General features: G+C 38.0%; 51 protein-coding genes, 3 tRNA genes and 1 riboswitch (1 of these 55 running past the window's edge). Of the genes, 34 read left to right on the top strand and 20 right to left on the bottom strand.

Translation table 11 applies throughout. From position 1 onward, the window contains the following. The 5 genes from punC to C9J46_RS11770 all read left to right on the top strand — a co-directional run. Nucleotides 1-20, top strand: the 3' end of a protein-coding gene (punC, locus tag C9J46_RS11795; protein ID WP_107287632.1) for a purine nucleoside transporter PunC. The gene continues 1,201 nt to the left of window position 1, outside the view; only the last 20 of its 1,221 coding nucleotides appear in the window; its start codon lies beyond the left edge, outside the window; it ends in the stop codon at nt 18-20. 301 nt (nt 21-321) lie between these two features. Further along, nucleotides 322-552 (top strand): hypothetical protein, encoded by a 231-nt coding sequence (locus C9J46_RS11790; protein WP_107246936.1) that lies wholly within the window; start codon nt 322-324, stop codon nt 550-552. A gap of 591 nt (nt 553-1,143) precedes the next feature. After that, the gene (locus tag C9J46_RS11780; RefSeq protein WP_107290938.1) at nt 1,144-1,395 is read left to right on the top strand and encodes a TIGR03643 family protein; all 252 of its coding nucleotides are present in this window, start codon (nt 1,144-1,146) and stop codon (nt 1,393-1,395) included. Between the two features lie 653 nt (nt 1,396-2,048). After that, nucleotides 2,049-4,379, top strand: coding sequence for a Fe(2+) transporter permease subunit FeoB (gene feoB, locus C9J46_RS11775; RefSeq protein ID WP_107290937.1), 2,331 nt, complete (start codon nt 2,049-2,051; stop codon nt 4,377-4,379). Then, nucleotides 4,379-4,636: a FeoC-like transcriptional regulator gene (locus C9J46_RS11770; protein ID WP_107290936.1), complete on the top strand. Its 258-nt coding sequence runs from the start codon at nt 4,379-4,381 to the stop codon at nt 4,634-4,636. Before feoB ends, C9J46_RS11770 begins: the two co-directional genes overlap by 1 nt. Nucleotides 4,637-4,989: 353 nt before the next feature. On the opposite strand, the gene C9J46_RS11760 is transcribed toward C9J46_RS11770, so the two are convergent. Genes C9J46_RS11760 through C9J46_RS11750 form a run of 3 tightly spaced genes read right to left on the bottom strand, consistent with a single transcriptional unit; the run spans nt 4,990 to nt 7,008 of the window. After that, a complete protein-coding gene (locus C9J46_RS11760; protein WP_107206389.1) occupies nt 4,990-5,424 on the bottom strand; it encodes a TraR/DksA C4-type zinc finger protein in 435 nt (144 codons plus the stop codon). After that, nucleotides 5,421-6,458, bottom strand: coding sequence for a GTP-binding protein (locus C9J46_RS11755; RefSeq protein WP_107290935.1), 1,038 nt, complete (start codon nt 6,456-6,458; stop codon nt 5,421-5,423). The genes C9J46_RS11760 and C9J46_RS11755 overlap by 4 nt, the downstream gene beginning before the upstream one ends. Next, nucleotides 6,448-7,008: a carbonate dehydratase gene (locus C9J46_RS11750; protein ID WP_107206387.1), complete on the bottom strand. Its 561-nt coding sequence runs from the start codon at nt 7,006-7,008 to the stop codon at nt 6,448-6,450. The genes C9J46_RS11755 and C9J46_RS11750 overlap by 11 nt, the downstream gene beginning before the upstream one ends. 584 nt (nt 7,009-7,592) lie before the next feature. Here C9J46_RS11750 and artP point away from each other — a divergent pair. Genes artP through artM form a run of 4 tightly spaced genes read left to right on the top strand, consistent with a single transcriptional unit; the run spans nt 7,593 to nt 10,481 of the window. Then, nucleotides 7,593-8,321, top strand: coding sequence for an arginine ABC transporter ATP-binding protein ArtP (artP, locus tag C9J46_RS11745; protein ID WP_107290953.1), 729 nt, complete (start codon nt 7,593-7,595; stop codon nt 8,319-8,321). A gap of 52 nt (nt 8,322-8,373) precedes the next feature. Continuing rightward, the gene (locus C9J46_RS11740) at nt 8,374-9,102 is read left to right on the top strand and encodes an arginine ABC transporter substrate-binding protein (protein ID WP_107206386.1); all 729 of its coding nucleotides are present in this window, start codon (nt 8,374-8,376) and stop codon (nt 9,100-9,102) included. A 3-nt stretch (nt 9,103-9,105) separates the two neighbouring features. Beyond that, entirely contained in the window at nt 9,106-9,813 is a 708-nt protein-coding gene (artQ, locus tag C9J46_RS11735; RefSeq protein ID WP_107206385.1) for an arginine ABC transporter permease ArtQ, read from the top strand. Beyond that, the gene (artM, locus tag C9J46_RS11730) at nt 9,810-10,481 is read left to right on the top strand and encodes an arginine ABC transporter permease ArtM (RefSeq protein ID WP_107259522.1); all 672 of its coding nucleotides are present in this window, start codon (nt 9,810-9,812) and stop codon (nt 10,479-10,481) included. Before artQ ends, artM begins: the two co-directional genes overlap by 4 nt. Nucleotides 10,482-10,544: 63 nt before the next feature. On the opposite strand, the gene C9J46_RS11725 is transcribed toward artM, so the two are convergent. After that, entirely contained in the window at nt 10,545-11,744 is a 1,200-nt protein-coding gene (locus tag C9J46_RS11725) for a 3-phenylpropionate MFS transporter (RefSeq protein ID WP_107206383.1), read from the bottom strand. A 260-nt stretch (nt 11,745-12,004) separates the two neighbouring features. Between C9J46_RS11725 and C9J46_RS11720 the strand changes: the two genes are divergently transcribed. From C9J46_RS11720 to C9J46_RS11695, 6 genes are all read left to right on the top strand, one after another. Continuing rightward, nucleotides 12,005-12,367, top strand: coding sequence for a cytochrome c (locus C9J46_RS11720; RefSeq protein WP_107290934.1), 363 nt, complete (start codon nt 12,005-12,007; stop codon nt 12,365-12,367). 27 nt (nt 12,368-12,394) lie between these two features. Then, entirely contained in the window at nt 12,395-13,828 is a 1,434-nt protein-coding gene (gene ccoN / locus C9J46_RS11715; RefSeq protein WP_107259526.1) for a cytochrome-c oxidase, cbb3-type subunit I, read from the top strand. After that, entirely contained in the window at nt 13,821-14,429 is a 609-nt protein-coding gene (gene ccoO, locus C9J46_RS11710; protein WP_107206380.1) for a cytochrome-c oxidase, cbb3-type subunit II, read from the top strand. The genes ccoN and ccoO overlap by 8 nt, the downstream gene beginning before the upstream one ends. After that, the gene (gene ccoP / locus C9J46_RS11705; protein ID WP_107290933.1) at nt 14,426-16,624 is read left to right on the top strand and encodes a cytochrome-c oxidase, cbb3-type subunit III; all 2,199 of its coding nucleotides are present in this window, start codon (nt 14,426-14,428) and stop codon (nt 16,622-16,624) included. Before ccoO ends, ccoP begins: the two co-directional genes overlap by 4 nt. A 136-nt stretch (nt 16,625-16,760) precedes the next feature. Then, nucleotides 16,761-16,934, top strand: a riboswitch (Lysine riboswitch). An 85-nt stretch (nt 16,935-17,019) separates the two neighbouring features. Then, nucleotides 17,020-18,600: a Na+/H+ antiporter NhaC family protein gene (locus C9J46_RS11700; protein WP_107290932.1), complete on the top strand. Its 1,581-nt coding sequence runs from the start codon at nt 17,020-17,022 to the stop codon at nt 18,598-18,600. A 118-nt stretch (nt 18,601-18,718) separates the two neighbouring features. Continuing rightward, on the top strand, nt 18,719-19,159 hold the full coding sequence (locus C9J46_RS11695; protein ID WP_107206377.1) for a VOC family protein: 441 nt from the start codon (nt 18,719-18,721) through the stop codon (nt 19,157-19,159). Nucleotides 19,160-19,218: 59 nt separating this feature from the next. Here C9J46_RS11695 and C9J46_RS11690 read toward each other — a convergent pair whose 3' ends face one another. The 4 genes from C9J46_RS11690 to C9J46_RS11675 all read right to left on the bottom strand — a co-directional run bounded on the left by C9J46_RS11690 (nt 19,219) and on the right by C9J46_RS11675 (nt 21,366). Then, complete coding sequence (locus C9J46_RS11690; protein WP_107246914.1) at nt 19,219-19,869, bottom strand: Qnr family pentapeptide repeat protein; 651 nt, start codon at nt 19,867-19,869, stop codon at nt 19,219-19,221. Nucleotides 19,870-19,969: 100 nt separating this feature from the next. Then, entirely contained in the window at nt 19,970-20,362 is a 393-nt protein-coding gene (locus tag C9J46_RS11685) for a cystatin domain-containing protein (protein WP_107259534.1), read from the bottom strand. 126 nt (nt 20,363-20,488) lie between these two features. Beyond that, complete coding sequence (locus tag C9J46_RS11680) at nt 20,489-20,830, bottom strand: 5-carboxymethyl-2-hydroxymuconate Delta-isomerase (protein ID WP_006645414.1); 342 nt, start codon at nt 20,828-20,830, stop codon at nt 20,489-20,491. A 179-nt stretch (nt 20,831-21,009) separates the two neighbouring features. After that, the gene (locus tag C9J46_RS11675) at nt 21,010-21,366 is read right to left on the bottom strand and encodes a DsrE/DsrF/TusD sulfur relay family protein (RefSeq protein WP_107206374.1); all 357 of its coding nucleotides are present in this window, start codon (nt 21,364-21,366) and stop codon (nt 21,010-21,012) included. 315 nt (nt 21,367-21,681) lie between these two features. Between C9J46_RS11675 and C9J46_RS11670 the strand changes: the two genes are divergently transcribed. The 11 genes from C9J46_RS11670 to tusE all read left to right on the top strand — a co-directional run bounded on the left by C9J46_RS11670 (nt 21,682) and on the right by tusE (nt 35,506). Continuing rightward, nucleotides 21,682-22,206, top strand: coding sequence for a hypothetical protein (locus C9J46_RS11670; protein ID WP_107287639.1), 525 nt, complete (start codon nt 21,682-21,684; stop codon nt 22,204-22,206). Nucleotides 22,207-22,392: 186 nt separating this feature from the next. Continuing rightward, nucleotides 22,393-25,461, top strand: a complete 3,069-nt coding sequence (locus C9J46_RS11665) for an EAL domain-containing protein (RefSeq protein ID WP_107206372.1) — start codon at nt 22,393-22,395, stop codon at nt 25,459-25,461. 70 nt (nt 25,462-25,531) lie between these two features. Then, nucleotides 25,532-25,873 (top strand): hypothetical protein, encoded by a 342-nt coding sequence (locus tag C9J46_RS11660; protein WP_107206371.1) that lies wholly within the window; start codon nt 25,532-25,534, stop codon nt 25,871-25,873. A 650-nt stretch (nt 25,874-26,523) separates the two neighbouring features. Continuing rightward, a complete protein-coding gene (gltS, locus tag C9J46_RS11655) occupies nt 26,524-27,750 on the top strand; it encodes a sodium/glutamate symporter (RefSeq protein WP_107246909.1) in 1,227 nt (408 codons plus the stop codon). A gap of 313 nt (nt 27,751-28,063) precedes the next feature. Continuing rightward, entirely contained in the window at nt 28,064-29,293 is a 1,230-nt protein-coding gene (locus C9J46_RS11650) for an OFA family MFS transporter (RefSeq protein WP_107206369.1), read from the top strand. Nucleotides 29,294-29,876: 583 nt separating this feature from the next. Beyond that, nucleotides 29,877-30,905 carry an amino acid ABC transporter substrate-binding protein gene (locus C9J46_RS11645; protein WP_107206368.1) on the top strand — a complete coding sequence of 343 codons (1,029 nt, stop codon included), beginning with the start codon at nt 29,877-29,879 and terminating at the stop codon, nt 30,903-30,905. Nucleotides 30,906-31,013: 108 nt separating this feature from the next. Continuing rightward, nucleotides 31,014-32,213, top strand: a complete 1,200-nt coding sequence (locus C9J46_RS11640) for an amino acid ABC transporter permease (protein WP_107290931.1) — start codon at nt 31,014-31,016, stop codon at nt 32,211-32,213. A gap of 5 nt (nt 32,214-32,218) precedes the next feature. After that, the gene (locus tag C9J46_RS11635) at nt 32,219-33,316 is read left to right on the top strand and encodes an amino acid ABC transporter permease (protein ID WP_107206366.1); all 1,098 of its coding nucleotides are present in this window, start codon (nt 32,219-32,221) and stop codon (nt 33,314-33,316) included. Nucleotides 33,317-33,329: 13 nt separating this feature from the next. After that, the gene (locus tag C9J46_RS11630) at nt 33,330-34,106 is read left to right on the top strand and encodes an amino acid ABC transporter ATP-binding protein (protein WP_369917481.1); all 777 of its coding nucleotides are present in this window, start codon (nt 33,330-33,332) and stop codon (nt 34,104-34,106) included. A gap of 248 nt (nt 34,107-34,354) precedes the next feature. After that, nucleotides 34,355-35,023, top strand: a complete 669-nt coding sequence (locus C9J46_RS11625; protein WP_005368338.1) for a Bax inhibitor-1/YccA family protein — start codon at nt 34,355-34,357, stop codon at nt 35,021-35,023. A gap of 153 nt (nt 35,024-35,176) precedes the next feature. Next, on the top strand, nt 35,177-35,506 hold the full coding sequence (tusE, locus tag C9J46_RS11620) for a sulfurtransferase TusE (protein ID WP_005368340.1): 330 nt from the start codon (nt 35,177-35,179) through the stop codon (nt 35,504-35,506). 83 nt (nt 35,507-35,589) lie between these two features. Here tusE and yccX read toward each other — a convergent pair whose 3' ends face one another. After that, complete coding sequence (gene yccX, locus C9J46_RS11615) at nt 35,590-35,862, bottom strand: acylphosphatase (protein WP_107206365.1); 273 nt, start codon at nt 35,860-35,862, stop codon at nt 35,590-35,592. Nucleotides 35,863-35,960: 98 nt separating this feature from the next. Here yccX and C9J46_RS11610 point away from each other — a divergent pair, with 98 nt between their 5' ends. The 6 genes from C9J46_RS11610 (at nt 35,961) to C9J46_RS11585 (ending at nt 44,878) form a co-directional block, all read left to right on the top strand. Beyond that, nucleotides 35,961-37,367 (top strand): methyl-accepting chemotaxis protein, encoded by a 1,407-nt coding sequence (locus C9J46_RS11610; protein ID WP_107290930.1) that lies wholly within the window; start codon nt 35,961-35,963, stop codon nt 37,365-37,367. Between the two features lie 135 nt (nt 37,368-37,502). After that, nucleotides 37,503-38,693: a class I SAM-dependent methyltransferase gene (locus C9J46_RS11605; protein WP_107290929.1), complete on the top strand. Its 1,191-nt coding sequence runs from the start codon at nt 37,503-37,505 to the stop codon at nt 38,691-38,693. A gap of 191 nt (nt 38,694-38,884) precedes the next feature. Beyond that, a complete protein-coding gene (locus C9J46_RS11600) occupies nt 38,885-39,508 on the top strand; it encodes a DUF2057 domain-containing protein (protein WP_107206363.1) in 624 nt (207 codons plus the stop codon). A 342-nt stretch (nt 39,509-39,850) separates the two neighbouring features. Continuing rightward, nucleotides 39,851-43,051, top strand: a complete 3,201-nt coding sequence (locus C9J46_RS11595) for a glycosyl hydrolase family 18 protein (RefSeq protein WP_107246906.1) — start codon at nt 39,851-39,853, stop codon at nt 43,049-43,051. A gap of 459 nt (nt 43,052-43,510) precedes the next feature. Then, the gene (locus C9J46_RS11590) at nt 43,511-44,146 is read left to right on the top strand and encodes a murein L,D-transpeptidase catalytic domain family protein (protein ID WP_199187088.1); all 636 of its coding nucleotides are present in this window, start codon (nt 43,511-43,513) and stop codon (nt 44,144-44,146) included. A 165-nt stretch (nt 44,147-44,311) separates the two neighbouring features. Continuing rightward, complete coding sequence (locus C9J46_RS11585; protein WP_107290928.1) at nt 44,312-44,878, top strand: isochorismatase family cysteine hydrolase; 567 nt, start codon at nt 44,312-44,314, stop codon at nt 44,876-44,878. Nucleotides 44,879-44,974: 96 nt separating this feature from the next. Here C9J46_RS11585 and C9J46_RS11580 read toward each other — a convergent pair whose 3' ends face one another. The 8 genes from C9J46_RS11580 to C9J46_RS11545 all read right to left on the bottom strand — a co-directional run bounded on the left by C9J46_RS11580 (nt 44,975) and on the right by C9J46_RS11545 (nt 52,462). Beyond that, entirely contained in the window at nt 44,975-45,241 is a 267-nt protein-coding gene (locus tag C9J46_RS11580) for a hypothetical protein (protein ID WP_107206359.1), read from the bottom strand. Nucleotides 45,242-45,327: 86 nt separating this feature from the next. Then, nucleotides 45,328-45,981, bottom strand: coding sequence for an HAD family phosphatase (locus C9J46_RS11575; protein WP_107290927.1), 654 nt, complete (start codon nt 45,979-45,981; stop codon nt 45,328-45,330). Between the two features lie 69 nt (nt 45,982-46,050). Continuing rightward, nucleotides 46,051-49,011: a GGDEF and EAL domain-containing protein gene (locus C9J46_RS11570; RefSeq protein ID WP_107290926.1), complete on the bottom strand. Its 2,961-nt coding sequence runs from the start codon at nt 49,009-49,011 to the stop codon at nt 46,051-46,053. A 396-nt stretch (nt 49,012-49,407) separates the two neighbouring features. Then, nucleotides 49,408-50,016: a 2OG-Fe(II) oxygenase gene (locus tag C9J46_RS11565; RefSeq protein ID WP_107287642.1), complete on the bottom strand. Its 609-nt coding sequence runs from the start codon at nt 50,014-50,016 to the stop codon at nt 49,408-49,410. Between the two features lie 135 nt (nt 50,017-50,151). After that, on the bottom strand, nt 50,152-50,481 hold the full coding sequence (locus C9J46_RS11560) for a hypothetical protein (RefSeq protein WP_107290925.1): 330 nt from the start codon (nt 50,479-50,481) through the stop codon (nt 50,152-50,154). A gap of 10 nt (nt 50,482-50,491) precedes the next feature. Next, complete coding sequence (locus tag C9J46_RS11555) at nt 50,492-50,812, bottom strand: hypothetical protein (protein WP_107246900.1); 321 nt, start codon at nt 50,810-50,812, stop codon at nt 50,492-50,494. Nucleotides 50,813-50,975: 163 nt separating this feature from the next. Beyond that, the gene (locus C9J46_RS11550; RefSeq protein ID WP_107206353.1) at nt 50,976-51,488 is read right to left on the bottom strand and encodes an RNA methyltransferase; all 513 of its coding nucleotides are present in this window, start codon (nt 51,486-51,488) and stop codon (nt 50,976-50,978) included. Nucleotides 51,489-51,604: 116 nt separating this feature from the next. Further along, a complete protein-coding gene (locus C9J46_RS11545; protein ID WP_107206352.1) occupies nt 51,605-52,462 on the bottom strand; it encodes a PA4780 family RIO1-like protein kinase in 858 nt (285 codons plus the stop codon). Nucleotides 52,463-52,819: 357 nt separating this feature from the next. Here C9J46_RS11545 and C9J46_RS11540 point away from each other — a divergent pair, with 357 nt between their 5' ends. Further along, nucleotides 52,820-55,663 carry a right-handed parallel beta-helix repeat-containing protein gene (locus C9J46_RS11540; RefSeq protein ID WP_107290924.1) on the top strand — a complete coding sequence of 948 codons (2,844 nt, stop codon included), beginning with the start codon at nt 52,820-52,822 and terminating at the stop codon, nt 55,661-55,663. Nucleotides 55,664-55,932: 269 nt separating this feature from the next. Next, nucleotides 55,933-57,153, top strand: a complete 1,221-nt coding sequence (locus C9J46_RS11535) for a metallophosphoesterase (RefSeq protein ID WP_107290923.1) — start codon at nt 55,933-55,935, stop codon at nt 57,151-57,153. Between the two features lie 205 nt (nt 57,154-57,358). On the opposite strand, the gene C9J46_RS11530 is transcribed toward C9J46_RS11535, so the two are convergent. The 3 genes from C9J46_RS11530 to C9J46_RS11520 all read right to left on the bottom strand — a co-directional run bounded on the left by C9J46_RS11530 (nt 57,359) and on the right by C9J46_RS11520 (nt 57,639). Further along, nucleotides 57,359-57,443, bottom strand: a tRNA-Leu gene (locus tag C9J46_RS11530). Between the two features lie 15 nt (nt 57,444-57,458). Further along, nucleotides 57,459-57,532, bottom strand: a tRNA-Cys gene (locus tag C9J46_RS11525). Between the two features lie 20 nt (nt 57,533-57,552). Further along, nucleotides 57,553-57,639 (bottom strand) — tRNA-Leu (locus tag C9J46_RS11520). Between the last annotated feature and the right edge of the window lie 32 nt (nt 57,640-57,671).

Genomic DNA, 57,671 nt, shown 5'->3' with positions numbered 1-57,671 from the left:
TTGAACTACAAACTGCGTAATATGCTTTAACCCATCTACATACTGGGTTAACACAAGGGGGAGCTGATAATTCAGCTCCTCCTTTTTTGTTTCCAGTCTATTCAACGTGCTCGTCCACCTCAGCTAGACATGAAGCCACTCGCAAAATACAGAGCTTGAAATGAAATATCAGAATAAAAGCGTCGACAAAGGAAGATTTTAACTAGCCAATAATTGCTTGGTATTAGATTTAACATTAGTAATTGGTATTAGATTTAACATTAGTAAAGTGATGTGACATTCATTCAAGCGTCAATCTATTGAGCAACTAAGGTATTTCCAATGCTAGATACGTACCTCTCTTACATCAAAATATTAACGAAAGACTTTGCGAAATATTTTCTCGCTACGGTGTTAGTACTCAGCATAAAAGGTGAATTGTTCAACATCGGCTTGCGAGTTTGGTCAGACAACGAGATGTCATTTTATGAAGATGGTTTGTGGCAAATCACTTTGATCTTATCATTCTTGATTACTTGTTGTGTGATGATAAATAAATATGCACCTGAGTAGTTGCTCTATAATGCGATTTCTTAATCAAATACAGCATTAGATAAAGAGCAAAAAAGCGTAACGCTCACTACGTAAAGAATGGAGCCAAATCCTACGCTATAAAAATTCTGGGTAACATGGTAATTTTTCAGCGTGTTCTGAAGCATTCCTTGGTAGCTTATTTAACAGGCATGTTCATTACAATGGTTAAACCCTAAAGCTTGGATTGCATGTGTTGCTGGTGTGTCAATGTTTTCAGAAGCCAATAACAATCACATCTTTTTAAGTTTTGTATTTATTTACTTTATCGTTTGTTATCTATCATTATTTTCTTGGTCTCTCTTAGGCAGCAAGGTCACTCTCTTCCTTAATAACGAACTGAGACTAAAAGTATTCAATCTTTTTATGGGCTGTTTATTAATTCTCACCGCTTGTTATTTACTCTATACACAATTTAGTTAATGAATAAATCCACTTAATAGGGAGCTAATCATTAGCCCCTATTTTCATACCTCACATCTCGCTTTCAAATCACCTTAATTAATACCAAAAAATTAAACTTTATATTAATCAATTACGTATTAGCTTTAATGTGTAAATGGAGAGTAATTGATGACAAGCAGACAAGAGTCACTATCACGTATCATCGAGATGGCTTGGGAAGATAGAACCCCGTTTGAAGCGATTGCAATACAATATGGTCTGGATGAACAAGGTGTGATCAAGCTAATGCGCCAACACCTTAAGCCAAGTAGCTTTAAACTATGGCGACAGCGCGTATCAGGAAGAAAAACCAAACACTTAAAATTGTGCTCACCATATGTCAGTCGTGGTTACTGTCCGACACAATACAAACAGCGTTAAACACGTTTTATAGGGTTATTAATGCGCCCTATTCTTACAGCACTTACCATTAATTTAATATACAGTTAAACGTGAATCTCTTCCTTTCAGCTCTTTAAACTTACCAACTTGACTAACCTTCATACTAAAAAGGTTTATTTCCTAACGTTCTAATTTTACCTCGATACTTTCCTTTTACTGTGTAGAAAAATTTTTTCTTCACCAGCAACCTACTTTAACGTAGTAAATAATATCTATGTCGCATTATTAATTGTGATAATAAATATCAACTATTTTTATATCCTTACTAAGAAATACTTTTACTACAGCTAAAATTAGAGAATTAGCAAGGTAAGTTTAATTATTTCAATATTCATCTATATAATTCAATATTTAAGTAAAAACTCTATTATTTAAATTCAAAAGTAAAATAGTGCTAACATATAGGCTTAATATAACTTTCTCCAATTTTGAACATTAATTATTCATAAAAAACATATCATCCAAGCCATTGACTAGAATGAAAAATTACATTTTATTCATCTTTTTATTTTCCTTAGTAAAAAAAATTATTGACTGAAATAAGTATTCTTTTTATAAGTGCAATTGATAAGCGATATCATTTTCGCTTGTTAATTATTTTATCTATTAGTAATTGGTTGGAGAAATAAATAATGGCAAATACTATTGCCTTATTAGGTAACCCTAACTGTGGTAAAACGACTCTGTTTAATGCCTTAACTGGCGCAAGACAACGCACAGGCAACTGGGCTGGAGTTACTGTAGATAAAAAAGAAGGAAACTACTCTTACCATAATAAGAATATAAATATTGTAGATTTGCCTGGTATTTATTCTATGTCTTCATCCGATGAACAAGGTTCACTCGATGAGCGCATCGCTTGTGAATATATTCTTTCTGATGAGGCTGATCTTGTCGTTAATATTGTCGACGCGGCCAATATTGAGCGAAATTTATATTTAACATTACAACTGCTTGAAATGAAAATTCCATGCATTGTTGTACTTAACATGTTAGATATTGCTAAACAAAAAAATATAAATATCGATGCGGAAAAGTTAGAATCTGAACTTGGTTGCCCTGTTGTTTCATTAGTTGCAAATAAATCTAAAGGACTCGATGATTTAAAAGGCTCGATTGAAAAACATTTACAAACAAAATCACTGCCTCGTCTATTTACTCAATTTCCTATTGAATTAGACCAAACCATTTCTCAGCTTTCTGACGTATTCGATGATCAAATAATTGTTAATAATAGAAAGAAATGGCTTGCTATACGCTTACTTGAATCAGATTCATCAGCCCAAAAATATATAAACGGTACAGATATCGCCTCTTTTGTCTCTCAATTACAAGCCGATTTTTCAAACACACATAATGAAAATATTGACTTATTAATTGCTGATGCGCGCTACCAAACTGTCGCCGAGATCATTCATCATTGCATCTCAAGTTACCATGCAGGACAGCATAATCTGACTCAATGGATCGATAAGATTGTACTTAACCGTTATCTGGGGATCCCGATTTTCCTCATCGTGATGTATTTAATGTTTTGGCTATCAATAAATATTGGTGGAGGGCTTCAACCTATTTTTGATGAAGGCTCTGCAGCAATATTCATTAATGGCACCGCATGGTTATGTTCATCACTCGGTTTTCCTAGTTGGCTAACTGCAATTTTATCACAAGGGCTGGGTGGCGGTATAAATACCGTTATGCCCTTTATTCCTCAAATTGGTTTGATGTTCCTTTATCTATCAATATTAGAAGATAGTGGTTATATGGCGCGAGCAGCGTTTGTTATTGATCGCTTTATGTCTACGATTGGATTACCAGGAAAATCCTTTGTTCCGCTTATTGTAGGGTTTGGTTGCAACATACCTTCCATTATGGCGTCACGTACCCTCGATACACCAAGAGATCGTATCTTAACGTCTATGATGACACCCTTTATGTCTTGTGGCGCAAGGTTAGCAATTTTCGGCGTTTTCTCAGCAGCTTTCTTCCATGGTATGGGAAGCTTTGTCGTCTTTTCTCTCTACTTGCTTGGTATTTTTGTCGCCGTTATTACTGGTTTTGTGCTGAAGAAAACCTTATTAACGGGTGAAGCATCACCTTACATAATGGAATTACCAACCTACCACCTCCCAAGCGCTAAAACGACGCTTATCCATAGCTGGAGTCGCTTACGTGGATTTTTAGTCAAAGCGTGTAAGATCATCATTCCGATTTGTGTGCTAGTAATGGCGTTGAATAGTGTCAATTTTAAAGGACAAGTTATTGAAAGTAATAACCAACAGAATTCAGCCCTATCAGAGATTGGTCGTTGGGTAACACCTGTATTGTCTCCCCTTGGCGTTAATGAGAAAAATTGGCCAGCCAGTGTGGGATTATTAACAGGATTTTTAGCAAAAGAAGTGGTTGTCGGCACTTTAAATACCCTATACACCGCAGAGTTAAGTAACAATCAAGCTGCAGATGATGGGCAATCTTTCCACCTACTGCCTGAGTTAAAAGTGGCATGGCAAGATACTATTGATGGTGTTGCCAATAGTTTTTCTTTATCAACACTTAAAAATCCGATAAAAGCCAGTGAGGCTGACGGCTCAATGGGAACAACCGCAATGGGGCAAATGCACCAAGAATTTGGTTCAATGGCGGGTGCCTATGCATACTTAATCTTTGTTTTACTTTACGTGCCTTGCGTCTCTACTATTGGTGTTATCGCCAAAGAAATTGGTCGAAATTGGGCTTGGTTATCGACAGCATGGGGAGTGGTTGTCGCCTACGCGCTTTCAATCGCCTTCTATCAAACCGCGACTTTCAAAGCACATCCATTAGAAAGTCTGCTGTGGTTATTTTTTGCTTTGAGTATCGTCACTGTATTTATTATAGGGATTAAGCGCTTATGCAATAAAGTCGATTGGCAAATGTCGATACCAGACACACCTGCGACACATAACTGCGGAGGATGCCATTAATGATATCGCTAATTACAGTAAGAAATACGGTACGTGATGCAAAAATCATTTCCTTTAGCCAGCTTACAAAGCATTTGAAGTGTGAGCCAAAATGGTTAAGTGCATTATTAGATGAATTAATTTTACGTGGAAAAGTTGAGAAATGTGATTCATCGCCTTCTTTAGCTTGCGGGAAACATTGCCAAAATTGCCAAACGCAGACAACAGATCCTGTCTACAAATGGTGTGAAAATAAAATCGCTATTTCGCTATGCTAATAGCTAAAGCATAATGAAAAAAGACCAACATATGCGTGGTCTTTTTTTATGTCTTATCAACACCTTGCGTCTTAGGTAGAGCCTACATTCTCGAAACATCTTTGATTCACTTTAGCGCTTTTTTTTGCTAGATCAAACCATTGCAATGCTTTTTGCCTTTGTGATTCGCCATACAATTGAACGAATTTTTCGTCATGTAATCTTTAGAAGAGCTAAGAGCAGTAATATACCCTTCAACATACGATAAGGTTAAAGGTTGTTTGCAAAACAATAATGCAGTGATGTCATTCTTGAACTTTGCGGAATGATCGCCGTATTCATATAGGCCTACCTAATGATAATTGAAAATAGGATCAATCTTTGTATTGAATTTCTTTCATTTCCATCAGCGATTTTACGTCAGCACTGTACTCTGCAGTCGGTCTTATCAGTAACCGAGGAATACCTATTGGCTCACCGGACTCTAAGCAATAACCGTAGCTACCTAAACGAATTCGCTCTAACGCCAATTTGATTTTGGGCAAAAGTTTTTGTTCTCGTTCAACAATTCTTAAAGTAATGCCTGATTGCTCTTCTAACGTTGCGCGATCACTGACATCACTTAAATCACTCGCATCTGCCGTGTGCCCCATTTCCTCTCTCGCAGATTGAATGTGATGAGATGTCGACTCATAGAGAGCAATCAATCTTTGTTTAAAAAACGCCAATTGATAATCATTCATGTAATTATCTTCAGGCTCTTGCAATATTTGTTCTTCAGTTAGCATTCTAATTTCAGTGTTGTTCATGTTATTTCACTCATGTTATTAACAATCAAACAATCTAAAAGCTTGCCTTCCAATTCATCATCTAATGTATCTGCGATAATTTCGACACGGCTTTCAGCGCACTCATCAAGCTCAACCTGTGTGATTCCATCTGCCGTTTTGTTATAACCAAAGATCCCATCAGAAGTAATAAACACGGCCTTCATTCGCTCAACATTCAATGTTTGAAAGAGCTGATGTAATGATTGACGATCAAAGACTTTTTCAGATGCAAAACGCCAGCCAATACTTTTGAAACCTTCACCTTGGTTAGTAGCTTTTATCATGCCACTTTCAGGTATCAGCTCTTCTGATAGTGCTTCTTCAGATACACTTCTCTGCCTATCACGATGAAGATAAGACGTCGGTAATACTTCTATACGGGTCTCACCATCAAACTCATTAAATGGGATCACACCATGTTTAGCAAAAATCACTTTGGTTTTTAGGCTCGCAACTTGCGCGACAAAAGCTTTCAACTTTTCTTTATCTGCTGCTTGATAAAGATCGGTCTTGTTTCCTACCACCGTATCGGCAATTGCAATCTGTTGCCTAAAGGTATCATGTGAGGTATAGCGAGGATCGGATAACTTCCTTGCATCCACTAATGTGATATTTTTCTGTAACGATAAGACATCGCGATAGTATTCAGTAGAGAGCACTTGCATCACTTCTTTAGGATGACCAAGCCCTGTGGGTTCGATGATCAAACGATCCGGTTTTGCTTCTGAAAGTAGTTGATTAAGCGCAATTTGCATTGGTAATCCAGCGGTACAGCACATACAGCCACCAGGTACTTCGCGGATAAATATTTGTTGCTCGTTACCGCCTTGACCTTGCAGTAAACTACCATCGACACCAATTTCACCAAATTCATTCACCAGCACAGCCCAACGCTCGTTATCAGGTTTACTTTTCATTAAGTGAAGAATGGCTGAAGTTTTCCCGACGCCAAGAAACCCAGTAATAATGTTGGTTGGTACGCCTAAAATTGGCGATGATATCTTAAAGCTCATTAGCAATCCTCCTGTATCCCTGAACCAGTTCGTGGTTAGCAGATACAACCGATTCAGAAAAAGCGGAATATTCAGGTGGGACTTTCGAAATACTATTTAAGTCAAAACCTGTACCAATATTCGTCATTGGCGGGACATGAAAATTTTCAGGCAGATCTAATCCATCGACAACGCAGTTATGACGGATCACACACCCTTCACCAATAACGGCATTAAATACCACAGAGTTGAAACCAATAAACACATCATCACTCACCTCACACGGCCCATGAATAATTGAGCGGTGAGCAATAGAAGAACGCTCACCAATAGTGACTGCAGCCCCCGCTTTTGAGTGAATAACCACACCATCTTGAATATTGGTATCGCGTTTGATCACAATTGCATCCATTTCGCCCTGCTCATTTACTTCATCAGCACGTATTACGGCATAAGGCCCAATGAAAACGTTATCTTCTACAATCACTTTGCCACAAATAATCGCAGTAGGATCAATAAACGCAGTTTCAGATATTGTTGGCATATGCCCTGTAGGGTTTCTTCTTAGCATCTCTTTTTCTCTTCACTATTCGCGCAATCACTCGCAACTTTTAATTCCCCCCTTACAGCAAAGTCGTACAGGGAATAGTTCAGTCACTACTCACGCAGTAAATCAAACATTAATGAAACGTTATAACATAACAATAATGGGTTATCTAGATGCTACTCGTACGTAAATATCAATGGTGTTTATTCTAACTGAGCTTATTGTAAAACAATTGATCAACACCGCCACGATGTCGCTTTCAACACATCGTTTTACTCTCTTTAATACATCTCAGTAAATCCCGTTCTTTCTCTTACTATATTCTCATTTTCGCCCCCCATAATCACACAACCACAATCTGAATAATTATCCAAGTGGGGGTCTTCTTAAAAAACACACCATTTAGTCAATTGTTAACATGCTATTACATCAATTTTCGCCAGCTACATTTAAACGTTAACCCTTGGTTTTAATTAGAATATAAAACCAACAAAAGACTAAGAATTAAACAATAAATTAACAAATTAAATTATTTTCAATTTTTTATTGCATAGAATTCCAACTTAAGTAATATAAACCACAAGTGAGAACAAATGCAGAATAAGCGCATGGGCATTCAAGTAAAAAACATTAATAAATTCTATGGTAAGCATCAGGTTTTACACGATGTAACCTTCGAATGTAATAAAGGTGAAACGCTGGTTTTACTTGGCCCAAGCGGTGCAGGTAAAAGCTCTTTACTACGGGTATTAAACCTATTGGAAGATGCTTCTGCTGGCGAGCTGAGTATTGCAGAAAATTATTTTGATTTTAAAAAAACAATCGTTGAAAAAGATGGTTTAAAACTGCGTCGTAAAGTTGGCATGGTATTCCAACAATACAATTTGTGGCCCCACAAAACTGTGTTGGAAAATTTAATAGAAGCACCAGTAAAAGTGCTCGGTATCGATAAAGCTCAAGCGAAAAAAGAAGCGTTAGAGCATTTATCAAAATTACAGTTAGCAGATAAAGCCGATGCATGGCCTTTGCAACTGTCTGGCGGCCAACAACAGCGTGTTGCAATTGCACGTGCGTTGATGATGAAGCCTGAAGTGTTGTTATTTGATGAGCCTACTGCGGCGCTTGATCCTGAGATCACAAGCCAAATTGTACAAATCATCAAAACATTAAGCGGCACAGGCATTACCCAAGTTGTGGTTACCCACGAAGTGGATTTTGCAAAAAAAATCGCCAGTCATGTGCTTTACATGGAAAACGGCAAAATTATTGAACACGGCAGTAACGAGGCGTTTAGTCACCCTAAAACCTCACAATTTGCTGACTACTTAAAACATTAACGAATTATATCCCCCTCTATATTCGTTCGTAATAGACGCATGGAGTATCGCGATGAACAAAATTTTATTAGCTAGCATTATCGGTCTGGTTTCTTCTCAAGCTATGGCGCAAGACATTAAGTTTGCGATGGAAGCAACCTATGCCCCTTTTGAGTACATGGATGAGAATAATCAAATCCAAGGCTTTGACGTTGATATTGCTAAGGCCCTATGTAAAGAGATGGATGCTACCTGTACTTTTCATAACCAATCTTTCGATAGCTTAATTCCAGCTCTTAAATTCAAACGATACGATGCAGCTATTTCAGCAATGGACATTACTGAAGCGCGTCAACAGCAAGTCAGCTTTACTCAACCTTATTACGATAACGCTGCTGGCTTTATTTCAATCAAAGGTAAAGTTGCTGATGTTGCCGCCCTTAATGGTAAGCGTGTTGGGGTACAAAATGGTTCGACTCACCAGAGCTATTTAACCGATCAAATGTCAGGTGTAACTGCGGTTCCTTACACCAGTTACCAAGATGCCTTTATTGATATGAAAAATGGCCGTATTGATTCGGTATTTGGTGATACTGCTGTTATCGCTGAATGGTTGAAAAAAGACGATAACCTTGCGTATGTAGGTAAGCCTGTGACAAACCCTAAATACTTCGGTAACGGTTTTGGTATCGCAGTAAACAAAGGCAACCAAGAATTGGTTACACAGTTGAATACGGCACTCGCTAAAATTAAGCAAGATGGCCAGTATCAAGTTATTTTTGATAAGTACTTTGGTAAGTAAATTATGATGTTATCGGGATATTCTCTTTCCCTGTTAGAAGCTAGCTGGATGACAGTCCAGCTCGCTTTTACCAGTTTAGCGGTTGGATTGGTGCTGGCTATGTTGTTTGCTGGCGGTGAGATGTCTCGATTTCGCTTCGTGGCATGGCCAACGACAGCCTTAGTGACAGTATTACGAGGCTTACCTGAACTACTGATTGTTTTATTCATCTTTTTTGGTTCAGGTCAGATTTTATTTTACATCACGGGTGATTATATCGAGATCAGCCCTTTTCTTTCAGGTGTTATTGCGCTTTCACTGATTTTTGCCTCTTATGCGGCGCAAACTATCCGTGGTGCCATTAAAGCTGTGCCTAAAGGACAAAGAGAAGCAGCCAGTGCGCTTGGGATCAGCAAAGCAAGAACATTTGTCGCTATTATTATTCCCCAAGCGATCCGTCATGCATTACCAGGGTTAACTAACCAATGGTTGGTGTTATTAAAAGATACCGCCTTAGTATCGCTCATCGGTGTGACGGATCTTCTAAAACAAGCACAGTTAAGCTCTGCAGCAACGCATGAAAGTTTTACTTGGTATGCAACAGCTGCGGCAGTGTATTTAGTGATCACTCTAATTACACAACAAATTATTAAACGGATTGATGCGAAATATAGCGCTCAAGAAGGTTCAAGCAACGACAAAAAAACGGTTGTTGAAGGAGCTATGGCATGAATGAACAACACTTCTGGCAATTAATGGATGGCCTTGCCACCAGCTTACAATTGACCGTTGCATCGTTAGTAGTTGGCTGTACTCTCGCTCTCTTAATGACGATGACATTGATTTTAAGAACCCCTGTTTTGCATTGGTTAAGCCGTGGCATCATTACCCTATTTACGGGTACACCTTTGTTAGTTCAAATCTTTTTGATTTACTACGGACCGGGGCAATTTGAAGGTATTCGTGAAAGCTTTGTATGGCAATGGCTCAGCCAACCGTGGTTCTGTGCGATGTTGGCACTAGCATTAAATACTGCCGCTTACAGTACTCAACTGTTTAAAGGGGCGTTTGATGCAATTCCTAAAGGTCAATGGCAAGCATGTCGTGCGTTAGGCATGGAGACCAAAACGACATTACATACCTTGTTACCTTTTGCCATTCGTCGTTCTGTACCGGCTTACTCTAATGAAGTAATTTTAGTGTTTAAAGGTACATCGCTTGCCAGCACTATTACTATTATGGATATCATGGGTTACGCTCAACGTATTAATGCCCAAACCTACGATACGTTAACTGTGTTTGCCATTGCTGGTGCTATGTATCTTACCGTTAATGCCCTGCTTTCTATTGCGTTTAGACTAATAGAGAAAAAAGCCTTGGCGTTTGAAGTGGCGAATTAAATTTCATCTTTCACCGATTAAAAAGCCGATAATACACTTATCGGCTTTTTTTATTTTTAAAGGTTAAGCTGAAGCAAATATTTTATTTCTCAATGTTTGTTGCTCTTCTTTTCTATTTGGCACAGTGTCTTTTACTTTTAAGAAAATACAAGGTATACCCATCGCAGCCATAAACCAGAACATATTTATTTCAGAATGATGCATTAACCATCCGCAAAATACAGATACAAGCGCTAATACAAAACCTGCAGGAATGGCATGGTATAATGACTGTAAAGAAACATAATTATGTTTTCGATTTTCTTCCACATAACGAACCGAAGATAAAATCGTACCAGAGAACGTAATACCATGTAGAATCTGACAGAATATAAGCACATATATATCATTTGTCGCTGCGGTTAATCCCCAACGCACCACAACAGCAATTGCAGCAAGTCTAAATAATGTTGATACTTTCCAATTAGCGAACGCTTTACGACTAATTAAGTAAAAAACGATCACAGAAATTGTCGATAGGCTCCATAAATAACCAATCGTATCAGAGTTTAGCCCCTGTTCTTTCCAGTAGACGGTACTGAAGAAATAATAACCACCATGGCTTCCCTCTAACAAAGAAGCGACCAATAAAAATAATAGTGTCTCTTTACAACATAAGACTTTGAAAATATTCTTTCTTTTTTGCTCATCATGGTGGCATACCATAGGTACTGCTGGCTTCATTAGCGTACCTAGTAATGTTGCACCCAAGCCAATAGCTCCCATGATTGGTACAGAACTGACACCAAAGTTCTGAACAACCCATCCCATACAAGCTGACGCAACCGTTAATGCAACCGCTCCCCATAAGCGAGTGTAGCCATAATCGAGTCGATCATCTCGAGCATAGTGATTTGATATCGCATCCGAAATCGCTACCGCAGGACCAATTGCTAAATTAAATAACACGAGTAATAATGCAAGTACCCAAAATGTTGGCGTAATCGTACCTATCCAGATAAACGCAATAAAGCCGAGCAAGCTTAAAAACATTGACCAACGAAGGAACGGTATGAGATGCCCAACTTTGTGAAATAAAGGTGTTAATGTAAAGTTGATCACACAGCGAGCGGCAAGTCCAAAACCGATCAGCATCCCGATATCGGCATCTGAAATCCCTAATTTTTCTAACCATAATCCTCTAAAGGGTAAATACACCCCATACGAGAACCAGAACATAAATTGATACGTGGACATCCATACTGATGGTCGACAATTAAGCATTCGTACGATTACTCCTTTCAATGTTTGAGTAACAGTAACGAAAATAGTTATCATTAACAATTTGAAGAAATACCAAAAAATAATTAAAAACAGCCACATTACATGACTGCTTTTAGAATAAACTGAAAAATATTTTGATTTATTCCTTTAATTTCTGATGTTTTCTCAAAACAGATGTTGCGAAAATGTAAAATAATCTATCTTTATAAATGTGCGCCTATATTACGACTTCTATAAATAAGATAAAAAGGGAGATGAGCATGTCTTTAATCCTATCCATTAAGCGGTTTTTGTTTGTGGTTTTAGTTGTAACTCCCCTCGTTTCATCAGCCGATGAAATGACACCGGAACAACAATTTGAGATCGGGAAACAAAAAGCCCTTGTTTGTATGACATGCCATGGTGCCGATGGTATTTCAGCAACGGATACCTATCCCAACTTACAAGGCCAAAAGCAGCAATATTTGGTCGCTGCACTTAAAGCATACAAACAGAATCAACGTGTTGATGGTTTAGCGATATTAATGCAGGGTTATGCTAAAGATTTAAGTGATCAAGATATGAAGGATCTCGCGTATTACTTTAGTAGCGTAAAAACAGATACCAGCCATCAATCACAATAAACGGCATTACTTGCTAAGGTTATGACGATGGATACTCAGTATAATTATAAAATCGTTAAGTACTTTATGATCGCGAGTGTTAGTTGGGCGTTCATAGCTATGTTAATTGGTGTTATTTTAGCTGCGCAACTTTATTGGCCTGCCCTTAACCTCGATTCTGAATACTTTCAATTTGGTCGTCTCCGTCCATTGCATACTAATGGCGTCATTTTTGGCTTTGTCGTCAATCTTTTAATGGGAACGTCCTTTTATATTGTTCAACGCACCTGCAAAACCCCACTGTACAACAACACTGCAGCTTGGTCTGTCTTTTGGGGTTGGCAATTTATCCTTCTTCTTGCCCTTATTACCCTACCATTAGGTTTTACTACCTCAAAAGAGTACGCCGAACTTGAATGGCCAATTGATGTCTTAATTGCTGTTATCTGGGTGATGTACGCCATTGTGTTTTTTATGACAGTCGCCAAACGTACCGTTCATCATATCTTTGTTGCTAACTGGTTTTACGGCGCGTTTATTATTGTTATTGCGATGATTTTTATTGCTAACAATCTCGAATTGCCTGTCACGATGTGGAAATCTTACTCTATTTACTCAGGGGCTGAAGATGCTATCGTGCAATGGTGGTGGGGACATAATGCGGTTGGTTTCTTATTAACCGCTGGCATCATTGGTATGAACTACTATTTCATTCCCAAAATTGCCGAGCGCCCTATTTACTCTTATCGCTTATCTGTTATTCATTTTTGGGGCTTAGTCGGCTTTTATACTTGGGCTGGTACGCACCATCTTATTTATTCTTCTGTGCCAGATTGGTTACAAAATCTCGGCATTGTGATGTCGTTAATTTTATGGCTTCCCTCATGGGGTGGCGCGTTTAATAGCATCATGACCTTGCTCAATAATAAGCAGAAACTTAAGCACGATTACATTATGTGGTTTTTCTTCTCTGCCATTGTTTACTACGCGCTAGCGACTTTTGAAGGGCCATTATTAGCCATTCGTTGGTTTAATATGATTGCACATAATACCGATTGGATCATCGGTCATGTGCATTCAGGAGCCCTAGGTTGGGTTGGCATGTCTGCCATTGCCGTATTTTATTACTTTATTCCTCGTTTATATGGTCACGAGCAATTGTGGTCAAATCGTTTAGTTAAATGGCATTTCTGGTTTGCGCATATTGGGATAGTACTTTATGCCGTTGCACTGTGGATAGCTGGGATCGGACAGGGCTACATGTGGCTAAAAGAAGAGCCTAATGGCTCGCTTAGCTATAGTTTTGTCGAAGCGATGAACTTCAGTGCACCGTGGATGTTAGTTCGCTTTATCGGTGGTACGTTGTTTGTGTTAGGTATAATTCTAATGATTTATAACCTATACAGAACGCTAAAACAGCCAAAGCCTAGATCAGTTAAGCATCAAAATGCGGCAACAGAAAAGGTAGATACTCATGATTAATAAAGATTTTACCTCATCTGTAGTGATCCTTATTGTTGCAACAACTTTGGTTGCTGCCTTTTCATTCTTAGTATGGGTACTTCCTGCTTTTTTTTACCAAGATAAGTTAATTGCACAATCAAGCGCGAAGCCATTAACCGCGTTAGAAGTTGCTGGTCGCGATATATATATCAGTGAAGGTTGCCATACTTGCCATACCATGATGGTTCGTCCATTAAATGCAGAAATTAAACGTTATGGACGATATAGCCGAGAAAGTGACGATATTTATGAGCATCCCAATTTATGGGGTTCAAAACGTACCGGACCTGATCTCACCAATTTAGGTCGAAAATATTCAGATCAATGGCACATCATCCACTTAAGAAATCCCCGCGATGTTGTACCAACGTCGATTATGCCCTCTTATCCTTGGCTGTTTGAGCAAGTACTCGATGGTGAAGACATTGATGCAAAGCTGATTGCGTTACGTACGCTTGGTGTTCCTTACACTGATAAGGAAATTAAACAGGCGCGCTTAGAAGTAAAAGGTAAAACTAAGGCACAGGCATTAATCGCCTATCTACAAAGTCTGGGACAAGATCAAGGAGTACGACCATGAGTACTTTTTGGAGTGGTTGGGTCATTACCCTAACCCTGATTTTTCTCGCAATAATGATCGTTGTTGTTGCCTACTACTGGAAGAAAAACAGTGCCGCCAATGCTAATCGGACCGTCGATAGCTTTGATGGTATTGATGAAAACGATGCCGCCGTACCAAACCTTCTACTCCTTTCTTATCTTCTTGCTTTCATTATTGCTGCCATTTTCTTGGTACTCTACCCAGGCATGGGAAACTGGCAAGGGCTTATGAAGTGGCAATCAAGTAGTGAAGCAGCTTCAACCTCTCCCACCTCGTTAGCCAAACAAATTAGCCAAATATCTAATGGCGATACATCATTTCAAGCTTTAAGTACCTCGCCTGAAATTGTGGTCGCGGGTCGTGCTTTATTTCAAACCCATTGTGCGGCTTGCCATTTAAATCAAGCACAAGGTCAGCTTCATTTCCCTAATTTAAGTGATACCGTTTGGCTTTATGGTGGTAGTGATGAGGCGATCCATCATTCGATTGTTAAAGGTCGTAACGGAGTCATGGCTGGTTGGAACGATATTCTGACTGAAGAAGAAATTGAGAATGTTTCATATTATGTCGCTTCACTTGAAAAAAATCGCATTATCTCAGAGCCAGCGGTCAAGCTTGAACTCGGTAAAACCGTATTTGATGCTAACTGTACGGCTTGTCATGGCAGTAATGCAAAAGGTAATACTGCGATTGGTGCGCCAAACCTAACCGATAATATCTGGCTTCACGATGGCAGCGTTGAAGGTATTATTGCAACGGTAAAATATGGCTTGAACAATCTCATGCCTGCTTTTGAAGAGCAACTCAGCGATAGCGAAATTCAAGCATTAGGGGCTTATATTCGCCACCAAGGAAATAGACAAAACGAGAAACTCGCAGCACTTGATCCGGATATGGTTAGTAAAGGGCAATACCTTGCTTATGCAGGAGATTGTATTGCTTGTCACACTGGTGAAGGTGGCGAACCATTTGGTGGCGGTTTAGGATTTTTAACGCCATTTGGCACGCTTTATTCTACCAATATTTCAGCACATCCAACCTATGGTATTGGGGATTACACCTACGATGAATTTTATGATGCGCTACATAAAGGTAAAGGCAAACATGGCTACCTATATCCAGCTATGCCCTACTCGTCTTATCAATATGTGACAGATGAAGACACCCAAGCACTTTGGGCTTACATGCAATCGCTTAATTTTGTGAATACTCGTAATGAAGAAAACAAGATGATGTTCCCAAGTAATATCCGGTTAGGACTACTTGGGTGGAATATCGCCTTTCTTAATACCGACCCTTTGCAATACCCAGCCGATGCCACTGAACAATGGAAACGGGGTAAATATTTAACCATGGGGTTAGGTCACTGTTCCGAATGTCATACACCACGTAACATTGCACAAGCCTTGATAGAAAAAGAGTTATTCCAAGGCAATTTAATTGATGGCTGGAAGGCTCCGGATATTACGGCAACAGAGTTATACCAAGACCGTTGGGATGTAAAAACATTAACCGAGTTTTTAAAAACGGGTCATTCAGATAAAGGAACCGCATTTGGTGGTATGGCGGAAGTGGTACAAAACAGTACCCGCTTCTTAACAAAGCAAGACGTTGCAGCCATTGCGGAATACTTGATCACTGGTGATAAATATAACGAGTTAGATAGCTCGGTTCCTCAGCTTAACCCACCAGGCTTTGGTGATTTGGTACCTGCCACTGTTGATATTCAAACCGTAGAGCTAAAACCGTTAAGTAGCAACGATCCTGAAAACGAAGCCAAACTATATGGTGTGTATGTGCAAACCTGTGGTGCATGCCATGGTAAAGACGGTAAAGGTAGGAAAGGGATCGCCCCTACGCTGCTTAACAACGGGATAATTATGCACAGTGATCCTTACGATACGATTGCCGTTACCATTCGTGGTTTATCGCCAAACTTCATGGAACAAGACAGTAACTTTATGCCTATGAGTAGCTTTAACTCGGTGCTCAGTGATGCCAACCTTGCGAAATTAATTAGCTTTGTCCGAGATAAGTTAGGTGATAGAACTGTACCTGTTACACCACAAGAAGTAGCAGAGGTAAGAAAAGATTTAATTAAAGGTGGCTATGCTGGGAATATACACGCCATGACAACACCAGAACAAAATCAGCCTAATAGCATAACAGAATGAGCGATTATCTAAATGGAATATATCGCTACTAATTGGTTAACATGCCATCAACAGTAACAATATTTACAATTAATATGCATTTTCTGTCTGCTTTTTATTGCCTAAGCAAAATTAATAGGTATCATCAAATTTCAATCCTTTGAGTAGAGGCGCGCTGCCTAAAAGTATCCGGATGGAGGGTGACACCTTTGAAGTCTGGGGAAAGGAGTCGGCGCCGAAGTGTTTGTTGTGTCGTCAACAATCGCTGGGTCTGCATTAAATAAGTGCAGAACTGCCATAGTTATTTTGTCTATGGAGCGCTACCCTAAGGGATACGAAGAAGTATTTTTTCTCCTGAAATCTGTTTCTCTATCCTTTCGGTAGATCTCCACCTAATATAGGTGTTTAAGAGATCCATGAATCTAGTTCAATATTCTGACTCCCTGCTATCTGTTGTACCACCCTTACTGGCGGTTGTTTTAGCAATCACTACACGACGTGTATTGTTATCACTTGGCCTTGGTATTGTTGCAGGCGCAATCCTTCTTAATGATTACAGCCCTTTAGCGGCGCTTCAATATATCGTAAATAAAGTTGTAGGCCTTGTTTGGGCAGACGGTGCTGTAAATAGCGGTAACGTTAATATGATCATCTTTATGCTTTTGCTCGGTGGTTTGATCAGCTTAATGACAGCAACAGGTGCCACTAAAGCATTTGCTGAATGGGGTGTTCGTCGCTGTAAAGATCGCCGTAGCGCAAATATGCTAACGGGTTTAATGGTTTTTGCTTTCTTTATTGATGACTTTTTCCATAGCTTATCTGTGGGGCCTATTTGTCGCCCAGTAACAGATCGCTTCAATATCTCACGTGCAAAGCTTGCTTATTTACTTGATTCAACGGCTGCACCTGTTTGTGTTATCACGCCAATTTCTTCTTGGGGTGCTTACATTATTGCTATTCTTAGCGGTATTTTAGTAACAAACCATATTACCGATATCAGTGCTATTTCATTGTTTGTTCAGATGATCCCAATGAACTTGTATGCCGTGTTTACGCTATTAATGGTTATCGTTGTTATTTTCTTCCAGCTTAATATTGGTCCAATGCGTCAACATGAAGCATGGGCAGAAGAAGGTAAGCTTTGGGATGAATCTAAAGGCCACCCTAAAGGCTTAGAAATTACCACTGAGTCTGAAGGCCAAGGTACTATGATTGATATGGTATTGCCTATTCTGACACTGACAGTCTCAAGCGTTATCTTTATGATCATCAGTGGTGCTGAAGTATTAAGCACAAAAGGCGAGGCTTTTAGCTTAATTGCTTCTTTAGAGCATACCGATCTAGGTGCTTCATTAGTTAACGCATCTTTATGTAGTCTAGCTGTTTCTATTCTTCTAGCTTTACGTTTAAAGCTGCCACGTAAGACTTGGTTAACTGCGGCACCTCAAGGTGTACAAGCGATGATCCCTGCAATCATCATTCTACTTTTTGCATGGACGATCGGTACTGTTGTGAGTGATATGTCTACAGGCCAATACCTAGCCTCTTTAACAAAAGGGGGGTTCCCAACGGAATTACTACCAGCATTAGTCTTCATCCTTTCATGTGCAATGTCATTTGCGACAGGTACAAGCTGGGGCACGTTCGGTATTATGTTGCCACTTGCTGGTGATATGGCGGTAGCAAGTGATGCTCACCTATTAATGCCGATGTTATCTGCAGTACTTGCAGGTTCGGTATTTGGTGATCACAGCTCACCTATTTCAAGCACAAGTATCTTGTCTGCAACAGGTGCAGGTAGTCACCATATGGATCACGTTATGACTCAGCTTCCTTATGCTATTACTGTCGCTTTTGGCGCACTATTAGGTTATTTGGCAATGGGTATCTTATCTTCAACAATTGCGGGTATTGCAGTAAGCTCTGTTTGGTTCCTTGCATGTTGTACGATTCACCTACGTCGTCATAAGAAACAACTGCAAGCGGTAACAGCATAAATAAATACATTAATATTAGATCATAAAATCTAATAATCCCCGTTCGTTTTAATACGCATTTGCTTTATGCTAAGTATTAGACAACGGGGATTTTTTTGTATAAAAGCTAGGAAATAGAATGGAATACTTACATACCATGGTACGAGTGAGCAACTTAGATGCTTCACTGGATTTTTACTGTAACAAGCTTGGTTTGGTAGAAATTCGACGAAAAGAAAGCGAACGTGGACGTTTTACTCTCGTATTTTTAGCTGCACCTAATCAGGCAGAAACGGCAAAAGAAACACAATCGCCTTTATTAGAACTAACTTATAACTGGGATCCAGAATCGTACACTGGTGGCCGTAATTTTGGTCACCTCGCTTTTGCCGTCGATAATATTTACGATTTATGTGCTCATTTACAAAATAATGGTGTTGTCATTAATCGCCCACCCCGTGATGGACATATGGCATTTGTTCGTTCACCTGATGGCATTTCGATTGAACTGCTACAAAAAGGTGACGCACTAGAACCCGCTGAACCTTGGGCTTCGATGCAAAACCAAGGTGAATGGTAAGAAATAGCTTTTGTTTGTCGGTATTATTTTATTCGATAATACCGACAGTTATAGAGCCTTTAAAGCACAATAATGCCAAGTTGACTTAGTAATTGCTCTTGTTGCCAGTCGCAAATTTTTACACCGTTCAAATTCACACGTCGAATATCAACCCCCTCTAAATCCACATGACAAAGATCTGCGTCTTCTACAACGCATTGACCCCACTGTTCAGAGGAAAACTCACCGCGACTTAAGTCAGATCCTTTAAACGATGTTGCCAACAAATTAGCCCCATTCCATCGGTTTTCAAACAGTTCGCACTGCTCTAATTTTATGTCTTCGAAATTGCTATAACGTAAATTGCAGCCAGTGATAAATGCCGAGCAAAAGAAAGTGTTATGGGTAATATAATTTGCAAAAGAAGCATATTGAAAATCAACGCCTTGGAGATTAGATTGTCGCATTTCTATGCCAAAACACTGCGCATTACGAAAACTAGCCATTGACAAATTACACTGCTTAAAACTCGCATCTTTGAGCTTTGAATAGGAAAAATCACAGCCTTTGTCATCCCCCACATCAATAAAATTACAGTTGATAAAACTCGCTTCAACTAAATTTGCACGTGAGAAATCACAACGATAAAACTGACAACTTTCAAAAATAGCTTCGGACAATTCTTGTTTAGAAAAGCTTTCATCTTGATAGCACTGACCTACAACATGCATACATTATCTCTTCTATTACTCTGCGACTGATCAAAAAAAAGCGCAATTACTGATTGCTCAATAATAGCGCTTTCTCAATCTATTAGAACTTATTATTTAATTACTTATGAACATCACAATTCGAAGCTACTGATGATACTTGTTTTACATCTTTAACATCATAAGTATTCTGTAGGCTATGGAAAACAGTCGCATTGTAGTAATCACCATTTTCAATACTAAATGTAATTGAGTAGTTCATACCTGCAACCACTTGCTGTGTTACATGATAGATTTTACCGAGCTGATGCTCACCAGGGATTGCTTTAACGGCGTCTTTTGCTGCTTGTTCCACTTCAGGTGTTATGTCACCTTGTGCCCAACCACCAACGATTGCGTGAGAAAAATTACAACTTTCTTGCATATTCGCCTCATTCGAAGTTACGTCTTTTGCAGAATTACATGCAACTAATGTAACTGAGCTTAAAGCAATGAGTAAAACTTTCTTATTCATCATCAAATCCTAATTCACATTTTCTGCATATATATCAACAGAAAACATGATTAAGTGCAAATATACTTTATTCGAACGGTGATTTATTGCTATAAGTAATGATATAAAGCAATTATATTTGCATTTTTATATGACATACTTGCGATAAGATTGCTGATTAATATCTTCAATCTCGACTGTGACGCAAATATCATTCTGAAACATTGCTGCCACTTGGTGCAAGATGACTTCCGATAGATTATCTTTTTGCTTTGGATCTCTACCTGGAAGTACCCTTACGGTAATATGAACGAAAGGCTTTTCGGTTGTCCCTGTACGATATAACTCATAAGGTATGGCACGGGTTTTTATATCTTCTTCATCAAAAAGCCCTGAACTAAACGTCGCGTAATGCGTTGTTGCCATTAATTCATTTAAATTAATCTCTGTTTCAAGATCTTTGGCATATTCAATAATGCAATGCGGCACAGCTTATCTCCTGTATATGAATAGCTTATTTAATGACACTAGCATATATAAATAAGAGAACTCTTAGTTTGATCAGCTTTTTGATAATAAATACATTTAATATCTGAGTTCTTTTGCTTTCTGTGATTCCTGTACAAAAATAGCTCTTTTCTGTTACGTTAAATCACTGAGCATAACAATTAAAATGTTAGTACTTTTTCCGCCTTTAGTGTCCAACTTGCTAAATCATCTAACGAGCCTATTTCACAATCTTCAATGAGCAATGACTCAGACAGCCCTCGCGCACAACAACAGGTTTTACACAATTTGACCTTGCTTCCTTGTGCAATAAGGATTTCAAGCATTTGTTGAATATCATAGCCTTCTACCGGATTTTGCTGTTTCATCGCGCACATCACAGCATCAGACATTAAAAACAATTTGAGACTTACAGGTTGTTCTTCCTGTTCATTAAGTTTAATGGCTAAGCGTAATGCATTAAAAGGACGCTCAGAGCCATAAGGAGCGTCATTGATAACGATTAAAATAGTTTGCATTTAATACCCATCTAAAAAATAAAATCAATTGCCTTTATTGTCACACAAAATGAGATTAAATATATAAAAACCCCAAACACTACTGATCAATAATAGCAATAGTCAATTAATATCACAGTTCACATTTTTAATGTCTTTACGTCACTGTACGTCTACAAAACATTCAGTTAGTACACATTATTATCTCAAATTCACGTTATATGCATATTCTACTATTCTCAACTCGAATAATTTGGCACATTACCGCCTCAGTTGATTTAACACGTTTATTCATAGCAGCTGAAGTGTACTTAACCTCTAGAATGAGAACATAAAATGAGTCATCGTCTTCAACTAACCGATGCACCATCGGTCCTATTTTTATTTGGTCTTTCTGGTGCCGGTAAATCTTTTGTCGGTGATGTCATTGGTGCTCATGACGATTGGTTTGTTTACCATGCAGATGACGATTTAACTGATGAAATGCGTGAAGTTATTGCTGCGAACAAGCCTTTTACGGATGAAATGAGAGATGATTTTTTTATTCGTATCAGTCAAAAAGTTAATCACTTCCGGACTCTTTATCCCCGTGTAGTGGTTACACAAGGTGCTTATAAAAAACAACACCGTGATTTCCTACGTCAAAGTATCACAGACATAGATATGATTTATGTCACTGCAACGGACTCGTTGATTCACCAACGTTTAGAGTATCGTATCAATGGTATTTCTAACGAAAGTGCAGACGCTATAAAGCATATTTTTGAAACACCTGATGATACTGTAAAAACAATTTTTAATTGTGAAGGCAAGACTTCTATCATTGCGCAATTAAACCGTTTTTATAACAATATACAATAAAAACATGATAGATAAGATCATTAAATTTTATGTTTATAAATTTAACCTTGATGCTACCTTGTTACTTTTATAACTTCCTTGAAATATTTACCCCGTCACGTTTCTCATTATTTCCCCTTAACTATATGAACACTTTAGCATAGACTTATACATTGTATGTCTATGGATTCATATTAAGGTGTCTGTGTGAATGGGTTAAAACAGTATCTTCTTGCCATTTTAGTACCATTGGTTGCTATGGTGACTATTTTAAGTCTCTATTTTTACCAGAAAGACAGTGTTCAGCTTGCAGAACATATCAAAGAAAATGAACTGCGCCAGTTAGATTCTCTTATACAAATTAGTTACTTACATCTAAACACTATCACTGAAGATTTAAACCGTCTCACTTATCAATTACAGCAAGAACCTCTTCATGAACCATTACGGGTCTTGGAAAAGGCAAATGTACTAAAACAATTTAAGAGCATCCTTATTACCTCAGAGCTCTATGACTCCATTCGATTAATTGACTATAAAAACAGCCAAGTTCTTCTCCTGGACAAGGTGAAAGATGGCTTTCATATTGATTACAGTAAAGTCATTGAAGAACCACAAGAATTAAAAAATATAGATCATACATTTTCTCTTAATAATAAAATAAGCTACATTTATAAACATCAAAATAAAGTATCATTTTATCAACATTTAAAATTAGAACACAGCAATTGGGTTGTGCAGCTAAGTTACCACCAAATCCCTGTTAGTAATATTGCAAGCAATAAAGAGCGTACAAATTTTATTATTAACAATGATGCAAAATGGATCACACAGCCATACTTAAACAAATCACTGACCCCATCAAGAGATGATAATACAAGTTCTGATGACGTACTTTTCTCTGTTACCTATCCTTATTTATGGAACGCTGTAAAACGATTAAACAAAGGACAAACGATCATTGGTGACTATCTCTACACCTATACCCCACTGATATTTAAAGATAAAAAATTAAATAAAAATATAGATAAAAACACATCTGAGTGGGTGTTAATTTCCTCACTAAATTTTGATAAAGAACTGAACAATCTGTATTTTTCTAATTTTACACGAATACGTTTAACCGCCATTTATATTACGTTTTTTATTTTAATTATTAGCTCAGCAATGTTGATACGACGATTAATTAAGAATCGTAAAAATGAACAGATATTACGTAAGCAACGAGATCAAAATCTAAAAAGATATACGGCGGTTATTAAAAATAGCGAAGATGGTATTGTAGCACTCAATAAAAATAGAGAAATTACAGCGATTAATGACGCTGCTTTTAAAATACTTAATATTCATTCTCGCGCTTTACAAAAACCATTAATAGGTCTCTTCTATTCAAAACAAATTCAAGATGAACTCACAACCTTACTTAATACTATTGATCAATTACCTAACACAGAGCATTTAAAGACTCATATAAAACTTAAATATAAACGTTCAAAACACCTTGAAGTTATTGCAACTAAGCAAGTTGATAATGTTGAAGATAACATTTTACTTCATATTGCTGATATAACTTATTGGGTTAATCGTGAGAAGAAATTACAAGCCTTATCTCGCGCAGCAGAACAAAGCGCAGAATCCGTTATCATTACCGATAAAAATGGCTTTATTCAGTATGTAAATACGGCTTATGTAAAAATGAGTAACAAGCCTTTAAATCAGCTTATTGGTAGCCACAGCTCAATTTGTATTAATGACTATATCGATAATAAGCATGAACAAGATGAACTCATTAGCAAATTAGTCTCAGGACAATCCATTCGCCATGTTATTACCAAAAAAACGGATAACGATATAATTTATATGGATTATACCATTTCACCTATTCGCGGTGATGATGGCAATATTTGTAACTACATAGCAACAAGCAAAGACATAACAGACAGAGTCAGTTATGAAAATAGATTACACCGTCTTGCACACTATGATGCATTAACCCAGTTACCGAATAGAACAATGTTTACTCAAGATATTGCACACAGCATGCAAGAAGCAATTCGACATAAGGCTCAAATTGCTATCATCGTGATCGATTTAGAATTAACAAAACAGCTTCATGAATCCATGAGTAATGAAGACATTGAAAAAATCCTTTTAATTGTCTCAAAACGGATAAAATCTAATTTACGTGAGACAGATGTTTTAGCCCGTATTGATACTAATGAATTTGGCATTTTAATCAGATCATTTCACGATTTACAAACAATCACGCAAGTGGCTGAACGATTACTACAAAATACTAATGCGCCGTTATCTATCGATAGCCAAGTACTTTCTATCTCAACTAACATTGGTATTGCATTAAGCTCAGACACCGAATCAGACCCAAAGCTGATACAAAAATACGCTCACATGGCCTTATATCGCGCTAAAGGATTATCCGGTAGCAACTACTGCTATTTCACTGAATCGATGGAAGCGGAAAACATTCAGCGTTTAATACTTGAGTCTGACCTTCGGAAATCCGTTGGTAGTGAACAATATGAATACTTCTATCAACCTAAGGTGAATGCCAATACACACACACTGTGCGGTGTTGAAGCCCTACTACGTTGGAAAAACAGCAAAGGAGAATACCGTTCACCTATTGATGTTATCCCTGTTTTAGAATCATCCGAGCTTATTATCGATGCTGGGCGTTACCTGATAAATCAAGCATGCCTTCAATTAAAATCTTGGCAAGACAAAGAGTATTACTTTGATATTGCAATCAATATTTCTGCAAGACAGTTATTAGAAGCCGACTTAGTAGAAACAATAACACAAGCGATTAACAATACGGGTTGTAACCCTCATTTTCTCGAACTTGAATTAACAGAAAGCGTGCTCATGTGTGATGTTAATTTTGCTTTAAAACAGCTTAAATCTTTACGTAAACTAGGCATTAAAATCGCTATTGATGATTTCGGAACTGGTTACTCTTCCCTCGCTTATCTTTCGCGCTTTCCTATAAACATTCTAAAAGTCGATAGAGAATTCATCAAAGATCTGCCTTTTAACAAAGACAGTATTACGATTTGTCGTTCTATCATAGAACTTGCTCATAATTTAAATTTAACAATTGTCGCTGAAGGTGTTGAAACAGAAGTTCAACTTAAGTTCTTAGAATCTCTCGGCGTGGAAGAATTACAAGGCTTTTATTTTGATAAACCATTACCATTATCCGATTTTGAGAGGAAATATTTAAACACAAATGAAATAAGGTCAACTTTAAGTTGAAAACAAGGTTCTCATCATTCTTAATGTGTCTTATTATTATGGTAATGAAATTGTTATGTAGGATGCTTTGATGAGCTTTGATGACCACTTAAATAACTTTATCAAGCAGCGCGATCAATTTGGTGGCACAGCCCAACAACGGCAGCAGAAACGTAATAGCTATGTCGTTGTCGATGCAACGGATCAAAGTAAAGCCCGTGAGTCGATGGCTCGTGAACAAGAATTAGCTGCAAAACGTGCTGAATTTGAAACCAAACAACACCATGAACGCGTGAGTGGGCGTTGTGTTTTACCAGATGAAGCACAAACATTGGAAAACAATAAATTACAAGCAAGACCGGCAGATCCTAGTCGTATCGCATATATACAGCAGCTTAAAAAAGATCTAAAACTCAAAAAATACAGTAACTGATTTTATCTTCATTCATCAAAAGGAAGCTATCGCAATAGCTTCCTTTTTTATTGTAAATAACCAAATAAAATTACAATAAGTTTTAATCACAATAAATAGAACACAAAAAACAAGCACAAATTACAGCATTGAATACTCTTAAAGTGTAAATCGCTCAATTTTTTTAATTTTTTATCCAAATAAATCAAAAAACATCTGTGCAAAAAACAACCAATCTTATATTGTGAGAAATTTCCGTTTTTTTTCAATTGCATTCATAATAACTAAAATTTCATTTTAACCTTCGTATTACAGTGCACATTTCGTTATAAATATGACTCAACTTACTGATTTAGGCAAAAACAATAAGATAAGCATATGTTTTATAATAAAAATTAAATTTAAAAGATGGCATTTATGTAATTTTTATTTGCAGTTTTAACCTTCGAAAAATAACAACCGTCAACGCATAAAAATAAAACAATTCAATAACATCAAGAGCACCAGAAAGTAACTTCATTTACTTTTTAAAGTAGGTATATTCGATATTTTATACAATATCACCACTTAAAGCTTAATTGACTACTACATTATAATTTGAATAGCAATATGGTAAGAATACCTTTTAAACGTTAAAATTAGCGTCAAAGAAGTACAATAGAAGATTATCGATGAACACAACTATTCAAATTAATGAGCTCGAATCATTGCTCATAGCAATAATCGTGCTTTTTCTAGGTTACTTTATTAATAGTAAAGTTGCGATTTTAAGAAAGTATAACATTCCAGAGCCGATTGTTGGTGGCTTGGTTGTTGCTGTTATTATAACAATTTTTCATTTCCAAGGGTTTGATATTAGCTTCAAGCTAAGTATGAAAAATGCATTAATGGAAATGTTCTTCGCAACAGTTGGCCTTGCTGCTAGCTATAAACTCTTAGCGAAAGGTGGATCACGTGTCTTCTTATTCCTAGCCTTAGCAACGGTATTTATTGTTATTCAAAATGCTGTTGGCGTTGGCTTAAGTAAGCTACTTGGTCTAGATCCATTACTGGGTCTTGTTGTTGGCTCGATTACATTATCAGGCGGTCATGGTACAGGCGCCGCTTGGGCACAAACCTTCTCGACTGACTATGGCTTAAATACGCTTGAATTATCGATGGCATGTGCAACATTTGGGTTAGTCATGGGGGGTATTATTGGCGGACCTGTCGCACAGCGTCTTATTAATAAATACAACCTAAAATCAGATTTTGGTGAAAGTGGTAATCACCATATTGATCACCCTGATCTTGTAACATACAGCGACAAAGAAGAAGATCGTATTACCTCAAAGAATACAATTGAAGTGTTATTTATTCTTCTTGTCTGCGTTGCTGGTGCATCACATGCTAAAGAGTTTGTTGATAGCTTTGGTATTAGCGCACTTCGGATTCCTGAATTTGTTTACGCACTTTTCATTGGTGTCTTCATTACTAACTTTTGTGAAGGCACTAAGTGCTACAAAATCAATAAGGAAACCGTTGATGCTTTAGGTACTATCTCGTTATCCCTATTCCTTGCAATGGCCTTGATGAGCCTGCATTTATGGGAATTAATGGATCTCGCATTACCTATGTTGGTGATTCTTATCGTACAGACCATCGTGCTCGCGCTATTTGCTTACTTCGTAACTTTCCGCGTAATGGGTAAAAATTACGATGCCGCAATTATTGCTGGCGGCCACTGTGGCTTTGGTATGGGTGCAACACCAACAGCTGTAATGAACATGGGGGCACTTGTATCTCGAAATGGGCCATCACCACAGGCATTTATGGTTGTACCTATTGTTGGTGCTTTCTTTATTGATATTACTAACCTACTTGTACTACAGGGCTATATAAGTTTCCTTGGTCACTAATAGTAATCACACTTCATAGTTCATAAAGGGGAAAGAGATGCACTCTTTCCCCTTTTGTTATTCCTTTTGAAATACTCAATAACGCCACAAATAAATAACACCCCCATTACATTCACCTCTCAATTAAAACGCTATTCAAATTCAGTTACACTCTAACTTTCATACTTTCAGCTCATTTGTAACAAACAATTTCTAGCCAATTTTAAATTTAAATAATCTTGATAAGATTCGCGCACTTTAAAAAACCCATTTAGATATAACATTATCTTTGTTGGCAAAGTGATCTGCTGACATCGCCTTAATTGAGAAAAGTATGAAAAAATTTGATAGAGCAATGCAGATCTTACTTGCTGGATTCTGCATTAATTTGTGTATGGGTATTCTTTACGCATGGAGTGTTTTCAAAAAAGCACTTGTTGTTGATTTAGGCTGGTCAAATGCCGACGCTTCGCTACCTTATACGGTTGCCATTATTACCTTCTCATTATCATTATTGGTGGCAGGTATTCTGCAAGACCGTATGGGTCCACGTCGAGTACTCATCCTAGGTACAGTGATGGTTGGTCTAGGTATGATCATTTCAAGCTTTGCTACCACGCCTACGTTACTGATCGTAACATTCGGTATCTTAACAGGTAGTGGTATCGGTTTTGGCTACGCGTGTCTTAGCCCATCTGCAATGAAATGGTTCCACCCTTCGAAGAAAGGTCTAGTTAATGGCTTAATTGCAGCAGGCTTTGGTTTAGCAGCTGTATACTTAGCCCCGCTAACATCTTTCCTGATTAAAGAAGTTGGAATAAATACAAGTTTCTTAGTATTAGGTATTGCTGTACTTATTATTGCAGTGCCTCTTGCTTGTACCATTAACAATCCACCAGCAGGCTATACACCAGAAGTCCCTTCTGGCTACGATGTAAATAATAAATCAGGTAATGCTGCAGATCTAAACTGGCGTGCAATGCTAAAAACACCACAGTTTTACTCTCTTTGGGTAATGTATGCATTTGCTTCTGCATCAGGTTTGATGATCATTGGTAACATCACCTCTATTGCAGCAACACAAGCAAATATCGCAGATGCTGCATATTTAGTTGTAATTTTAGCAATATTCAACTCTGGTGGCCGTGTAGTTGCAGGTATCCTATCTGACAAGATCGGTGGCATTAAAACCCTCATGATTGCCTTTATTATGCAAGCAATCAACATGGTAATGTTCGCAACGTTTAAGTCTGATTTTACGTTAATTATTGGTGCAGCCGTTGCAGGTATTGGTTACGGAACACTGCTTGCAGTATTCCCATCAATCATTGCTGATTTCTATGGTTTGAAAAACTATGGTGCAAACTATGGTGTACTTTATACCGCTTGGGGTGTGAGTGGTTTCATTGGCCCTGTCGTAGCGGCGTTCGCTGTTGATACTACAGGTACTTACACACTGGCATATACCGTGTGTTCTATCATGCTTGGTGTCGCGGTTGTGCTTTCTTTTGTGACTAAAAAAGTAGATTCAGTCGCACTGGCAGCAAAAGCGACAAACGCATAACGAACTAAAATATAAGTAAGAAAGACTCAATTTTTATTGAGTCTTTCTTTATAAGACGATATTCCCCAACTCGCAAAAAATTCAAAACACTAATTCGAATAACACAAAAAATTCAGACTTAAATACTTAATGCATCAACTAAATATGATATTTAAGTTTAAGCTACGACAAAATACCAAACAATTTAACTACAAAGCAGCACTCCCACCAAACCGCATAAAAAATCATAATTATGCAAATTGAACATCTTTGAAGATATCAAGATGCAACTTAACCTCTGCGCACACCAACTTAAAACACCCGTTTAAATAAGGCCACGGCGCAATAATCACGCCAATATACTCATTATTTTCAATCCCTAACCTCACACTATTCAAAGCACCCAGCATGAATAATTAGTCACATATGGTAATGATTATTATTTTATTCTAATTTTCATCTTGTTAGCTTTTCGTGATCTATATCTTTTCGTTCACTAGACCTTTTATTTTCTCTTCCTATAATTAACAACTGTTAACATGTTGTTAAAATTATTAACGATCTATTTTTAATTTCACATCAAGACCAACAAAGGAAGGTACAAATGGCTAATAAATTATCAGTGGTATTTGCGGCGTTAGCCTCTTCAACTGCCCTTTTTGCTGCAAACGCCAATGCTGAAACTACGTTAGACAAAGTGATGAAACAAGGTTATGTCCAATGTGGCGTAAGTGCTGGTCTACCTGGCTTTTCAAACCCTAATGCAAAAGGTCAATGGGAAGGCCTTGATGTAGAATTCTGTCAAGCTATTGCGGCAGCAACTATTGGCGATAAATCGAAAGTTAAATACATCCCACTGACAGCAAAAGAGCGTTTCACTGCACTACAGTCTGGTGAAATTGATGTTTTATCGCGAAATACTACATGGACACTCCACCGTGATACCTCTTTAGGCCTCAACTTTACCGGTATTAACTATTACGACGGTCAAGGCTTTATGGTTAAAAAAGACATGGGCATAAAAAGCGCTAAAGAATTAGATGGTGCGGCAGTTTGTGTCCAATCAGGAACGACTACGGAGCTAAACCTTGCTGATTACTTCCGTGTTAATGGTATGACTTATAAGCCAGTTGTATTTGATACAGCACCTCAAACATCTAAAGGCTTTGATTCTGGTCGTTGTGACGTATTAACAACGGATCAATCTGGTCTATATGCTCTGCGTTTAAACTTAAAAGATCCTAATTCAGCTGTTGTACTACCAGAAATTATTTCTAAAGAGCCTTTAGGCCCTGTAGTCCGTCAAGGTGATGACCAATGGTTCAACGTCGTTCGCTGGACGCTCTTCACTATGATCAATGCTGAAGAATTCAATGTAACTTCTGCTAACATTGATAAATTAGCGAAAGAATCAAAAGATCCAAATATCCGTCGTCTTATTGGCTTAGATGGACCAAAAGGTAAAGGCTTAGGACTTAAAGATGATTGGGGCTACCAGATTATCAAACAAGTAGGTAACTACGGTGAGAGCTTTGAGCGTACTGTCGGTGAAGGCTCACCACTTAAAATTAAACGTGGTTTAAACGCGCTTTGGACGAACGGTGGTATCCAATACGCACCACCAATTCGTTAATCACACACATAGATATTTATTGAAAGAAACATAGTACAACGTAGCACTATATAGGGATTCGGCAACGGGTCCCTACTTTTACATCTCAATAGGAACTGAGGTTGTTGTATGGCTCCTACACCACATACATCGGATGTATCGAATCCAAAGTCCAAACAGAACATTTTTTATAACCCAACTTTCAGAGCGGTTATTTTTCAACTTATTGCTGTTATTGGGCTAGTGTTCTTTTTTTACTCCATCGTAAATAATGCCCTTACCAATTTAGAATCACGAGGTATCTCGACAGGATTTGACTTTCTTAGCCAAGAAGCAGGATTTGGTATTGGCTTAACACTGATTGATTACGATGAAACTTACACTTATGGGCGAACCTTTGTTATTGGATTACTAAATACTGCGTTAGTTGCAGGATTAGGTATTATCCTTGCCACAATTATTGGCTTTATCATGGGCATTGCTCGACTCTCTTCAAATTGGTTAATCAGCCGTTTAGCTGCTGTTTATATTGAAGTCTTTCGTAATATTCCTTTATTACTGCAAATCTTTTTTTGGTACTTTGCAGTACTCCAGGCACTTCCCTCTCCTCGACAAAGTATCAGCTTAGGCGAAGCTATATTTTTAAATATTCGCGGACTATCTATTCCTAGCCCTATCTATGGCTCGGGCTCTGAAATTGTTGGATGGTGTTTAGCCATTGCTGTTGTTATTTCTTTGTTCTTTTATCAATATGCTAAGAAAAAACAACAACAAACAGGTCAACAACTTCCCGTACTATTAACCGTAACAGGATTAGTTTTAGGCTTGCCGTTAATCGCCTTTTTTGTCACAGGTATGCCCATTGATTTGGAATATCCAGAACTTAAAGGTTTTAACTTTAAAGGTGGAATAACCATCCTTCCTGAACTTGCAGCCCTTTTACTGGCACTAAGCATCTATACCGCTTCATTTATTGCTGAAATTGTTCGTTCAGGTATCAATGCTGTTAGTCATGGTCAAACCGAAGCTGCTGAAGCATTAGGGTTATCGAGAAATAAAACCTTACGCCTTGTCGTTGTACCGCAAGCACTGCGTATTATTATTCCGCCGCTCACCAGCCAATATTTAAATTTAACCAAAAACTCATCGCTTGCGATGGCCATTGGCTATCCCGATCTTATTTCTGTCTTTGCAGGAACAACCTTAAACCAAACAGGTCAAGCTATTGAAATCATAGCAATGACTATGGCTGTCTATCTCACATTAAGCCTATTCACCTCTTTGGTGATGAATATCTATAACAAGAAAGTCGCGTTGGTAGAGAGGTAATCACTATGAATAAACATCAATTTCAACCCGATCTACCGCCACCAGCTAATACCGTCGGGATTATAGGCTGGTTACGTACCAACTTATTTTCCTCTTTGACCAATAGTATCGCGACATTTCTCTTAGGCTATTTTGCTATTTTAGGCATTTGGTACATCGTTGAATGGGCATTTATTAATGCTGACTGGACAGGTGATAGCCGTGATGCATGTACCAGTAGTGGTGCATGCTGGACATTTATTAACGTCCGTTTTGATCAGTTTATGTTTGGCTTTTATCCAACAGAAGAGCTGTGGCGACCTAAACTTTTTTACGCAACATTAGCCCTGTTCATTGGACTATTAGCTTACGAAAAAACACCTTATCGTGGATGGATATGGCTATTTTTCGTCAACATTTATCCATTCATTGCCGGCTTCCTGCTTTATGGTGGCGTATTTGGTTTACCGATTGTTGAAACGCACTTATGGGGCGGCCTATTAATTACCTTAGTAATTGCGATTGTTGGTATTGTGGTTTCTTTACCCATCGGCGTCGTACTCGCCTTAGGGCGACGTTCAGAAATGCCTATAATTCGTAGTATTTGTACGGTTTATATTGAGTTATGGCGTGGTGTTCCACTGATCACCGTACTCTTTATGGCATCGGTGATGCTCCCTCTTTTCCTTTCCGCCGAAATGGAAACCAATAAATTATTCCGCGCACTTATTGGTGTGGTGATGTTTAGTGCCGCTTATATGGCAGAGGTTATTCGTGGAGGCTTACAAGCAATCCCTAAAGGGCAATATGAAGCAGCGGATGCATTAGGTTTAACGTATTGGAAGAAGATGTACCTTATCGTTTTACCTCAAGCGTTAAAGATTACCATTCCCTCTATCGTAAATACGTTTATCGGCTTGTTTAAAGATACCAGCTTAGTCCTCATTATCGGTATGTTTGATGTATTAGGTATAGGGCAAGCAGCCACCAGCGATCCTGAATGGTTAGGCTTTGCAACTGAAAGCTATGTCTTCGTTGCTTTAGTCTTCTGGATTTTCTGTTTTGGGATGTCACGTTACAGTATTTATTTAGAAAACAAATTACACACTGGGCACAAACGTTAGCAAGGACAGCATTATGACGAGTAGTACTTCAAAACCTAACACGGATAACACCAGCTCTGATCTTATGATCCAGCTAACTGATGTGAATAAGTGGTATGGTCAATTCCATGTTCTGAAAAATATTAACTTACAAGTAAAGAAAGGCGAGAAGATCGTGATTTGTGGTCCTTCAGGATCAGGTAAATCAACCATGATCAGATGTATTAACAGCTTAGAAGAACACCAAAAAGGACAAATTATTGTTGGCGGTACAGAGCTAACTGATGATTTGAAAAATATCGAATTAGTACGTAAAGAAGTCGGCATGTGTTTCCAGCACTTCAACCTCTTCCCTCACCTAACGGTATTAGAAAATTGTACCCTTGCTCCTATTTGGGTGAAGAAAATGCCAAAGAAAGAAGCAGAAGCCCTAGCGATGAAGTACCTTGAGCGCGTTCAAATTACCGATCAAGCAAATAAATTCCCAGGACAACTTTCTGGTGGCCAGCAACAACGTGTTGCTATCGCCCGCTCACTTTGTATGAATCCGCAAGTTATGCTTTTTGATGAGCCGACATCAGCACTCGATCCTGAAATGGTTAGAGAAGTGCTTGATGTTATGGTTGAATTGGCAAATGAAGGCATGACGATGCTTTGTGTGACTCACGAAATGGGGTTTGCACGACAAGTTGCTGATCGGGTTATATTCATGGATCAAGGTGAAATCATTGAAGAAAATAATCCACATGATTTCTTTGATAATCCAAAATCTGATCGTACTCAACTGTTCTTAAGCCAAATATTACATTAATTCGTATAATTTAAATGTTTCAAAGAAAACAAGTGATTAGTAGCGCTAACCATAGTTACTTTGAAACATTTACTTACACATTTGTCTGATTTTCATCGCCGCGGTTAAGTAATATACGAGCTAAGTGATGATAACGTGCTTCAGTACAAATATTTTAATGTTGAGTGCTTAGTTAAACTTGCTTTTATGGTAATTTAGCCTCATATATAAATTAATAGTCTCAATATAACTACCCTAAGGGGATTTTTATGAACGATCGTATAGTTAATCGTGACGGCGGTTACGAAGGCTTACTATCTACCAACAAGGTTCTACGTAACACCTACTTCCTACTTTCGTTAACTTTGTTATTTTCTGCAGGTATTGCAGGTGTAGCGATGGCAATGAATGTACCGCCTGTACACTGGATTGTATTACTTGTAGGTTTCTATGGTTTAATTTTCTTAACCGAACGTAACCGAGATAGCAGCTTAGGCTTAGTTTTCGTCTTCGCACTGACTGGATTTATGGGTTATACCTTAGGTCCAATTCTAAACATGTATGTTGGCGCGGGTATGGGCGATGTTGTAATGACTGCCCTAGGTGGTACAGCAGTAACTTTCCTTGGCTGTTCAGCTTACGCACTAACAACTAAACGTGACCTATCGTTCTTAAACGGTATGTTAATGGCAGGCTTTATCGCAATTCTTGTTGCAGTGGTTGCTAATATCTTCTTGAAGATGCCAATGCTGTCACTTGCTATTAGCGGTATGTTTGTTCTGTTCTCATCAGCTGCAATTCTATTGACTACACAGTCAATTGTTCGTGGTGGTGAAACAAACTACATTTCAGCGACAGTAACGTTGTACGTTTCTATCTACAACCTGTTCCTAAGCTTGTTGCAAATTCTTGGTGTTATCAACAGCGATAATAACTAATAGCAACCGCTATTCTTAATACTAAATGCCCGCTATCTTGCGGGCATTTTTATATCAGAAATAGTCAAATACATGAACATAGTGAACAGTTTTACTTGCAGCGCCGTACCACACTCACTATGCTTTGAGCCGTAATGAATACCGAGGCTCACCATGCTTGAATTTAATAAAAAAGAAATCGAAACAGATGCACAAGGCTATCTGAAAAATGTTAGTGACTGGTGTGAAGAACTTGTCCCTTTACTTGCAGAAGAAGAAGGGATTGATCTTTCTGCTGCGCACTGGGAAGTGATCCATTTTGTACGCGAATTTTATTTAGAATTTAATACATCACCGGCTGTCCGTATGTTGGTTAAAGCAATGGCGAAAAAATACGGCGAAGAAAAAGGAAATTCTCGTTATCTTTATCGCCTATTCCCTAAAGGACCAGCAAAACAAGCAACAAAATTAGCCGGATTACCGAAACCAGTAAAATGCATTTAATTCACTACTGTTACTAACCCTCCGTGGTCACAGGATACGCATTGACTTGCTATTTTGTGACCCTCTGTTATTGACAACAATGTCTACTTAATCGTAAATCCATCAACATGCCGCCATTCCAACTCTTCCGTTGTTATTGACTTAACATCAGCTAGCTTTACCCCGCTCCCTAACCAAAGTAATAACGCATCTATATTTTCTTTTTCACCACAAGCTAAAATTTCCACACTACCATCAGGTAGGTTTTTCGCATAGCCTTTTAAACTGTATTTCAACCCTTCATGAGCAGTGTGAAAACGAAAACCCACCCCTTGCACACGACCTGTAATATTCGCTCTTATACATAACTGTGACATTCATCACCTCAAGTTCTAAGTAATTTTGTCGATGTATATGTAGTTACACCATCAATGTTATCTCGCAACCACTTATCTATGCTCATTAGGATGTAAGTATGAAAGAAGTCGCTTTTCGATGGATCGATAAATACCTTATACATTTAAAAATTACAGAAAAATTTTACTTACTTTTTCTTCTTCCGTTTGCCGCTATTATCTTTGTTAGTGCTATTTTAGTTGATGCCGCCTCTCAACAACGCTTAGAAATAACACAGCAACAACTAAAGCTGACCGCTAACATCCTCCAACAACAAAATATTTCTTCTACTGATGCTGCCATTTTACTGCAAAATAGCGCAATAAAAGTGACAAATTCATCATCAGAATCTGTATTAGTGAATGGTCAAAATTATAGTTTACAAGCTGTCACACAGACTGGATTATTTGATTATTTATCAACAACTCAGTTTATAGTCACTGGCATTTTATTTGTTATTATTCTTGCTTCTGTGTACTACATCATGACCTTCATTGGCGGTGCGATGTTTAATATGCAAAAAGCGCTACAAAGTTTAGCCGATGGGGATCTCACCCACCGATTAAATTTCTTTCCTGTTCGAGATGAATTTAGCCTGATTGCTATCACAATTGATAAAGTCGCAGAACGTGAACAACAGTTAGTACTCGCAACGCAACAAGCTGTCGCGCTTATGCAACAAATAAGTGTGGATTTACATCGTCGCAGTGATAACAGTGGTGATTTATCACAATCTCAACAAAGCCATTTAGATTCACTCGCAAGTGCGACTGAAGAAATGGCAAGCTCAATTCGTGAAGTTGCTACTCACGCCCACGAAACATCACTGCAAACTCAAGAAGCACAATCGGTGAGTGAAAATGGTCGTGTAAAAGTAAGCGAAACAAAAAATGCCATTTCGATTCTTTCTAATGAAATTAATTCCGCCGCTCAAGCAGTATCTGCGTTAGATAGCAATGCGGCAAAAATTGATGACGTTGTCACAACCATTAATGGTATTTCAGAACAAACTAACCTACTTGCACTAAACGCAGCAATTGAAGCGGCACGTGCGGGTGAACAAGGGCGTGGGTTTGCCGTTGTTGCAGATGAAGTACGTACCCTTGCTGGGCGTACCCAAAGTGCTACTGTTGAAATTCAGCAAATGATTGAATCACTGCAACAAAATAGCCAACAGCTCATTGCTGTTATGAAAAATACCGTTGATAACGCCATTAACAGTGAACAATTAATGGATTCTGTTGATAGCGAAATTGGCCAAATTAACGAACGAAACCAAGGGATATCTGATCGTAGTTCCGAGATTGCAGCAGCTGCAGAACAACAAGGTGCTGTTGCTGAAAATATCGCAAGCAGCGTTGAACAGGTTCGCACCCAATCCAGTCAGATAGCACAGATGATCAGTGAATCTAGTAATGAGATTGAACAACTGAGCCAGCAAGCACAAACCCTTGAACACTTAATGAGTGGTTTAAAAGCCTCATAACCAGTTCCATTGCTTAAGTCCTCTTTTATGCCGCTATCTTGTTTGTATCCGATAAGATAGCGGCTTTTTCATTTGATTTTATATGCCTAGAGAAAGATAATACGCCCCCACTCGAATTCCATACTGGGCATGTTCATGACAGCTTCTATTTATTTGGTAAAAGGCCGCGAAAAATCACTACGTCGTCGCCACCCTTGGGTTTTCTCTCGCGGTATTGATCGCATTGAAGGTAAACCAGGCTTAGGCGAAACCGTCGATATTTACGACAACAAAGGCGAATGGTTAGCAAAAGGCGCTTATTCACCACAATCACAAATTCGCGTTCGCGTATGGAGTTTTGAGAAAAACGAAAATATCGACGTTAACTTCTTTATTAAACGTCTAAACCAAGCACAAGGTTTGCGCGATATTTTAGCTAAGCGTGATGGCTTAACAGGTTATCGTTTAATTGCAGCAGAATCTGATGGCCTACCGGGCATTACGATTGACCGTTACCAAAACTTTTTAGTTTGTCAGTTACTCAGTGCTGGTGCTGAAGCACAACGTGATGTGCTGATTGAAGCGCTTCAACACTGCTACCCAGAATGCAGCATCTACGAACGTTCTGATGTTTCTGTGCGTAAAAAAGAAGGCTTGAAACAACGTACAGGCGTTCTTCATGGTGAAGAGCCACCTAAATTTGTAATGATTGAAGAAAACGGCGTTAAAATTAACGTTGATATCGTCGGTGGCCATAAAACAGGTTTCTATCTTGACCAACGTGACAGCCGTGAAGCTTCGGTTAAATACGTTAACGGCAAACGTGTCCTTAACTGTTTCTGCTACACCGGTGGTTTCGGTCTTTATGCACTGAAAGGCGGCGCTAAAGAAGTAGTTAACGTTGATGTCTCTCAACACGCGCTTGATACTGCATTACAAAATGCACAAGACAACGGCTTTCCTGTTGAAAATGCACAATTCTTAAATGCTGATGTATTTAAATTACTACGTGAGTACCGTGATCGTGGCGAGTTATTTGATGTTGTGATTATGGATCCACCAAAGTTTGCTGAATCTAAATCTCAGCTTGTTGGTGCATGCCGTGGTTACAAAGATATCAATATGCTAGCAATGCAAATTCTTAAACCTGGTGGTACGTTACTGACTTACTCTTGCTCAGGTTTAATGGATAACGGTTTATTCCAAAAAATCATTGCAGATGCGGCACTTGATGCTAAACGTGAAGTTCAATTTATTGAGCGTTTTAGCCAAGCAGCGGATCACCCATTAGATAGCGCCTACCCTGAGGGTTTCTACCTAAAAGGATTTGCGTGTTACGTTAAGTAATCATCAAATTAGCTTTAATTAGTGCCTAATGTAACGAAAGCCCAATGAGCATAACTCATTGGGCTTTTTATTTTCTAACTGTTTATAAGCTTAATTACAAATAGACATTATTTGTCATTGGTATTAATAAAAGAATACAATAAGAAAATACCAATAGCGCATTTAGCTATCAACAAATACAAGGAATTAACATGAAATTACGTACAGCACTTTTAACCTTAGCCGTTTGTGGTGTGAGCTTCTCTTCTTTTGCTAACGTTTCGCTTACACTACCCGACTCAGCTGATCTTGTGCTTGTTAATGGTACAAAAGCGCAAGGTAACGGTCCACTGTCATTAAAAGATGGTGATAATCAAATCGCTTTTCGCTATGAAACTAATTACCGTGAAAACGGCGATACTCACCTATTCAAATCTGAAGTTGTGATCGTCACATTTGATGGTACAGACGCACACTACACATTGAATCTACCTAAAATTCATAGCCAATATGAAGCTAGAGCATTTAACAAGCAGCCAAATGTTGTAATTACAGACAAACAAAATAATGATATCGCCATTAAGCAGGATGTATTAATCAAAAATGGCGTGCAAATTGGACGAAATTTTCAGCAAGAAATCGCTAAGTATAATTTAAGTAACGCACCAGCAGCTCTAACCACTGCAATTTCTGTTTCTGTACCTCAAGTACAACAAATAGCTGTTGAAAAAAGTGGAAAAGTCGATCAAGCCTACGTAACCAAGATGCTAAATTACTGGTACAAAAAAGCAGACAAGGCTACGCAAGAACAATTCAAATCTGCTATTAACAAATAAGTAATTTATAAAACTTTTTCTAATCAATAGGATAGCTTACAACTTGTGGCTATCCTACATATTGCATTATAAAAACACTGCGCAAAAAAAGCATTTAACCAGCACTCCTCCGACCACAAAAAAGCCCTAAATACTGTTGAAGACTTGCTTTTAATTCAATAACAGCAAGTTTATTTACATTTTTTTTACACCTTTCCGAGAGCATGTCTGAAGATCAGTACATCGCATCGTGCAAATTTAGCTATCAGCATTATAGTTTTTTTACGGCACTCAAAAAGATTCACAAAAGAATAACGGACAAACTGAGTGTTGCTTATTTTACTGAAACTAAAAGGATACCTAATGGATAATGGTAAACATGGAACGATGAGGAAAGGGATTTTCACTCTTAGTACTCTAACTATGTCATGCTTATTTGCATTCAACGCACAAGCTGCTGTTGATTGTACTGACCTTACAGAATGGAAAAGTGACAGCGTTTATACTGGCGGCGATCAAGTTAAACAAGCGGGTGTTGCTTATAAAGCAAATTACTGGACACAGAATAATTCTCCGAAAGACAACAACGGTCCGTATTCACAATGGGTTCAACTCGATCTTTGTTCTGGTGGCGAGCCACCTATCGACCCACCAGTTGATCCAGTAGAAAATGCAGCACCTACAGCAAGCCTTACAGCACCAACAGCAACAACGGCTATCACAACCGGTGAAACTGTTCTCATCAAAGCAAATGCAACCGACACTGACGGTACTATTGCGAAAGTTGACTTCCTAGTCGACGGACAAGTTGTTGGTTCAACAACAACAGCACCATACGAGTTTGCATGGACCGCAACAGAAGGCGTACATAGCCTTTCAGCAATGGCTTTTGATGATAAAAATGCAGCAAGCAGCCAAGCAAGTGTTAGCGTCGATGTTGCACCTGAAGGACCTGTTAACGAAGCGCCTACCGTTTCTGTTGCTGTTTCAGCGACAAGTGTGGAATTAGGTGAAGTTATTACCATTACTGCTGATGCTGCAGATACTGATGGCACGGTAGAAAAAGTTGATTTCTACGTAAATGGCGCACTGGTTGGCACCGCAGCTACAGCCCCTTATGCTCTTGAATACACAACGGTTCAAGCTGGCAATGCAAAAATCTTTGCTCGTGCAACTGATGACCAAAACAAAACTTCTGATTCTGCCGTAAGTTCTGTTGCAGTTAATGGCGCTGTTGTATCAAATGGTTGTCGTCCTGACGGTTTATACCAAACTGAAGGCGTAAATGTGCCTTACTGTTCTATCTATGATGAAGATGGCCGTGAAATGATGGGGGTTGATCACCCTCGTCGTGTTATTGGTTACTTCACTAGCTGGCGTGCAGGCGATGATCCTCAAAGTAGCTACTTAGTTAACGATATTCCATGGGAACAACTAACTCACATTAACTACGCATTCGTTAGTATTGGTGAAGACGGTAAAGTTAATATCGGTGACACATCAGATCCAAGTAATGCCGCTGTAGGTATGGAATGGGATGGCGTTGAAATCGACCCAGCACTTGGCTTTAAAGGTCACTTCGGTGCACTTGCAACAGCAAAAGCGAAACACGATGTTAAAACATTAATCTCTATCGGTGGCTGGGCTGAAACAGGCGGCCACTTCGGCACAGATGGTGGTCGTGCAGCTGATGGTGGATTCTACACGATGACAACAAATGCTGATGGTTCTATTAACCATGCAGGCATTGAGAAATTCGCCACATCTGCTGTTGAAATGTTACGTAAGTACAAGTTCGATGGCCTTGATATTGATTACGAATACCCAACGTCTATGGCGGGTGCAGGTAATCCATACGATAAAGAGTTCATGGAACCGCGTCGTCCATACCTATGGGCTTCTTACCAAGAACTGATGAAAGTACTTCGTGAAAAACTGGATGTTGCTTCAGCAGAAGATGGCATTCACTACATGCTAACGATTGCAGCACCATCATCTGGTTACCTACTACGTGGTATGGAAACATTTGATGTAACGAAATACTTAGATTATGTAAACATCATGTCTTACGACTTACACGGTGCTTGGAACGACCACGTTGGTCATAATGCTGCGCTATTTGATACAGGTAAAGATTCAGAGTTAGCACAGTGGAACGTATACGGCACTGCAGCATACGGTGGTATTGGTTACCTTAATACTGACTGGGCTTACCACTACTTCCGTGGTTCAATGCCTGCTGGTCGTATCAATATCGGTGTTCCATACTACACCCGTGGTTGGCAAGATGTTAAAGGTGGGGATAACGGTCTATGGGGTCGTGCAGCACTACCTAACCAGTCTGAGTGTCAGGCTGGTACTGGTGAAGGCGAGAAGAACAACTGTGGTTACGGTGCTATCGGTATCGACAACATGTGGCACGATCTTGATCCAAATGGTAAAGAAATGGGTGCCGGTTCTAACCCAATGTGGCACGCGAAAAACCTTGAGCAAGGTATCTTCGGTTCGTACACAGCCGCTTATGGCTTAGATCCTGTTAATGATCCACAAGATAAACTTGTTGGTTCGTATACCCGTAATTACGATGATGTCGCTGTTGCACCATGGCTATGGAATGCAGAGAAGAGCGTATTTATCTCTACAGAGGATAAAGCATCGGTTGGCGTGAAAGCTGACTACGTAATTGATAAAGAAATCGGTGGTATCATGTTCTGGGAGCTTGCAGGCGACTACAACTGTTACTTATTCGATGCAAACGGTAAGCGTACTAACACTATTGACGCAACTGAAAAGGCATGTGCTTCTGGTAACGGTGAGTACCACATGGGTAATGCTATGACGAAAGCTATCTACGATAAGTTTAAGTCAGCAACTCCATATGGTAATACAATCGCAACAGGTGCAATCCCAACTCAAGCAATTGATATTGCAGTTAACGTTAGCGGCTTCAAAGTTGGTGACCAAAACTACCCTATCAACCCAACCGTAACCTTTACCAATAACACAGGTACTGATTTACCGGGTGGAACTGAATTCCAGTTTGATATTCCAGTATCTGCACCCGATAACGCGAAAGATCAATCTGGTGGTGGTCTGAAAGTCATCTCTTCTGGTCATACTCGTGGTGATAACATTGGTGGCTTAGACGGAACAATGCACCGTGTTGCCTTTACTCTGCCTAAGTGGAAAACATTACCAGCGGGTGAAAGCTACGAGCTAGACTTTATTTACTACCTACCAATCTCAGGCCCTGCTAACTACTCAGTGAATGTAGATGGTAATGAGTATGCGTTTAAGTTTGAGCAACCAAACCTACCTATCGGTGATTTAAATGCCGGTGGTGGTAATAATGGTGGCGGCGATACGGGTGGTAATAATGGCAACTGTGATTCAGATGGCCTAAATACTTACCCTAACTGGCCTCAGACTGATTGGCAAGGTACGCCAACTCATGCTGGTAGCGGCGATGAAATCATCCATGATGGTGCTGTATACAAAGCTAACTGGTGGACATCATCAGTACCAGGAAGTGACGGTAGTTGGACGAAAGTTTGTAACATCTAAATCAACGTCTAAGTAAAGTCCTACAAGCAGGTAGTTCGCTACCTGCTTTTTTAGTCACTGAAATCTAGAAAATAGGCTTTTATATAAATAAGATCGTTTACGTGGTTATTTTTCAACGCAATTTCATTTTTTCCAATAAAAAGAATTATTTTTACTTTAGTGAGTACCATTATATTTTTATATCTTAAAACAATTACTTAGTAGCCTATCATCGACTAAACGTGTGATTTACACATCCCAGATAAACTGATATCTATAAATATAATTAAATGCTGTTCTTTTTTATAACTCACTGTTATTTATTGTTTATCTTTAATTCTTTATGAAATAAACATCGCTCAATGCATTCCCTTAAGGCATAGCACTACATTCACACTACCTATTAATTCGTTATTTTTATGCTAAAGTTTAGCCCGCAAAACATCCACGTAAGCATTGTTCGATGGTAGTACTGACTTAATGAAAAAAGCAATATGTCTAATAATTTTGATCATGTGTTCTTTGTCATTCCAAACATCAGCACATGCTCTTCATACTGAAAGAAAGAATACTGATATCGTAGTAGATTATGTTTACCAAAAAGCACATCTTAAAAACAAAATTAACTACGACGTATTTAAACAAGCCTTTATTGCGTATAACAAAACCAAAGGCAAAAAAAAGTCATTACTGACAATCATTGATTATAGTAAACCATCAACACAAAAAAGATTTTATGTGATTGATTTAAAACAAAACAAATTACTTTACAAAACATACGTATCGCATGGCATGAATAGCGGTTTGCTTAAAGCCGATAAGTTTTCGAATCAAGTAAATTCGCACAAAACGTCACTGGGTACATTTTTAACCGAATCGACTTATATAGGTGGTAATGGTTATTCTCTTAAACTAAATGGCTTAACCCGTGGTAAAAATGACAACGCACTAAAACGCTATATTGTTATTCATGGTGCAAAATATGTTTCTGAAAAGTTTATTAAACGTAATGGCTATTTAGGTCGTAGTTGGGGCTGTCCAGCCCTACCTGAAGCAATTGCAAAGAAAATTATTGATACTATCAAAGGCGGTAGTGTTATTTTTGCTTACGCTTAATTTATTCATTGAAACGGGCTGTTAGTATTTAGCTAAAATAAGTTAAATGATAACAGCTTTTTTGTACCTCTATTTTCAATCAAGCCTTTTACTCCCTATAACTCATCCGTTAAGTTGTGATTTACTGTGTAATGTTAGAATGGTTTTAATTTTGCGAGGTTTAGTATGAATAAAGCACTTGTTGTTATTGATTTTATTAATGATATCGTTGATTTAAACGGGAAAATACCTAGTTGTGCTCAACAAGTTATTGATAATAATACAATTGAAAATGCAAACCGCTCAATTCTATGGGCACAAAGCCAACATATTCCTTGTATTTATGTCAAAGTAGGTTTTCATAATCACTATCTCGATCTCCCCCTACACTCGCCAATGTTTGGTAAAGCGCAATCTATCAATGCATTAAACTTGAACGATTGGGGAACACAATTTCATCAAAATTTACGGATAAGTAAAGACGATATTGTGATCACTAAACCAAGAGTCAATCCTTTCCATAACACACAGTTAGATAGCGTATTAAGTGCAAATAAGATCACTGATATTTATTTTTGTGGGGTAAGCACAACATGGGCGATTCAATCTGCGGCTAGAGATGCTCATGATAGAGATTATCAGGTGCATATTATTGCAGATGCTTGTACAGCGGCAACAGAAGAAGAACACAATATTTCACTTGCAACCTTGGCTCGCATAGCAACAATACACCAATCAACGGATATTAAATAAAAGCGATGTGAGTTTCATACTGGTATGAATGGTTGAAATAAATAAACCGCATATTCTTTTTTATAGCAACAAGATATTATGCGGTTTTATTATGATTTAAATATCATCTTCCCAAGGCATATCAGGAAGCGCTGCTAAGTTTTCGCTATAACGCTTGAGATCAAATTTACCATCATTTTTCATAACATCAAAAACTTCAATGGATAATGCGCACGCTATCATTTGAATTGCTTCATCTCGTGGTGTACCTGTCATTACAAGACGCATTAGCGTTTCTTTAACAACTAACGGCTCACCGTCAGCAAGTTGATTTTCAACCGTCTCAACAAGCATATCGCCTGTCATGATATCTTCATTTTCCATTTATAACAGCCTATCTAAAATTTGACATATTCTAACTTAACTCGTTAGGTAATAGCTAACCTAGACCAATAAGCTAAACAATATGTTTAATCATTAACCTTAAGCAATGATAACAACGCAGGTGTTGCCTCTTTCATTGATGTAAACGAATGCTGAGCCTGAGCAGTTAATTCTATATTATGACTATTTACAAAAACCGCATAGGTATTAGCACTCAGTGCTGACATTAATCCAGTACGGCTATCTTCTACTGCAACCGCCTTTTCAGGCAGCACACGCATTGTTTTACAGGCCTGTAAATATACATCTGGCGCAGGTTTATTATTTGCCACTTCATATCCACTGAATACATGCTCAAAGAGTGCTAACCAGCCATGTTGCGCTAAAACACCTTGCACGTAATCTTTTGGAGCTCCGGTGACGACAGCCATCGGCACTTTACCCGATAAGGTTTTGAGCAATTCATCCACACCAGGCATCGGTGGTATGCCTTTTTCAACGATCATCTTCTCTGTTAATGCTTCCATCTCTTCAATCATTACCGTTTCCGTTAGCGGTATATTGTATTGATAGATAAAGTGCTCTGCGATCTGAGGCCAAGTTACGCCAGCGTACTGAGACATGAACGTCTCAGAATTTAGTTCAACGCCATAGCTAGCTAAATACTGACTCCAATTCACAGCATGAAAGCGCTCAGAGTCAACGAGTGTGCCATCAAAATCAAAAAATATCGTTTGCATGTACTACCTGAAAAATACGAATAATTCTTACTTTATAGCACGACTATGATTATCCATGTAGCTTGTTAGTTAAACATCTGTAAGGATCGTACAAGCTGCATTCTGTTCAAGTAATCTCATTACCTGTTTGATTTCAACGGCAGGGCTAAAATAGAAACCTTGAATATAGTGGCAGCCCATTTTAGATAAAATACGCACTTGAGCTTCAGATTCAACACCTTCAGCAACAACATCTAGGTTTAGCTTTCGGCTCATATCCATCACGAGAGAAACTAAAATTTGGCTTTCAACACTATGTTCTATATCAATAATGAAACTTCTATCAATTTTAATGACATTTGGTTTATTGGCGATAATAGCTGACATTGAGGAATAACCTGTGCCAAAATCATCAATCGCAATAGATATCCCTTTTTGAGAAAATTCAGATAATAATTCCAAAATATTATTACCTTCATCTAATGCTGCAGATTCGGTTATTTCAATCATGATTTTATCAAACGGTAAGTTATATCGTTCAATAACATCGTAGATATATTTTTGATCACAGCTTGAGAACTCACGAACAGAACGATTTATAGATATACAAATATCAGTAAAACCCTGCTGACGAATATCTGCAAGATCACAACACGCTTTATCAAAAACTATTTTCCCAAGATCACCAATCAGGCCATATTTCTCTGCCATCTCAACGAAAATAACAGGTGATATATACCCTTCTTCTTCATCAAACCAACGCGTAAGAGCTTCAAACTTACATACTTTACCTGTTTCAATGTCAATAATTGGCTGATAATAAACTTGTATTTTATATTCTGATATAGCTTTAATCAGACGATCTTTCAACCTTAATTGACGTATATATTCCGCTTGTAATTTTCCATCATAAATAGAAATACCATTACACCCATTACGCTTTTGTTCATACATTGCATAATCAGCATTCTTTAATAAATCTAGATGTGTAAAACCACTTTCTGGATACGACGAAATACCAATACTAATTGTAATATCCAATTTAATAGTGTCGATATAAATAGGTTGAAGCAATACGCCTATTAAATCTTCAGCATATTTTTTAGCTTCAGAAGATGAATAGCCTTTGAGTAAAATAGCAAATTCATCACCACCATATCTACAGACTAAACTGTCATCACTACAATGTTTTAATAACGTTTCAGCAATATATTTTAGAAGTTTGTCACCTACAGCGTGACCGTATAAATCATTGATTGCTTTAAAGTCATCAAGATCAATAAATAGAATGGAAAACGCCTGATAACAACGATCGTCTGCTTTGTTGTCTTTAACAAATACGAGTTCTTTTTCTACCATTTCACTAAAACAACGGCGATTCATAAGTGTGGTTAGCGCATCATTATTCGCATAAAAACGTAATTTTTTTTCTGTTTGTTGGCGTACGCTAACGTCATGAAAAACACCAAGATAGTTAACGACTTCATGATTATCATCTTCAATTTTATTTATTGTCATTTCTTCAGGATAAACATGACCATTTTCCCGGCGATTATAGAGCAGTCCTTTCCATTGGCCTGTCGTTTCCACACTATGCCACATGTTTTCATAGAACCGTTTATCATGCATGCCAGACGCTAATATGTTTGGATTTTTTCCGATCACATCCTCTTTTTTATATCCTGTCACTTGCTCAAATGACTTATTTACCGTAACAATATTATTGCAGTGATCAGTAATAACAATACACTCTGAAGTATTATCAAAGACAGTTTTTGCTAAATTCAATTGCTGAACAGTTGATATTGATTCTGTGATATCAGTTAACACACCAGCTATTTTTTCATTTTTACCAAAAGCATCAACTTCAACAACACGACCTTCACACTTAAACCAACGATCAGTTAAATTGCTATCATTATTAACTGAAGAAGGATTTGTTCTAAATTCAAAACTAAATAACTGACACTTATTTTTTTTAATTTTTTTGAAAGCATTAATTGCAGCTCTTCGCTCATCTTTATGAATGATTGATATCCAATCATGAAGCGAATTAACTTTACCACTTTCAACTTGCAAAAGATCCCATATTTTAGGTGATGTTATTGTCTGATTATTTGAAAAATCATACTCCCATACACCTTCTATAATTGCATTATAAGTAACATGTAATTTATTTGATGTTATAGAGAGCTCTGATGATAAATGATAAAACTCAGTTATATCTTGAACAATGCCACGTACTAGGTTTGTATTTCCATTATCATCTTTAAATATATTCGATTCATTTCTAACATATTTAATTTTCCCACTCGGCAATAATAAACGATATATAATATTATAGCTTGAATGTGATGATATTATTATATTATTCATAAAATGAATAACACGATCTCTATCTTCAGGATGGATGTATTCCTGAACTAATTTCAAATTTGGGGTTAGCTGCTTATCGACTTCATAAATATGGTATACTTCTTGACTCCAAGTAAATGTGTTTGTCTGTACATCCCATTGCCAATTACCCAACTTAGCAACACGTTGAGATGACTCCATCTCACTTAACAACAGTTTTTGCTCAGCTAGTAATGCTAAGTAATGAAGCTCTGAACCTAATTGTTGACCAATACCCTCACACCAATTAAATTGTAAAGGTGTTAAAGTAGTGGGTTGTTCAAACAAGCAAACGAGGATACCTATCACATCATCATATTTTGAAAAAATAGGAATACCTAAATATGCTTCAAAACCATACTCAACCAGTAATTTATCTTTAGGATAAACAAGATACGCTTGCGAGCTCAGCAAGTATATTGCACCGCTTTCTAACACTTTACGACAAGGTATATCATCTAGCATATAGCTAATATTACTGACTTTTTTGTTACCATTGACGTAATAAGCTAATGACGTTGCTTTTGTACCAGTTTTATTAAAATAGGCTATATAAAAATGATCTGGCTTTAATTCATCATATACCGATTGCATGGTTTTACAGATAAAATCTTTACCATATTGGTTTCGTTTTAAAGCTTTTAGTTCAGTAACCATTAAATGCTCTAACCTAGCTGTTCTGAATTTGATTTATTTATAAAGTTTATGATTTGAATATACAGTATCATTTAATTGAAAAAAAGTTTCTAGACATAGATGCCTAGATTTGTCATGCCTATTTTGATTTAAATCAGATTACGTATTAGCTTTTAAGCAATAATTCTATGTTTTATTGCATTTTGAAAATAAATATATGAAACATATTCTATAAAACTTTAGCCTTTAAGGCTTTTATCATATAAGAAATACTATCTTACTGATTAAAATATCTTACTATTTTCAATAATTGATATAATCAATATTAATAGCATCGTGTTTAATTTAATATTTAATTCAAATATATTACATATTAAAAAGATAAAAAGGAGCCAAAAGCTCCTTTTTTATCATTAATTAACGAGAGATATCTAATTGATTACCTGTAACCCCATTAGTTCGGAACCAACCAGCGATACTAAAACGACGTTGTGTTGCTGGCAACACTTCATGAGGGAAGAATTCAGATAAGAATACAACTAAACGCCCCGCTTTTGGGTCTAATGTTGCTAATTCATTATCATCTAAATCATACATTTTTAAACGACCACCGTGTTCGGGTAGCCAATCATCATTAAGGTAAAATACCGTTGTTAATTTACGATTTTCTTGACCACGAAAACAATCTAAATGCTTTTGATAGAAATCACCGTGCTCATATTTGGCAAAATGTGCTTCATATTCAAATAAGCCAAGAAAAAAGTGACGATTCACCTCTAGGCGAATTTCATTCATTCGTTTTAAAAAATTGGCAACAGGCTCTCCCATCTCAGCCGAGAGCCATTGAATTTTATCGCTTCGAATAGATTTTTGGGTGGTATATTCATCTTTTCGGCCAATTCCCGCTTGGCTCCAATCATCGGGAATGCAAGCTTTAAGTGCTTTAACCTCATCCTGAGCTAAAAAGTCATCCCAGACAAACCAACCTTGCGTGAATAAAGCATCAATAAGTTTGTCGTAATTCATATTCGTTCCAATCGAGATAAAAAAAGATTTATATCGCCTGTTGGTGTTGAGAGCAAATCAGAAAATTTATACTCAAATGCAATTTTTCTACTGCTGTGATGTTTTGTTACACCATTAATAAAAACCACATTATGATTAAAATAAATGATATTGTGTTTGCTGGTTTTTACTTAATTCATCAATCGACTTTACCCCATGGAAATGCTCAATCCATGCAATATTACTTCTCGGAAACTCTATTTTAATAGCTTTTTTAATGTTTTTTTTCAACGCACTAGACTCAGATACAATATTCTGCTCAATGTAGCCAAACTGCTTAAACACATAATCTGTTGATGACTGTTTCAATACTTTAAAACCACGATCTTTTTTAAAAGTCAGTACTTCAAATGCATCACCAACCTGCATCGACTTTAAAAAACGTTCACAACCTGATTCAACCTGAGAAATATGTAACTTTGACATTAGCAACCTCTTAATCAAGTAAATCTGTTTTCGCTATCAATTTACAAAAATGTGCTTTTATGAGTACTTCACTAATAAAAATCACTGTCAGTACTTCATCTTTCACTGTAAACGCAACCCTAAATGCAACATCAGGTTTCACAATAATCTTATATTCTAAGACTCTCAATTTAGAAGAAAAAGCATGAGGTACCGATTTAATTTTACCATTATGTAACGTTAATAAGAGCGGTAATCGTTCACGAAGGTCACACATGATTGCTTCTTCGTAACAGGCATGTTGATGGAAAAACTTACGTAAATGTCGATTGTTATCTATACAAATATTCATGCTTTTTTCTTTTCATATAAGAATTTTAAAAAGCATACGCTGCAGACTAATAGTTAGAAATATAAATATTTTTAAGGGAGGGTTAAGTGATAGTTAATCTCTAGAAGCTAAATGATAGCCCTTAAGATAGGGCGTACCATTAAGTTTTTATTTTTGCTATACGTTATTTAGCCGTTACACGCAGATTATTTTTATTATCTCTATTTTGGCGAATATGTTCATCACTTTGAACAATATTCTCCTGCTTTGCTAGGCGATCATATAGCACAACATTGACGGAGGCAGCTAAATTCATGCACCCGACAGTAGGAACATAAACAACATGATCGGCTTTGTCTGCAACATCTTGTGCGATTGAACCATCTTCAGGGCCAAAGATGTAAATCGCTTTTTCTGGATGCGTAAAATGAGGAAGTAATGTTGCGCCTTCTGCAAAATCGACACACACAATCTTCATATCTACGGGTAGATCATCAATCATTGATGCTACCCCAGTCAAAGGAATTGTCTGTTGCATTTGTTTCGTGTCAGTTTGAAACTTTGCCGCTTTATCATATCGGGTTCCTGTATATAAAACCGCATCCGCCTGATAACACCCTGCAGCTCTTAGTACTGCTCCAACATTTGTAGGGCTTTTAGGGTTAGTTAACCCAATAATGACTGACGCCTCTTTCATTGCTAGATGTACCTTTTCATTGTAATAAAAACGAAGATTAGAGCTTTATTTTACCAAAGCTCTAATAATGACGATATTGATCGTTGTGCTCAACAATCAACGGAATTAATGAGGAGTTAGTCTATTTCTTCGTGTTCTGCGATGCGAGCACGACGAAGTGCAGCTTCTTCCATCACAGCATTTATTTCCGCCATCACGCTATCAATATCTGCGTCGGCATCAGTTTCAACATAAATACCGGTTAGTTCAGTCTCTGGCTTTAATGTTCCAGCTTCAAATAATGCCCACATTTCTTTTGCGTATTGTGTATTAAGCAACTCAGGTACATATTGACCATAATAGTTAGCCATATTTTTAACATCACGCTCAAGCATCCATTTGGCATTATTATTGGCTGAGGCATCTACTGCTTGCGGTAAATCAATAATAACAGGGCCATTAGCATCCACTAACACATTAAACTCTGATAGATCGCCATGAATAAGGCCGATGCATAGCATACGTTTAACATAGTTAATCATTAGCTCATGGTGGTGTAATGCCTGATCTTTAGTTAGCGTGATATCGTTGAGTCGAGGTGCAACATTACCATCTGCATCGGTGATCAACTCCATCAATAATACGCCATCAAAACAGCCATAAGGCACAGGCGCTCGTATATCAGCTTTGGCTAACAACGACAACGCATCAACCTCAGCTTGCTGCCACACTTTTTCTTGTTCATCACGGCCAAACTTAGAGCCTTTTTCCATCGCTCGAGCACGACGACTATTGCGCACCTTTCGCCCCTCTCGATATGAGACGGCTTTTTTAAAACTACGTTGATCTATTTCTTTGTAAACTTTAGCGCAACAGATTTTTCCACCACTGCGAACAACATATACGGAAGCTTCTTTGCCACTCATTAATTGTGATAAAACATCATCAATAAGGCCATCCTCTACAAGAGGTTGTAATCGTGGGGGTATCTTCATTGCACCTACATAAATTAATTACAAAACAAACTTTCAATTTATCGCATTATCACTTGCTTTGAATTTTTAACAAGCATCGAAATCAATTTATTCTTATTCTCTTCAAATCGCTCTTATATTTACTAAGAAATCGTTCGATTTGGTGAGTGAAAGTGAGCTTCTAGTACTACTAAATAATTGAACCAACATCAAATCGACAAATGTAATATACCGTGTATCTATAGTGAAGTATTTCGGCTATCACAATACCTCTACTAAATTTACCGAAGTTATGCTTACTTGCCTTCCTCACGCTAATCTTTAACAAAAAAATAACAACTATTAATGATCAGCAACGCTTTTAGCCAAGGAATGCATATGAACAAAAGAATTAAATATCTTCCCTTCTTATTACCTCTATTTAGCTTTAATGCTCAGGCAAACTCAATCGAGTGGGTTAATGGTAAAACCAAGGTCGTTAATGGCGATACCGTTATATACAATGAACAATGTTATATCGCACAAAATAATCCAGGCTCATGGGAAACACCTTCACCATCGTCTAATTGGTTTTGGCAACCGACCGAATGCGGTGGTTCCCCCCCTCCAACATGCAAGGATAATCAAGAGTTAATCGATGACATTTGTGTCGATATTGTTGAACCTGTGGTCTGTCCAAATGGTCAAATATTGGTTGATAATATCTGTGTCGATGAAACAACACCTCCGGTATCTGATATCACGTTATGGATTGCGGGAGAAACAAAAGTTAATAACGGTGATATTGTTAGCTACCAGTCTCAATGCTTTGAAGCTAAAAATGGTCCTGGATTATGGGAAACACCTAAGTCATCATCATGGTTTTGGAATGAAACAAGTTGCCCAGATACGCCCCTAGAACCGATTGAGTGCCCTGACGGCTCTACCGCACCAACGATTGCAGAATGTCCTACTGAACCACCAACAGAAGTTACTTGCCCTGACGGCACTATCGCCGAAAACTACGATAGCTGCCCTGCAACACAAGCTATTTTTGTTAGCCCTAATGGCAACGATAATAATAACGGCTCATTCACTAAGCCTTACAAAACCCTAAAGAAAGCTTTATCTCAAGCTAAAGCAGGCAGCATTATTGAACTGGCAGAAGGCCGTTATAAAACAGCAGAAGTCATTGATAAGGCTAACGGGATCAGCGAAGCACCCATAGTGATCAGAGGAAATAACAGCGTCTTTGATGGCACCATAGATATTACGACACCATGGCAACGACACGACGGTAATATTTACAAAACGCAAATCAATCAAGATATTTGGCAACTGTTTATTGACGATAAAATGGTGATGTCAGCGCGTTGGCCTAATGCTCAATTAAGTGATAGCTCACTGTGGGATATGAAGTCGACATGGCGTCATCAAGCCCCTGAAAGTCGTTTCGGTGAAATGATTGATGAACGCCCGTATGAAAAGATCACTGTTAAAAACAGTGGTAATGAATATCAACCTCTTCCTAGTGATGTAAACACACAATCACTAGCTGATTCAGGTATTGATGCAACAGGTGCCATTGCCATCATGAACATTGGTTCTTGGTTGAACTGGGCACAAGTGATTGATAGTCACACGGTTGGTAGTGATCGCTTTACCTATAGTACCGATTTTTCTCAATCAGGCACTGCGATGAAAAAAGCCGCTACTAATATGCTCTCTAAAGGCAATTTTTGGGCGAATAAAAACGGCAAATATGAAGAAGGCCACTATTACCTTGAAGGTAAACTCGCGCTATTAGATAGTCCCAATGAGTGGTTCTTTGATAAGCAAACGAAAACCGTTTATTTATGGGCACCCGATAATGCTGATCCTAACCAGCTTCATGTGCGTGGTAAGCAACAGACCTATGGCTTAACCATCCGAAATTCTAGCCACCTTATTTTCGATAATGTCGACTTTTTTGCGACAGCATTTACAGTGATAAGCTCACAGTCTATTACCTTTAATGATCTTGATGCGAAATATTACGCGTATTCAAAGCGCATGTTAGGTGACTTAACTCGCCCTCAAACCATTAAGTTTATTAATAACAATAAAGCCATCACAGAAACACACAACAAGATCACCAATAGTTACCTTGCTTACACTGATGGACCTGCGTTTGAGATGATCAAAGAAAACAGTAACGTGGTAGATAATAACCTTATCCATGATATTGACTATTCAAATCTAGGTACAGGTGGTGAAGGCTCCATTAACATGGCTTCACAAAGCCAGAATATCACTTTTAGCAATAACACTTTTCATACCGCAGGTAACTCTGAAGGTGTACGCGTTGGCGCTCGCTCTAAAGTCATTGGTAACCATGTATACAACACCAGTCTATTACAACATGATGGCGCAGCAATCAATGTGGGGATTGATGAACAAGCAGGCACAGAGATCGCTTATAACTGGGTACACGATACACCAAAAGCAGGTATTCGTTTTGATGGTGTCGAAGGTGCGGCTAAAACAGGTAAAGATGGCTTAGTTCATCACAACGTTGTGTGGAATAGCGCCTTCAATATTATTAAAGGTGATACGCAAGGTACCTACAATAACTTGATGTTTAATAACATCATCACAGATCTAATCATCTTTAATAAAGCGTCAGCCGGTGGATTGAATGACAGCTCTGAAACGCTAAACAACTTAGTAGGGACACTTCAAGGGCGTAAATCGGGTACTAGCGAGCAATTAACTGTCCCGGGTATGGTAGCGAATAATATAACAGGTAATACATCTGAGATCTTAAGCCACTTAAGGGGCGCTTATTGGGGTGACTTTAGACCGAAAGATAACGCAATGACCATTGATATGGGAACAACTAACAGTAGTTTAATGGCGATTGATTATCTTGGCTCTTTCCCTGATATTGGCGCTTATGAATATGGAGCTCCTAACACTTGGATTCCAGGTCATAGGCATTCAATCGCCTCTAACCCTGTCCCTTTTGATAAGGCTGCCAATGTTGATCTGAATATTGAATTAATGTTCTCACAGGATCTCAACCGATTTAGTTATGATGTCTACTTAGGTAAGAATATCGACGCCTTATTACCCATTGATAAAGTAGATAATAAGTATAGCTTGAATGATCTTTTGCCAAATACCCAATATTACTGGCGTGTCGATGTTATCGATGATAGCAAAGTAACGACTGGAAATATTTGGTCATTTCATACTAAGTAACCAAAAGAAAGCCTCAGTCTCTTTGATTGAGGCCTTCTTAATATCACCGCTGTTATTACAGCGGTTTATATTATCTAATAAGCCACTTATCACATTGATATATATATCATATTTATAACATCAACAAGCTTAAAAAAATAAAATATCACCGCAAATAAGTAAAAATATTTGATGATGAATAGCATATTAAAAGTATACTCTTATCTAGATCTTTCGCTAATATACTAAATAATTATATTTTCATTTGTTATATAAATAGGATTATCTCATTGAACTTTATTTTGGATAATATTGTAGCAATAACATTATCTTTATTACTCTTTAACTTTGTTATTAGTTGGTTATTTCGTTCTAAAGCGTTTGCCATTATTCGAGGCGTTATTTTAACTTTTTATAGTTTAGTTTTTCTTAGCTTATTTAGTACGTTAGTGAGTGTTATACCTCCCTTCATTATATTACTATTATGCAGTTTAGTATTTATAGACACCTTTCTTCTTCTACGACCAAAGATGCAACCTTTTTGGGTTAGAATATTAATTAATTGGCCTGGGCAATGGTTTTTAGGATCAACGATAATCGCCTTCCCTTGGGCAATATGGTTACTTTTTTTCAAAAGTGCCGACTTCTTATATGTTCCCTATATACTCGGTCTGATAGGTGTCTTACAAAATTTTCGCATAAACGAAGAGAATATATTTATTGACCTTAATAATAAGGCTCAGCCATCAGATTTGAGTCGATTAGATTTAGCAAATCCGACTTTAAATAGTGATGAAAATCTACATATTATACAATTAACAGATCCTCATTTAGGTCCATATATGTCTGTTGCTAGGCTCGAGCGCATTTGCAAAAGTGCAGTAGCGAAAAAGCCGGATCTCATTTTGTTAACGGGTGATTTTTTAACCATGGAATCAAAAGGATCAACACAAGTACTGTCACAATCACTGAGCCCACTTAAAGAATATAGTGGAAAAGTATTTGCATGTATGGGTAACCATGATTACGAAGCGCCTGAAATAGTAAAAGAAGCATTAGCTAACAATAATATTCATTTATTAATTGACGAGGCTCAGATAGTACAAACTCGTCTAGGCCATGTTCAAATTATTGGTTTTGATTTTCATTTTAAAGATAGAGCGTCAAAACTTCTTAGAGCAATTGGTAACTTACCTAATAAAAGCAAAGTCATTGCAAGTATTGCAATGTTACATGATCCAACACATATCCGAGATATTCCGACAAAGAGCCACTCTATAGATTTATTTTTAAGTGGTCATACCCATGGTGGGCTTATAGGGTTAGTGAGCCTCGGTTTTAAAACGACGGTGATCAGTTTATTGTCCAAATCCCCTGATCATGGGCTATGGGGAATGGAAAACACAAAATTATATATACATCGTGGCACTGGTCATTATGGTTTTCCTTTTCGGTTAGGTGTTCCGACTGAACATAGTGTTATCAACGTTATCTTAAATAAATCAAAATAACATTAACTGAGTAGTACAGTGAACAACTCACTGTACTACCTTCTTTTAGTGACCAATGCTCTCAAATAAGCTTTAAGTACAAGTATGCATAATAACGGCGGTTTAAAACAAAATAGGAAAGCAACCAGAAAAAGACAGGGCTAAGTTTTTGATTAGACTAGAAACAACAAAGCCCAAGCGTGAGCTGAGGCTTTATCGTTTGTACTGGTGCCCGAGGACGGACTTGAACCGTCACTCCCGAAGGAAACGGATTTTGAATCCGTCGTGTATACCAATTTCACCACTCGGGCTTAATTATTAGAGAATGGAGGCGCGTCCCGGAGTCGAACCGAGGTCCACGGATTTGCAATCCGCTGCATAGCCACTCTGCCAACGCGCCATTTTTACTTCTCAATTAGATGGTGCCCCGGGCCGGACTTGAACCGGCACAGCGCGAACGCCGAGGGATTTTAAATCCCTTGTGTCTACCAATTCCACCACCAGGGCACGCAATTTCTTGCGATGGTTAGACACCATCT

Origin of the sequence: Photobacterium sp. GB-36, assembly GCF_003026135.1 — a bacterium.
In the GTDB taxonomy this organism is placed as follows: domain Bacteria; phylum Pseudomonadota; class Gammaproteobacteria; order Enterobacterales; family Vibrionaceae; genus Photobacterium.
Note: the sequence above shows the minus strand (reverse complement) of the source record. Positions and strands in the feature narration are given on the sequence as shown.

Bases quoted from the DNA above. Each gene is read 5' to 3' on its own strand.
- C9J46_RS11790 (WP_107246936.1), top strand. From the start codon at position 322: ATGCTAGATACGTACCTCTCTTACATCAAAATATTAACGAAAGACTTT.
- C9J46_RS11780 (WP_107290938.1), top strand. From the start codon at position 1,144: ATGACAAGCAGACAAGAGTCACTATCACGTATCATCGAGATGGCTTGG.
- feoB (WP_107290937.1), top strand. From the start codon at position 2,049: ATGGCAAATACTATTGCCTTATTAGGTAACCCTAACTGTGGTAAAACG.
- C9J46_RS11770 (WP_107290936.1), top strand. From the start codon at position 4,379: ATGATATCGCTAATTACAGTAAGAAATACGGTACGTGATGCAAAAATC.
- C9J46_RS11760 (WP_107206389.1), bottom strand. From the start codon at position 5,424: ATGAACAACACTGAAATTAGAATGCTAACTGAAGAACAAATATTGCAA.
- C9J46_RS11755 (WP_107290935.1), bottom strand. From the start codon at position 6,458: ATGAGCTTTAAGATATCATCGCCAATTTTAGGCGTACCAACCAACATT.
- C9J46_RS11750 (WP_107206387.1), bottom strand. From the start codon at position 7,008: ATGCTAAGAAGAAACCCTACAGGGCATATGCCAACAATATCTGAAACT.
- artP (WP_107290953.1), top strand. From the start codon at position 7,593: ATGGGCATTCAAGTAAAAAACATTAATAAATTCTATGGTAAGCATCAG.
- C9J46_RS11740 (WP_107206386.1), top strand. From the start codon at position 8,374: ATGAACAAAATTTTATTAGCTAGCATTATCGGTCTGGTTTCTTCTCAA.
- artQ (WP_107206385.1), top strand. From the start codon at position 9,106: ATGATGTTATCGGGATATTCTCTTTCCCTGTTAGAAGCTAGCTGGATG.
- artM (WP_107259522.1), top strand. From the start codon at position 9,810: ATGAATGAACAACACTTCTGGCAATTAATGGATGGCCTTGCCACCAGC.
- C9J46_RS11725 (WP_107206383.1), bottom strand. From the start codon at position 11,744: ATGCTTAATTGTCGACCATCAGTATGGATGTCCACGTATCAATTTATG.
- C9J46_RS11720 (WP_107290934.1), top strand. From the start codon at position 12,005: ATGTCTTTAATCCTATCCATTAAGCGGTTTTTGTTTGTGGTTTTAGTT.
- ccoN (WP_107259526.1), top strand. From the start codon at position 12,395: ATGGATACTCAGTATAATTATAAAATCGTTAAGTACTTTATGATCGCG.
- ccoO (WP_107206380.1), top strand. From the start codon at position 13,821: ATGATTAATAAAGATTTTACCTCATCTGTAGTGATCCTTATTGTTGCA.
- ccoP (WP_107290933.1), top strand. From the start codon at position 14,426: ATGAGTACTTTTTGGAGTGGTTGGGTCATTACCCTAACCCTGATTTTT.
- C9J46_RS11700 (WP_107290932.1), top strand. From the start codon at position 17,020: ATGAATCTAGTTCAATATTCTGACTCCCTGCTATCTGTTGTACCACCC.
- C9J46_RS11695 (WP_107206377.1), top strand. From the start codon at position 18,719: ATGGAATACTTACATACCATGGTACGAGTGAGCAACTTAGATGCTTCA.
- C9J46_RS11690 (WP_107246914.1), bottom strand. From the start codon at position 19,869: ATGCATGTTGTAGGTCAGTGCTATCAAGATGAAAGCTTTTCTAAACAA.
- C9J46_RS11685 (WP_107259534.1), bottom strand. From the start codon at position 20,362: ATGAATAAGAAAGTTTTACTCATTGCTTTAAGCTCAGTTACATTAGTT.
- C9J46_RS11675 (WP_107206374.1), bottom strand. From the start codon at position 21,366: ATGCAAACTATTTTAATCGTTATCAATGACGCTCCTTATGGCTCTGAG.
- C9J46_RS11670 (WP_107287639.1), top strand. From the start codon at position 21,682: ATGAGTCATCGTCTTCAACTAACCGATGCACCATCGGTCCTATTTTTA.
- C9J46_RS11660 (WP_107206371.1), top strand. From the start codon at position 25,532: ATGAGCTTTGATGACCACTTAAATAACTTTATCAAGCAGCGCGATCAA.
- gltS (WP_107246909.1), top strand. From the start codon at position 26,524: ATGAACACAACTATTCAAATTAATGAGCTCGAATCATTGCTCATAGCA.
- C9J46_RS11650 (WP_107206369.1), top strand. From the start codon at position 28,064: ATGAAAAAATTTGATAGAGCAATGCAGATCTTACTTGCTGGATTCTGC.
- C9J46_RS11645 (WP_107206368.1), top strand. From the start codon at position 29,877: ATGGCTAATAAATTATCAGTGGTATTTGCGGCGTTAGCCTCTTCAACT.
- C9J46_RS11640 (WP_107290931.1), top strand. From the start codon at position 31,014: ATGGCTCCTACACCACATACATCGGATGTATCGAATCCAAAGTCCAAA.
- C9J46_RS11635 (WP_107206366.1), top strand. From the start codon at position 32,219: ATGAATAAACATCAATTTCAACCCGATCTACCGCCACCAGCTAATACC.
- C9J46_RS11630 (WP_369917481.1), top strand. From the start codon at position 33,330: ATGACGAGTAGTACTTCAAAACCTAACACGGATAACACCAGCTCTGAT.
- C9J46_RS11625 (WP_005368338.1), top strand. From the start codon at position 34,355: ATGAACGATCGTATAGTTAATCGTGACGGCGGTTACGAAGGCTTACTA.
- tusE (WP_005368340.1), top strand. From the start codon at position 35,177: ATGCTTGAATTTAATAAAAAAGAAATCGAAACAGATGCACAAGGCTAT.
- yccX (WP_107206365.1), bottom strand. From the start codon at position 35,862: ATGTCACAGTTATGTATAAGAGCGAATATTACAGGTCGTGTGCAAGGG.
- C9J46_RS11610 (WP_107290930.1), top strand. From the start codon at position 35,961: ATGAAAGAAGTCGCTTTTCGATGGATCGATAAATACCTTATACATTTA.
- C9J46_RS11605 (WP_107290929.1), top strand. From the start codon at position 37,503: ATGACAGCTTCTATTTATTTGGTAAAAGGCCGCGAAAAATCACTACGT.
- C9J46_RS11600 (WP_107206363.1), top strand. From the start codon at position 38,885: ATGAAATTACGTACAGCACTTTTAACCTTAGCCGTTTGTGGTGTGAGC.
- C9J46_RS11595 (WP_107246906.1), top strand. From the start codon at position 39,851: ATGGATAATGGTAAACATGGAACGATGAGGAAAGGGATTTTCACTCTT.
- C9J46_RS11590 (WP_199187088.1), top strand. From the start codon at position 43,511: ATGAAAAAAGCAATATGTCTAATAATTTTGATCATGTGTTCTTTGTCA.
- C9J46_RS11585 (WP_107290928.1), top strand. From the start codon at position 44,312: ATGAATAAAGCACTTGTTGTTATTGATTTTATTAATGATATCGTTGAT.
- C9J46_RS11580 (WP_107206359.1), bottom strand. From the start codon at position 45,241: ATGGAAAATGAAGATATCATGACAGGCGATATGCTTGTTGAGACGGTT.
- C9J46_RS11575 (WP_107290927.1), bottom strand. From the start codon at position 45,981: ATGCAAACGATATTTTTTGATTTTGATGGCACACTCGTTGACTCTGAG.
- C9J46_RS11570 (WP_107290926.1), bottom strand. From the start codon at position 49,011: ATGGTTACTGAACTAAAAGCTTTAAAACGAAACCAATATGGTAAAGAT.
- C9J46_RS11565 (WP_107287642.1), bottom strand. From the start codon at position 50,016: ATGAATTACGACAAACTTATTGATGCTTTATTCACGCAAGGTTGGTTT.
- C9J46_RS11560 (WP_107290925.1), bottom strand. From the start codon at position 50,481: ATGTCAAAGTTACATATTTCTCAGGTTGAATCAGGTTGTGAACGTTTT.
- C9J46_RS11555 (WP_107246900.1), bottom strand. From the start codon at position 50,812: ATGAATATTTGTATAGATAACAATCGACATTTACGTAAGTTTTTCCAT.
- C9J46_RS11550 (WP_107206353.1), bottom strand. From the start codon at position 51,488: ATGAAAGAGGCGTCAGTCATTATTGGGTTAACTAACCCTAAAAGCCCT.
- C9J46_RS11545 (WP_107206352.1), bottom strand. From the start codon at position 52,462: ATGAAGATACCCCCACGATTACAACCTCTTGTAGAGGATGGCCTTATT.
- C9J46_RS11540 (WP_107290924.1), top strand. From the start codon at position 52,820: ATGAACAAAAGAATTAAATATCTTCCCTTCTTATTACCTCTATTTAGC.